Origin of the sequence: Rhodococcus sp. LB1 (assembly GCF_001583455.1) — a bacterium.
GTDB lineage: Bacteria > Actinomycetota > Actinomycetes > Mycobacteriales > Mycobacteriaceae > Rhodococcus_F > Rhodococcus_F opacus.
Genome location: NZ_LTCZ01000058.1, coordinates 1 through 54634, shown reverse-complemented (window position 1 = coordinate 54634; position 54634 = coordinate 1). Strand labels below are relative to the sequence as shown.

Genomic DNA, 54634 nt, shown 5'->3' with positions numbered 1-54634 from the left:
CACGTCGACGACGTCGTCGAGGGTCAGCTCCGTCACGAAAATCCCGCGATGACGGATGCTGTGCAGTATGCCCTCGGACACGAGCCTCTGCATGGCTTCGCGCAGGGGGCCGCGCGAGACCTGGAAATGCGCGGCCAGTTCCGCCTCGCCCAGCTGTGCACCGGGTTCGAGCGCACCCTTCATGATGGCGACCCGCAGGCGGTCCGCGATGAATTCGGCAGTCGATTGACGACTGACGGGTTCCAGGTCAGTCAGAGCCATGACTGTGGCCTTTCTCGAACAAGGTTCCTAACGACGGGTTCACCGCCGTGTGGCCCGCAAGACGCAGGCCTTCCCAGATGGTCACCTGGTTTGCCGTGAGGACCGGCTTGCCGAGGCGCTGCTCGAGAGTACTCAGCGCACCCAGCGTCCTCATGGCCGTGTCGGGGATGAGCAGGGCTTCGGCGTCCGGGTGGTCGTTCTCCACTGCGAGTTCCACCACGGATTCCGGACTGAGGAGACCGACCTCGGCCGCGGTGTCGATTCCCGCACTCGACATCGACAGCACCTCGATGCCGGCGGCGGCGAGGAACTCGACGAACAGCTTCGCGACGTCCTCCGGGTAGCTGGCGGCCACCGCGACGCGGGTGATCCCCAGCGCGTGCAGGGCGTGGACGAACGCGAAACTGGTGCTGGACGTGGGTACACCGGTGGCCGCGGCGAGCGTCTCTGCCTGCTGCTTCGCCCCGTCGGGGCCGTAGACGAAGCTGCCCGAGGTGCACGCCCACACGACGGCGTCCGGCTTCGTCTCGGCGAGGAGCGCGGCCCCGCCTGCGAGCTTCTCGGGGCTCCCGAGGTCGAGCAGTTCGGGCACGGCGTGCAGGTCGGTGCCGTAGATGTGTACGACCGGCAGATCCACTCCGAGCATGTCCGCGGCGAACGGGTAGTCGTCCTCGGCGGCGTGATCGGGGTAGATGAATCCCACAGTGGGGGTCGGCGTGCTCGTCATGCGTTCTCCTCTTTCCGTGTCGTGAGGGGTGATGTCAGAAGACGTTGCGGAGCCACTTGCCGGGGCCCGTCATGGGGAGTTTCATCCGGCCGAGACAGGCCCAGATCGTGAGCTGGTTGGCGGTGAGCACCGGTTTGCCGAGTTCCTGCTCGAGCGGGGCGATGACGTCGTAGGTCGGCAGATTCGTACAGCTGACGAAGATCGCCTCCGACCTGGGGTCGTCCGCGGCGATGATCCGCTCGGCGATCGTGCGGTAGTTGACCTTCCAGATGCCGCCGCCGAGCCCGAGGTGATCGGAGCGAACCACCTCGGTGCCTGCCTCGTTCAGGAAGGTGTGCAGCCGTTCGGTGAGCGGGGCGTCGTACGGCGTGATCACCGACAGCCTGCTCAGCTCGAGGTGTTCGATCGCCTCGACCAGCGCGCCGGACGTGGTGATCGCGTGCTGGGCGCCTGCCTCGCAGATCGCGTCGCACAGGGTTCGCTCGTATTCGAGACCCTTGATGAAGCTTCCCGACGTGCACAGATAGGCCACGACCTCGGGCTCGACGTGCAGGACGTCGCGCGTCGCCGCCATGAGGTGTCTTCGCTCGGACACGAGTTCGGCCATCTCCAGACTGACGGGCACGGGTTCGTACGGCGTGCGCGCCAGATGGAGGCTCACCTCGAGGGGAGCCCATCGCCACAGTTCTCGTTCGAGCGCCAGGTCGAACGGGGCGATGATGCCGATTCCCCGTTGCGCGATAGGCCCCTCGAATTCGGGAATGTTCAGTTCCAACACCAGGCCTCACCTTCGTTTCGGCCGCGCCCGAGCATTATCAGATTGTTGACAATCATACGAGTTACTCATACGGTGTCAACGTGAGTCGGAACCCGATCGTCGCGGTGCTACATGCCCACGTCCTGCCGAGCGACGAACTCATGGCACCCGTCGCGTCCCGTGCCGAAGTTCGCTACACCGGCAAGGCGGGGCTGAGTGATGCCCTCGACGGCGCGGACGTGCTGTTCCTCTACGACTTCCTCACCGACGCGGTGCCCGGAGCCTGGCACGCCGCCGGCTCCCTGCAGTGGCTGCACATCGCGGCGGCCGGCGTCGATCCCGTCATGTTCCCCGAGGCCCGCGACAGCGATGTCACGATCACCAACTCACGGGGCGTGTTCGACGGGGCGATCGCCGAGTACGTGCTCGCCCAGGTGCTCTCGTTCGCGAAGGATCTGCCGGGCTCGCTCCGCCTGCAGCAGTCCCACACCTGGCAGCACCGGGAATCCGAGCGGATCGCGGGCCGCACCGCCCTGATCGTCGGCACCGGTCCCATCGGCCGCGCGATCGCCCGGCTTCTCCGCGCGGCGGGGATGGAAGTCAGCGGGTCGGGTCGCACCGCACGCAACGCCGATCCCGACTTCGGGTCGGTCACCGCAACGGAAGATCTCCCGGAGCAGCTCGCCGTCGCCGACTACGTGATCGCGGTGGCACCGCTCACCGAGCAGACCCGCCACATGTTCCGCGACTCGACGTTCGCCGCGATGAAGCCGGGCGCCCGGTTCGTCAACGTCGGACGCGGTGAGCTCGTCCGCACCGACGACCTCGTCACCGCGCTCCGGGCGGGGACGATCGCGGGCGCCGCGCTCGACGTGTTCGACACGGAACCGCTCCCCGCCGGCCATCCACTCTGGGACATGCCGAACGTCTCGATCACACCCCACAATTCGGGCGACTTCGCCGGCTGGCGAGATGACCTCGTTACCGTGTTCACCGACAATTTCGAACGCTGGGTTGCGGGGTACCCGCTCGAGAACGTAGTTGACAAGCACCTCGGGTACGTACCGAGCCGATGAAGACAGGGCCCGAACGTCCAGGCTGAAGGAGTTCTCATGAATCCCACCGACATGACCGCCGTCGAACTGGTCACGGCCTACTCGTCCGGAGAACTTTCGCCGGTGGAAGCGACGCAGGCGATGCTCGACGCCATCACCGAGCGTGACCGCACCATCAATTCCTACTGCCTCGTCGACGAGGAGCGGGCGCTCGAGCAGGCCCGGAAGTCCGAGGAGCGCTGGAACACCGGCTACTCCAAGGGACTACTCGACGGCGTTCCGATCTCGATCAAGGACATCTTCCTCACCGACGGCTGGCCGACGCTCCGGGGATCACAGGCCGTCGACGAGGACCAGCCGTGGAATGTCGACAGTCCCGTGGCCGCCCGGCTCCGCGAAGACGGGATGGTGTTCCTCGGCAAGACCACGACCCCCGAGATCGCGTGGAAGGCCGTAACCGACAGCGCCCTGTGCGGGATCACCCGCAACCCGGCCGACCCGACCAAGACGGCCGGCGGATCTTCGGGCGGCAGTGCCGCGGCGGTCGCGGCGGGGCTCGGTCCCTGCTCCGTCGGCACCGACGGCGGCGGCAGTGTGCGCATCCCCGCCTCATTCTGCGGTGTCGTCGGTTTCAAACCCACCCACGGTCGCATCCCCCTGTTCCCGGCGAGCCCGTTCGGGCCGCTGGCGCATGCCGGCCCCCTCACCCGCACGGTCGAGGATGCGGCACTGCTGATGGACATCCTGTCGCTGCCCGACCCGCGCGACCCGACGTCGCTCGCCCCGTTCCCGACCACCTTCCGCGGCGAGATCGGCCGCGACGTGGTCGGACTCGGCATCGCGTACTCCCCCACACTCGGCTATGTGACCGTCGATCCGGAGGTCCGGGCGATCGTCGACCGCGCCGTGCAGGCCCTCGACGCCGCGGGTCTGCCGGTCACCGCCGCCGACCCCGGCTTCAGCGATCCGATCGAGGCCTTCGAACTGCTGTGGGCGTCCGGGGCCGCGGCCATGTTGAAGAACTTCCCGGAGGGTGCGCGCGACAAGGTCGACCCGGGGCTCGGCAAGATCTGGGAGCGGGGCGAGAAGTTCAGCGCGGTCGACTATCTCGACGCCCGCGCGGTCGCCGCGGACATCGGCATCACGATGGGCAAATTCCACCTGACGCACAACGTCCTGCTCACACCCACCGTCCCGATTCCGGCTTTCGAGGCAGGTTACGACGTCCCGCCGGGCAGCGACTTCACCAGCTGGCCGCAGTGGACCCCGTTCACCTACCCGTTCAACCTGACGCAGCAGCCGGCGATCAGCATCCCGGTAGGCCGCACCGCTGCGGGTCTGCCGGTGGGTCTGCAGGTCATCGGCCCCCGTCACTCGGACGACCTCGTACTCGCGGTCGCGCGATACGCGGAGCACGTCCTCGGCTAGGTCGAACGAAAAGCACACGGTTCGCGCCGCATCCGAGGATGATCAGCACTAGGCCCGGTGCGGCGCGAACGTCTGCGCTGCTGCCCGGGTGAGAGTTGCCTGACAGGGTTTTTCGGGTCGGGGAGAGCCGGGTGAGTAGATGACAGCGACGCCGGTGTCCGGGGTCCCGCCGCATTCGCCGCAGGGCCCGGATCCGCTCGCCCCGGGCATGCTCGTCGCCACCCGATACCGGCTCCTCGGCCGGTTCGCCGGCCCCGACTGGGTGCAGTGGTGGCACGCGCACGACACCGAACTGCGCCGGGACGTCTCGCTCAGCCTCGTCGACTCGGCGCACGTCCGCGCCACCGACCCACTCCCGGATCCGGTGGTGCGGTTCTGCCGGAACACCACCGGAACCAGCTTCAGCCACGAGGGGCGGATCGCGCAGGTCTACGACATCGCGGCGGTCGGTGACCGGATCGCCGTGGTCGCGGAATGGACGCCTGGGTGGCGTGTCGCGGATGTCGCGCGCACTGTTCCGCGGCCGCTGGATGCCGCTCGTACCGTGCGGGACCTCGCCGCCGCGACCGCAGACGCACACCATTACGGTGCCCGCATCTCACTCGATCATCCCAACCGGGTGCGGATCTCCCGGGAAGGACTCGCGGTCCTCGCCTTCCCCGCCACCCTCGCCGACGGCAGCGCGGCCGACGACGTCGCGGGACTCGGGGCGCTGCTGTACGCCCTGTTGCTCGGCACGTGGCCGCTGTCCTCGTCCGGCGCGACCCTGGCAGCCGGACTGCCCCCGGCCGGCAGGCGTGGCGACGGTTCCGTCGTCCCGCCGCATCGTGTGCGGCCGGCGATTCCACGACGTCTGTCCGACGTGGCCATGAACGCCCTCGCTCGACGGCCCGGGATGGCCACCGCGCAGGCGGTCGTCGACGCCCTGGATCGCATCTTGGCGGACGCGCGGGCTCGCTCGGCATCCGCATTCGCTGCCACCACGAAGAGAGCCCGCCCGGCACCCGCCAACCGGGCCCCCCGGCCGAACGCGCCACTTCCCGCGTTGAGCGGCGCACTCGCCCTGGTCGTCGCGCTCGGCGCCGCCGGGTGGGCGGCGGGCGCCACATTCACCTCGTCGGACGCTCCCCCGGCCGCCGTCGCGGACAGCATGCTCAGCCAGATCGCACCGGTTCCGGACCCCCTTCAGACACCGCTCACCCCGTCGTCCGCGGCCGTCTACTCCCCCCTGCGCTTCCCCGACAACGGTGCCACCGCCTCCCTCGCCGTCGACGCGAACCCCGCGACATCCTGGGCGACCGACCGCTACCCGCAGCAACTGTCGGCGACGAAGCGAGGAGTGGGTCTGATCGTGTCGTTTCCCGGGCCCGTCGATCTGCGGACCGTCTTGATCGACTCCCCGACACCGGGCACCACGGTCGAGATCCGGACCGTGCCTGTCGCGTGGCCGACCATCGATCGCACCCAGGTGATCGGCGCCGCCACGCTCGGCGACGGGGTCACCCAGATCGTGGCCCGGACACCCGCACCCACCGACCGCGTCCTGGTCTGGATCTCGGGACTGTCCGGCGGCGAGTCCGGGTACCAGTCGCGCCTGTCGGAGATCGGCTTCCTGGGTAGCGGCGCATGAGCCGCAACATCTTCGGCCCCACGCAGCCGAACGAGGGAAGCACCGCGCGCGACCATCTCGCCAACGAGCGAACCTACCTCGCCTGGCATCGCACCGGTATCAGTGTCGCCGCACTCGGTGTGGCGGTCGCGAAGTTCGCACCGCACCGCGGCGGCCACGCCGTGGCTGCCGGATTGATCCTGATCGGCGCGGGGCTACTGGTGTCCGCCTACGGCACCGTCCGCTACCGGGTCATCAGCCGGCAGATCGAATCCGGGGAATTCGCTCCGGCAACGTTCGCCGCGGTCGTCACGTCCAGCGTCGTCACAGTGCTCGCGCTACTCGCTGTGGTGGTCCTGATCTGATCCGGGTAAGGCCGTGACGCAGCGGAATCCGATGTGGCTCATCCCGGTGTCGACCATCTGCGGCCGCCGTGCGGCGGGCCGGTACCGCCGGCAGTAGCTGTCGGCGCACAGGAACGATCCGCCCTTGATCACCCGCCGGGGCACCCGGAACTGGGGTTGGCGGGGGTCGAAGCTCTCCGACATGCCGGGCCCACGCGGATTGCGTGGCGCGCAGCACGACTCCGCTGTGTCGGCGTGGCGAACCGAGAACCAGTCGGCGGTCCATTCCCACACGTTTCCCGCCATGTCGAACAGACCGTATTCGTTGGGCGGAAAGCTACCGACGGCGGTCGTGGTGCCGTACCCGGGGTCCGCGCGCCACGGGAACTCCCCGTGCCAGTAGTTCGCCAGCGGAGGGGATTCGCTCTCGGGGGCGTCACCCCAGGTGAATTCGGCGTGGTCGAGTCCGCCGCGCGCCGCGGCCTCCCATTGCGCCTCGGTGGGGAGGGAGCGCCCCGCCCACTGGGCGTACGCTGCCGCATCCTCGTGGGCGACGTGGACGACGGGATGCTGTTCGCGGCCGGTGATCGTCGACGCGGGTCCCGTGGGATGTCGCCAGGACGCACCGACAGTCCAGGTCCACCATTGACTGAGGTGACGGAGATCGACCGGGCCCCGAGTGGGCGTGAACACCATCGATCCCGGTTGCAGGTTCTCGGCGGGAGCGCCGGGGAAGTCGGCGGCGTCCAGCGGCCGCTCGGCGACGGTCACATAACCGGTGTCCCGGACGAACGCGGCGTACTGCGCGGTGGTGACCTGGTGGGCCTCGATGGCGAAGGCGTCGATCGCGACTCGATGTGCCGGACCTTCTTCCGGATAGTGCCGATCCGAGCCCATCGTGAAGGTCTGAGCGGGGATGTGCCGGACTTCGGAGACGGTCTGGGTATCCAACACGCCTTCCCTTCTGCCTGATCAGGTGACGGCCGGCGAGAAGACGCTCGTCCAATCGTTCTTCATGCTTACCACGGTCCAGTTCTTTTCTCGTGCGTGTTCGAGGGCCTGCTCCGCACCGGCGACATAGTCGAATTCGCGATCGGCGTCGTCGTGCAGGATCAGCACCCGAAGCGCCGGGCGGTCGGGTAGCCCGGAGAACGCGAGCATCGGCAGGTCACCGTTGGAGTTGCCGACCGACAGGATCGGCCGTCGCCCGATCCGGCTCCAGATTCGGACCGGTTTCTCCGGCCCGTCGTCGAAGAAGTCCATCGCGGCCTTGTAGAGCAGGTCGCTCGTGTCCGCCCCTTCACGGTACGAGAGGCCGAGGGCACTACCGATGACGCGTTCCGGCGGGATCCCGTAGAGCCGTCCGGCGACCGGGCGCATGAAGTCCCGGTCACCACCGGACGCGATGTAGATCGTGAATCCGTTCGCCTCGAGATAGCGCAGCAGTTCGACCATCGGCGCGTATCCGCAGCCCGAATACGGGCGGTCGAGTGTCGGATGGTCCGCGTCGTCGAAGAAGGACCGGACCCGCGCGTCGTAATTCTCGACGGTGATCGAATCGAACGCCTCGGTGACTGCGCCCATCAACAGTTTCAGGTCGCCGTCGTCGCCCCGATAGTGCTTGACCATCGCCGCACCGAGCCACTGAAGGTCGTGTTCGTGGGCCGCCTTCCACGGTTGCGTCTGCTGAAGGTCGGGGTCACCCGCGGCCATCTCGGCGAAGCGCCGGATGGTGAAGTCGAGCTGGATGGGCATCGGCTTCTCGCACCAGAGTGTGCCGTCGTTGTCGAATACTGCCACCCGGTCCGCGGGCTCGACGAAGTCCGGTCCCCGTGTCGTCACCCGCCCGACGAAGTCCTCGATCGCGGACCGCGTCGATCCGTCCGCCCAGGAACCACCCAGCCCGGCCCCCACGGCGGTCAGTCCTTCGCCAGGAAGGCGTGCAGCTTCGCCACCGCGTGGTCGATCGTGAAGCTCGCCGGCTCCTGTCTCGGGGGGAACTCTTTGAACGTCTCGAGGAATTGACTCGTGATGAATGTCCCGTAGATGGCGATGTAGTCGTGGTCGAGGAACCAGTCCCAGTAGGTGTTCGACGTGATATCGGCACGCTCGAACGGGTCGGTGCGCAGGTTGAACAGTTTCGGCAACCGCAGTTGGGTGAACGGCTCCGCCCACAGCCCGAGGGTGCCCTGCGCCCGCTGCTCCATGAACACGATCTTCCAATTGTCGAAACGGATGCCCAGCACGTCGCAGTCGTCGGAGAAGTAGACCATTCCCCGGCGCGGGGACGTCTCGACCTCCCCGGTGAGGTACGGGAGCAGGTTGTAGCCGTCGATATGCACCTTGAACGTCTTCTCGCCGATCGTGTGCCCGGTCTTCAGTTGCTCCACGACCTCGGGTGCCCCCGCGGCGGCGAGGAAGGTGGGAAGCCAATCATGGTGCTGAACGATCTCGTTGGACACGCTGCCCGCGGGGATCTTGCCCGGCCAGCGGATCACCTCGGGGACGCGGAACGCACCCTCCCAGTTGGTGTCCTTCTCACTGCGGAACGGGGTGGTCGCGCCGTCCGGCCAGGTGTTCGCGTGAGGACCGTTGTCGGTGCTGTAGATGACGATCGTGTTCTCGGCGAGACCCAGCTCGTCGACCGCGTCGAGCAGTTGGCCGACGTGCTTGTCGTGATCGATCATGGTGTCGTGGTACGGCGACTGCCAGTGCCCGGCCTGACCGACGCTTTCCGGCTTCGTGTGGGTCCGCAGGTGCATGTGCGTGGTGTTCATCCACACGAAGAACGGGGTGTCCGCTTCCTTCTGCTTCGTGATGAAGTCGATTGCGGCGGAGACCGTCTCGTCGTCGATGGTCTCCATCCGCTTCTTGCTCAGCGGACCGGTGTCCTCGATGCGCTGCTTCCCGAGCGGCCCGTACCGCTCATCGACCTCGCCGGCGTCCTCCTCGGTGGCCCAGCAGTGCAGGACACCGCGCGGCATCATCACCTCGTGCAGTTTGGGATAGTCCTGTGCACTCGGGTAGTCGGGGAGCTCGGGTTCTTCCTCGGCGTTGAGGTGATAGAGGTTGCCGAAGAACTCGTCGAATCCGTGAGCGGTCGGCAGATACTTGTTCAGATCGCCGAGATGGTTCTTCCCGAACTGTCCGGTGGCGTATCCGAGGGGCTTGAGGAGTTCGGCGATGGTGGGGTCCTCGGGCGACAATCCGACGTCGACGCCCGGGATTCCGACCTTGCTCATGCCGGTGCGATACACGCTCTGCCCCGTGATGAACGACGCGCGACCGGCCGTGCAACTCTGCTCACCGTAGGAGTCGGTGAACCTCATGCCCTCGTCGGCGAGACGGTCGATGTTCGGTGTCCGGTACCCCATCAGCCCGTCGCTGTAGCAGCTGAGATTGGTGATACCGATGTCGTCGCCCCAAATGACCAGGATGTTGGGTTTCGCGTCCGTCATCTGTCTCTCCTCGCATCATCGGGGGAATCGCAGTCCTGACGTTGCTCGCGGCGCCCCCGCGCCACATCACCCGTACCGGGTGAGAACCTCGCGCCCGAGAAGAGCGGTCAGTCCGGGGGACTCGACGGCGGTCGATCCACGGTGAGGATGTACGCGCTGATCACCGTCACCCACGCCGGGAAGACCAGCGTCACCCACAGACTGAAACTGACGACCACGAGCAGGGCGAGTGCCAGCAGGTAGGTGGCGACGGCCAGCCATCGCGGCATGAGTCCGGTGCGCAGCCAGATGGTTCCCAGCGAGATCATGAACACCCCGGCCATGCGAACCCCGTAGACGTTGTTCACATGCAACATCACTTCGCGCCCGAAGAAGACGAGGTCGTTCTGCGGAACGTTGGTGAGCCGGGAGACGGCGAGGAGCCCGCCGGCGATTGCCGTCGACACGAACGTCATGGCGAGAAACAGCAGCCCACTGCCGACGAAGACGGTCGAGAAGAATCGGTCTTCGAGGTTCCCGAGCCGGTCGCGGATGACGCCGATGAACCACAGGAACGCGATGCCCGCGAAGGGTGCGAGTATCAGGGCCGCCGTGATCTGCGTCTGGTGGCGTAACCACGGGGTAGCGGCTTCGCCGGGCAGCGCGCTCCGCAGCAGGACGATGCTGGAGGCGAACAGGACACCGAAGACGACACCGGCGACGGCCGCGGCCCGTGGAGTCCGTAGCTGGTGGAACTCGGCGTCGCTCTGTGTGCGGGCCATGAGTTCAGTCTTCGCCGAGGTCGAGCTCCAGGGCAACAAGGAGCCCGAATCGTGCCCGTTCTCAGCCCGCGTCGTCGGTCCTGCCCGCCCTCACGACGACGGGGACACCCTCGTACGGCGCGAGGGAGATCGGGAAGCTGTGGAGTTCGTCGACGGTGCCGATCTGTTCGTCGGTGAACAGGTTGACCGCGGGCGATCCGGCCGGCAGGAACTGGGACTGCACGGTCGCGGCGATCTCCTCGGACGTGAAGTTGAGAACCGTGACTTCGAGACTCGAATCCGCCAGTTCGTGGACCATGACGAGCAGCCCCTTGTGCGACACGGTGGGCACGTCGAGCTGGACCGCGGTGGCGATGCCGAACCGGTTCCGGATGTCGATGATGCGGGCGAGACCGCGAGCGAAGGACGCCGGATCCTGCAGTTGCACCGGCAGACTCCCGTACAGGCTGGTGCCCCGGGGGATGCCGGACTCCGACCGGGCGGCATCGGGATTGACCCCCATCAGGTCGTGCGCGCCGCGGTTGATCCAGCGGGTGTCCCCTTCGGCGAGAAGGTCGGCGACGTCCTCGGACGGCACGGGAAGCAGCCCGCACAGATCCCAGCCAGACAGGGCGAAGACACCGGGCTGGAGCGCGTTGAACATCGCCAGGAGCAGATGCGCCTGCTTGACGGTGTCGATGTCGGCGGCATCCATCCTGTCGAGGTCGCGGATGCCGAGCGCCGCGGTGATGACGCTGGCGGTCGTGCAGGCGATCCCGTTGGTCGTGAACGTGCGGTTGTACGGGGCCCAGCGTCCGGTGAGCCGCTCGCACAGATCCTTACGGATGCGATCGCCGAGATCGGACCCTGTGACCGACTCACCGCCGTACGTGAACTCGTCGTCCTTGTGCAGCGTCGCGAAGTGGACCAGTTCGAACGTCAGCTCGTCGTGGTTCTGCAGGGCATGGACGAGCGACGCGGCGTCGACACCGTGATCGCGGGCGAGGTTCATGGTGAGCCGGAGAAATTCGGTGTTCCCCATGACGAGGGCGTGATGGTAGGCGGGACGATTGATGAAGTCGTAGGACAGGTCGGCTCCGGTGGTGCCCATCGCCTTGATGTCGTCGATGGTGAGGTTCAGTTCCTGGAACGTGAATCCCCCCATCTTCCGCACGATGCTGGCGATGAGGTGATTGGCCGCCTCCGACAGTGGATGCCCTTCCGACCACCCGGGCAGTCCTTCGGTCCGGCGTTCGACCCCGAGAAATCCGTTGGCGTCCAGTCGAAGCGCGCCCGCACCGAGGTCCGCGATGGAGTGGCAGGCATCCCCGATGACGAGCCGCATGCCCGCGAACGACGGATCCAGCCAATTGATGGAGGGCTGCCCGGCCTTGAAATAGTGCAGGTACACCCACCTGCGCTCGATGCCGTCCACCCCCTTCACCACGGGGGTCACACTCCAGTTGGTTTCCTTGACACCGAGTTCGTAGAAGATGACGCGCTGGAGTTGACCGATGATGTACCCGGCCCGGGCGAGCTGAGCCTCGGTGTCGGCGTCGATGTTGACCGAGTCCCGGCCTTCCGGCACGCGGGGAAGCAGGTGCCAATCCTGTTGTTCGATCTCCACCATGTGGTAGATGCCGGGGTAGTCGGCGTACGCCATCTCGGCGAGCCGGAAGTCGGCGCCCTTGCCGGTGTGACCGGGGACGATGTCGTCGATGACGATGCCGTCGTACGCTGCGGCGACGACGCAGAGCTTGCGGAACTCCTCCTCGGTCCCGAAGGCCGAGTCGATCTGCATGCTGATGCGATCGAAATGGCCGTCCACCGACGGCGTGGCCCGCCACCCGTTGATCCCGCCGGCCTGCTTCACCGGCCCCGTGTGCACCGCCGTCACCCCGATCTCGGAGAAGGCCTGCCACAACGACTCGTCGCCGAGCGAACTCAGAAAACTCGCACCCGGTGCCGTGATGATCGAAATCGGGTACGCCGTGAACCACACCGATCCCCGCTCCACCGCTGCGCGCGGATTCGGGTCGGCATACGGGTTCTGCCACATGCTGCCCTTGCCGGACAGCTGCTCCGCGATCAACTTCGCATCGTGCAGGATCGACTGATTGATCAGCCACTCCACATAGTTCGGGTTGTCCGGCACGGGCTCACCCGTCTGTGCATCGACCCTGGTCGCACGGCGGACCGACGGTTTCAACGGCCGAGGGCGCGCCGGGTAGAACTGCTCGTCGTAGCTGATCTCGCTGGGCTCGTGATGGATCTCGGGGTTCATGGTCCTCCGTCGTCATCTCGTCTGCTCCGCCGCACCGGTCGGCTACCCGTCCACCGTCCCACGGAAACGACCGGCCGGCATGCGGAGTTGGACGACTGTCAGCGGACCGCGGAACTGTCGGGTGCGACGAACTCGGCGGAGGCCTCGGACCACAGGCTCACCCGCCTGTCCCGGCTCTCGAAGAACTCGATCTCGCGTGTGATGCCGGAACTCTGGTCCCATCCGGGGAGGTCGAGGATGATCAGCTCCTCCATCGCGTCCATGAACACCCGGTCGACGGGCCCCCACATCGTGCCGATCGCCGTGTTGTCCTTTCCGGTGAAAGTCAGGTTGACGGGATGCGACATCGACACCTGGCTGAACACCGCATGGCCGGATTCGACGATGTATCCCGCGACTTCGTTGCTGGCGAGAAACCGCTCGTGCGTCACCGCCGGATCGGCATGGCTGTAGGGGCAGGCCAGAAAGATCTTTCTCATGGGTTCCTCGTGATTCGTGGGGCGACGGCCCCGGTACAGGGTGTGCTCATCGAGAACCCGCCGGGAGTGGATGCACGGTCCGGCACCATCCCGAGATCGCCTCGATCATCAGCGACGCGACCGCCCGGTGGGCGACGTCGTTCGGAATGTCGTGGTAGCCGCCGGGGATGACGACGCTCTGTCCGTGCTGCAGTTCCCGCGCGAATTCGGCGGCGCGGTCGGGCGTTGCGAAGGCGTCGAATTCGCCGTTGACCAACAGGATCGGCATCGTCACCGCCGGCAGGCACGCCCGCACTTTTCCTCCGGCCACGGTGAGCGCCTGCCAGAGGTTCGGTTCGGCGGGAGCCGTGTCGAAGCCGAGCGGATCGTTCTCGAGTGCGTCGAGGTACGACCGGTCCTTCGCCATGACGAGGTCCGTCCGGCCCTGCGCCTCACGCGGAAGACCCCACAGGGGCGCTCCCGTCATGATCAATCCGGTGCGCAGGGACGGTGTGCGAACCGAGAGGAGGGCCCCGGTCAGTGCGCCGAGCGAGTGACCCAGGACGACCACCGGCAGGTCGGGCCCGTCGCCGGCCATGACGTCGACGAGAACTCCTGCATTGGAAGCGAGTTCGTCCACCGAAGGGAAGAACCCTGCCGGTCCGCCGGTGTGTCCGTGGCCGAGGTGATCGGGCGCCCACACGTCCAGACCGGCCGAGTTCAGCTGCCCCGCGAGCCGGTGATAGTGACCGGAGTGTTCACCGAATCCGTGCAGGAGCAGGATCCGGGCCCAGGGCTGCGAGGCTTCCCACTGCCGGTAGTAGACCTTGTTCCTGACACCGTCGAAGAAGGGCATGTCAGGCCTCCGGACTTCCCGGATCGGTCGACGACGGTGCGGTCGGCAAGTCCTCGAACCAGGTCGGGGACGTGAGCCAGTTCAGCGGAATCGGCGGGCTCGGGTAGCCCGCGACGAGAACGACGTTGCCGTGCACCGAGTAGTCGCCGGTCTGGACGAAGACCTTCACCCGGTCGCGGAGGTTGTAGAACTCGGGGAGGTACCGCAGCTCGTGGACGTTCTCCTCACCCACCAGTGCCGAAACGAACTTCCGGGCTTCGGGGTTGGCGGTCACCATGTCCTCGGTGACGATGGCTGCTTCGAAATCCCCCACCTCGCACAGCACCGACAGCAGATCCCCGACCGACGGCAATCCCGGTGCGATGCCGAGATCGATCGTCTCGACCTGCGGCGACAGTGGAACAAGGCTCGCGGAAGACGTGCCGCTTCCCGCGTCCGCGACGTAGATCATCTCGCCGTGCCGGAGCTGGCTCACGACGGCGGCCAGGCGTTCGTGCAGCAATCGGGCTTGTGGTGCCATGGGATTCGTCCTTCGATCGATGGCGTGAGGTGTGCGGCGCAGCGCACCGGGCACTGAATGTGCTCTAGTCGACAATCGACTAGAAATCTAGGACGCTCTCGCCTGGAGGTCAAGCGCTGAACGAATCCAGATCCACGCTTGACCGATCGTCCGGGGAGGGCGCACACTTGCCTGGTCGATTGTCGACAAAGAGTCAATCGCTTCCGCGTCTACGCGCTTCCACATCCACATGACCCTCGAGGGAGAACACCATGGGCCAGCTGCTGCAGGGCAAGACAGTCATCGTTACGGGCGCAGGCGGAGGAATCGGCCTCGCCACGGCGTTGCATCTCCACGACGAGGGGGCACAGGTGGTCGCCACCGTGCACTCCGAGTCCAGCCTTCCCCAGCTGAAGGTCGACGACGATCGCCTGATCGGCCGCGTCGTCGATGTCACCGAAGAAGAGCAGGTCAAGAACCTCGTCGACTTCACGGTGGCGACGTTCGGCAAGCTCGACGGCATCGTCAACAACGCCGGCATCCTGAAGCCCGGCACCATTCTGGATGCGTCGGTCGAGGACTTCCAGAAGACGTTCGACGTCAACGTGAAGGGCGTGTTCCTGGGGTCGAAGTACGCGATTCCCGAGCTGCTGAAGGTGGGCGGCGGGTCGATCGTCAACTTCGGTTCCATCAACTCGATCGGCGCGGAGAAACTGCTGACGACGTACACGGCGAGCAAGGGCGCCGTGCTCACGCTGACCAAGGCCATCGCCCTGGACTTCGGCGCGCAGGGCATCCGCGCCAACACCCTCTGCCCGGGCTTCGTCGACACCCCGCTGAACGTCCCGCACTACACGGCACTCGGCGGCCGCGAGGAACTCGAGGCCGGGCTCCCCGACTTCCAGCCGATCGGCCGCGCCATCCTCCCCATCGAGATCGCGCACTCCGTCGCCTTCCTGCTGTCGGACCACTCCACCGCCATCACCGGAACGGCATTCGTCGTCGACGGCGGCGTTCTCGCCGGAGCCTGATCGCCCAGTCTTGCGGTGGGAGCCCTGCCGCCTCGGGCTCCCACCGCAATCCCATTTGACAGCCGACGTGACTCCCATCACCATTGATGTAATGTCGACAATTAGACGAAATGAGGTCGACCCCGATGACTTCCACTGACTCCGATGTCACCCAGCACGACGTTGTCGACGTGTTGGTGATCGGCGCGGGTCCGTCCGGCGCGGTGGTCACGCACACAGCTGCCACGGCGGGACTGAGCACCCTCTGCCTCGAGCAGGGTGACTGGGTCAACCCCAGCGACTTCCCCGCCAACCACCCCGAGTGGGAACTGCTCATCCAGCACGACTGGGCGCACGATCCGAATGTCCGTGCCCTGCCGTCCGACTACCCCGTCGACGTGACGGAATCCGACATGTGGCCCGTGATGTTCAACGCCGTCGGGGGAAGTTCCATCTTCTACGGCGCCGAATGGCCACGGCTGCTGCCCTCGGACTTCCGGGTCAAGACGCTCGACGGCGTCGCGGACGACTGGCCGATCAGTTACGACGACCTCGAGCCGTACCACGACGAGGTCGACGAATTCATCGGCGTCTCCGGAGTCGACGGCGACACCGCCTACCCCGAGGGTCTCGAATACCCGTTGCCGCCACACCCGTTGGGCAAGCCCGGCATGAAAGCGGCCGAAGCCGCGAACAAGCTCGGCTGGCACTGGTGGCCGGGCACCAACGCGATTCCCAGCCAGAAGAACAAGACACTCGAGCAGTGCGGTCGCTGGGGCGTCTGCGAATGGGGTTGTCCGCAGGGCGCGAAGGCCTCGTTCGACTTGATCTACATGCCGCAGGCGCAGCAGGCCGGCGCCCGCGTGGAGACCGGTGCGCGTGTCCGCCGGATCGTCACCGGCGACGACGGCCGCGCCGCAGGGGCCGAATGGGTGGACCGCACCGGCGCCGTCCATTTCCAGCCGGCCCGGGCAGTGATCGTCTGCGCGAACGGCATCGGAACACCGCGACTCCTGCTGCTGTCGGCCGACGAGAAGCATCCGGACGGCCTGGCGAATTCCTCGGGCCAGGTGGGCCGGAACCTCATGCTGCACCCCAACTGCACCGCCATCGGGTACTACGAGGACAACCTGGAGAGCTGGCGCGGGCCGGCCGGGCAGCTCATTCACTCCATGCAGTTCTACGACACGGACACCTCCCGCGGATTCGTCCGCGGCGCCAAGCTGCACGCCCTCCCGACTCCGGGACCGCTGAACACGATCGAGACCCACCGGCAACTCGATTTCGACGACCTGTGGGGACCGGCCATCCACGATGTCGCGCGCGCGGCGTCCAACGGAATCCTGTGGGCGGCCAACGTGGAGGATCTGCCCGAGGAACACAACCGGGTCACCCTCTCCACCGAGGAGTTCGATGCCGACGGCCTGCCGGCGCCGAAGGTCGAGTACCGCGTCAGCGAGAACACCCGCAAGATCCTGAAGTACACCGTCGACCGCATGGTCGAACTCCACGAGGCCGCGGGCGCGAAGCAGATCTTCACGCAGGAATTGTGGGTCGACCAGCCCGGGCACCTCCTCGGGACGGCCCGGATGGGCGACGACCCGGCGACGTCCGTGGTCGATTCGCACGGCCGGGCCCACGATGTCGACAACCTCTACATCGCGGACGGCAGCATCTTCGTCACGTCCGGCTCCGCCAATCCGACCTGCACGATCAGCGCCCTCGCCCTGCGGGTGGGCAAGAAGGTCGTCGAAGACGTCAACGCACGGAAGGCATCGGCATGAGCACCACACCCCTCGACCTGCAGTCGGCACCGAAACGGCGACTGTCGGTACCGGGCAGGCACACGGCACCGCCGCGGCCGCTCACGGACACCGAACTGACGACGCTGCTGCGGATCGCGGACTGTCTGATCCCCGCGTCCGGTGAGAATCCCGCCGCCAGCGAGGCCGACGAGTACCTCCGCTACCTGAATCTGGCGCTGGCTGCCCGGGCCGACGTCTTCGACGCGGTCCTCTCCGCGGTCTCCGAGGCAGCCGATCTGCACGGTGACGACCTGCGCGCGGAGATCAAGCGGATGTGGGCAGAGGACAAGTTCACGTTCGATCCGCTGTCCTCGATTCTCGCCGGCGCCTACTTCATGACCCCCCAGGTCAAAGCGCTGATCGGCTACCCCGGGCAGCACCGGGACGCCGCCGGATTCGAGGACGCGGCCAACGAACTGGAAACCGGGATACTCGATCCGGTGCTCGAACGGGGCCACTTCTACGTGTCCGCGAACGGCGAGTAGCCGGCTCGGACGCTCCCCCGCTCCGCACTGTTGATCTATTGTCGACAAGAGGCTCCCGGCGTGGTCAACGTCGAATCAACCACCATCAGAAAGGACAACCCGATGACACTGTCACCGAATCGTCCACCGGGATCGACTGTGGGTCGGCGCGAGGACGGCGACATCTCCCTCGGGCGGATCCATCAGCGCACCACGCCGGGCACGGTCGCGGGCGTCCTGCGCACGGCGATCCTCGACGGCACCCTGGCCCCCGGCAGTCAGCTCCGCGAGGCACACATCGCCGCCGACCTGGGCGTCAGCCGGGCGCCGCTGCGGGAGGCGCTGAGCATCCTCGCCGACGAAGGCCTCGTAGTGAAGATCGCGTACAAGGGTGCGTTCGTCGCCGAGGTCAGCGCGAAAGGGATGGCCGAGATCGCCAGCCTGCGCAAACGGCTCGAGCCCTACGCGATCGAGCTGGCACTGCCACGCCTGTCGGGAGCCGGCCGGACCAGAATCGTGCGGACCCTCCAGGACATGGCCCGGGGCGCCGACGACGGTGACCTGACCCGGACAATCGACGCGCACATGAGCTTCCATCGGGTGATCTACGAACTGTCCGAGCACGGCCTCCTACTGGACCTGTGGCGCAGCTGGGAATCCCAGCTCCAGTTGTTCCTCTCGGCGGATCATCAGTCGTTCCCCGATCTCCACGACGTCGTCGCCGAACACGAGCGCCTGCTCACCATCATCGACACCGGCGACCTCGAGGCGATCACCCGCGAGATCGACCGGCACGTCCACGGTTCGACCGACGCCGCCCCGGCCGCAACCGCTCCAGTCGACGGTTCTCAACCGTCGAATGCGTGAGTACGTCGACTTCCTCGGCAGTCAGCCGCCCTACGACGCGCTGGACTCCGCCGACCTCGATGCCCTGGCTCGGACGGTGGAGGTCGAGTACTTCGCCGCCGGCGCACGGATCGTCGAGGCGGGCCAGGCCCCACTCGATCATTTCTTCGTAGTCCGCACCGGCGAGGTCGAGGTGATCGACCGTGGCCGGGTCGTCGATCTCCTCGGCCCCGGCGAAACGTTCGGGCAGATCTCGGTGCTGTCCGGTCTGCCTCCGCCTCTCGCGGTCCGCGCCTCCGAAGACACACTCTGCTACCGCTTCCCCGACCCGCGGCCGGTGCTGCGGCACCCGCAGCGACTCCAGTTCGGGCACTACGGCACCCTCGTCACGCGGGAACGATTGGCCCGCTCCGGTTTGGTCGATCAGGTGTTGCGGGCGGCCCGGCATCAGATGCGTCCGGTCGTCTGGTGCCCCGCCGATGCGACCGTGGGCGAGGCCGCGTCCGTGATCACCGAGGCCGGCCAGTCGTACGCGCTGATGGACCGGGGCGGAGCGATCGGCATCGTCACCGACAACGACTTCCGGCGGGCGTTCGCCGACGGGCACGTCGACGCGCACAGCCCGGCCTCGGTCATCGCCTCGTTCCCCGCCCGGTCCGTCCCCGCCGAGACTCTCGTGGGCGATGCGTTCCTGACGATGGTCGAGTCGGGGGTGCACCACCTGGTGGTGACCGGCACCGGTGACAGACCGGTGGGGGTTCTCCGCGTCGTCGACCTCGCGTCGGCCGAAGTGCGCAATCCCCTGGTCGTCCGCCGGGCGATCGACGACGCGACCACAGTGGAGGACCTGGCGGCCGCGGCGGCCCTGCTCCCCGGAACCTGGGTCGAGTTGTACGACACCGGCGCGTCCGTCATGCACGTCGCGGGCCTGATGTCCGCGGTGATCGACGCGATCATCAGGCGGCTCGTCGAGCTGACCGACGTCGGCGACGACCACGTTCCCCACCGGACGTCCTGGCTGCTTCTCGGCTCGGTGGCCCGCCGCGAACCCCTCCCGAAGTCCGACGTCGATACCGGCCTGGTCTGGGAAGACCTGCCCGGGACGGACTCCCCCGCCCGGAAGTTGCAGAACTGGGCCGGGCGCGTCCTGGACAACATGGAACGCTGCGGCCTGCCCCGCTGCGCCGACGGCGCCAACGCGACCAACCCCCTGTTCGCGCGTTCGCGCACCGACGCGGTCGCCGCCGCGACGTCGTGGATCACGAATCCCACCCAGAAGAACGCTCTGCTGCTGTCGTCGATGATCGCCGACAGCAGACCCGTCAGCGGGATGTCGCTCGGACGCTCGGTGTCCGACGCCATGCTCGCGACCACCCGCAGCCGCGAGTATCTGTCGGCTCTGCTGCGTTTCACCACGTCCCGGCGACCTCCGGTCGGGTTCGTGCGCAACTTCGTCGTCGAGCACTCCGGCGCCAACCGCGGCCACCTCGACCTCAAGGCGGGCGGACTCGTGCCGATCGCCTCCCTGGGCCGGTGGATCGCCGTGGTCACCGGAGACGATCGCGGCTCCACTCTCACCCGGTTGCGGCGCGGCGAGGCCGCCGCTCTGCTCACCGCGGACGAAACCGAGACGCTGGTGCGCGCGTTCGAGTACGTGTACGGATTGATTCTGGGCCGCGAGATCGAGGCCATCAAGGGCAGCACAGTGGCGACGACGTGGGTCGCGCCCAACCAACTGGACACGCTCACTCGCCGGTATCTGCGTGAATCGTTCCGGGCGGTGGCCGAGGTCCAGAACCGGCTGGAAAGTGAATGGGTGGCGCGCCTTCCATGAGGGCACACCGGAGGTTCCGCCGCCCGGACACTCTGGTGTGCCCGTGGCGCGACGCCGAGTTCGCGGTCGTCGATCTGGAGACCACCGGACTGGATCTCGTGCGGGACACCATCGTGTCCTACGGGGCCGTCGTGGTCCGGCACGGTCGCATCGTCATGGCGGAGAGTGTCTACGGACTGGTCCACCCCGAGTGCGACATTCGCCCGGAGGCCGTGGCCGTCCACACTCTGCGGGAGGCGGACGTCGCCGATGCCCCACCGTTGAGCGAGGCCGTCGGCGTCCTGCGACATCTCCTCACCGACCGTGTCCTCGTCGCCCACGCGGCGTGGGTCGAGACGGCCTTCCTCTCCCGCGCCTTTCGCGACAGCGGGCTGAAGTTCCGGCCGACGGTCGTGGACACCGCTGCCCTCGCCCGTGCTGTCGGCGTGGCGCCGCGACAGCACCGGTGCGAGCCGAACCTGGAATGGCTGGCTGACACGCTCGGCCTGCCCGTCGTCGATCCCCACCACGCACTGGGCGACGCCGTCACCACGGCACAGGTGTTCCTCGCCCTGGCGACCCGGCTCGAGCACCTCGGGCACGACACCGCGCGCTCCCTCGTGGATCTGAGTGCCGGCGACCGTCGCCTCGGGCGCGGTTGACGCAAAGGTAATCCAGGCCGAAACAACTGGTGATTGAGGTCACACCGATTTGTGGTAGATTGTCGACAGTAGAACAAGCGCGGTGCATCCAGTCGCCTTCTTCCACGACAACCGAACCTCGTCTCGGCACATCCCCCGCCGAGATACCCGCGACAGAGACCAGCGAGGTCACGATGGCCATAACCCCGGAAGAGCCCCCGGTGTCCACTCAACCGCCCACCGAGCCCGACCGCCCGCTCCTCGATTCCGGAGCGGACACCGATTCCGCCTATCTGGAGAAGCTCGGCTACAAGCAGGAACTCAACCGAACGCTGGGGCTGTTCTCCGCCTTCGGAGTCCAGTTCACCTCGATCGCGATCGCCTCCGGAATCTTCACGACCCTGATCGTCGGCTTCGGGTTCTTCGGGCCTGCGTCGTTCTGGTCGTTCCTCGTCGGCGGCGGCCTCCAGGTGTTCACCGTGGGACTCGCGGTCGCGCAGCTCGTCTCGGCGTACCCACTGGCCGGCGGCGTGTACCAGATCACCGGGCGGATCACCGGGAAGCCGTGGCTGGCCTGGCAAACCGGATGGTGGCTGCTGATCGCGCACACCGTCGCGGTCACCACCGTCGCCGTGAGCATCGCCCCCTTCGTCGCCGGCTGGTTCGGCGTCACGTTCGAGGACAACACCGACGCCCTCCCGTGGGCGCTCGGCCTGATCGTGCTCGGCACCGTCATCAACATCGCCGGAGTCAAGGTCGCTGCCGTGCTCAACAACATCGGCGTGGTGGCGGAAGTACTCTGCGTCGTCGCACTGGTAGCCGTGCTGCTGATCGTGAAGCATCCGACCCAGCCGCTGTCGTTCCTGAGCGAGTCCGGCGGAACGACCACCGGCGGCAACTGGTTCGTCCCCTTCCTTCTCGCGATGATCCTTCCCGCATATGCGATCTCGTCGTTCGACGCGACCGGAAACGCCTCCGAGGAGACCAAGGACGCCGCCCGGAAGGCGCCGATGGCATCGGTGATGGCCAACGTCTCCTCCTACGTTGTCGGCATCTTCATGGTCGCGTTGATCATGCTCGCCATCCAGGACCTCCCGGCGGTCATGGAGAGCACCACCCCGGTCAAGCTGATCCTCGACACCGCGGTCGGCACCGCGTTCGCGAACATCTTCGAAGCGGTCGCGATCGTCGCCCTGTTCGCCGCCCTGGTCATGTTGCAGCTCACCGGTATTCGCGTCCTGTGGTCGCAGGCACGCGACGGCCAGATCCCCGCGGCCTCCTGGCTGCGCAAGGTGAGTGCCCAGCGGATCCCGATCAACGCGACCCTCACGATCTTCGCGATCTCCGTGGTGTTCGCACTGTGGTCCTCGCTGCTGTCCGTGCTCGCAGCGATGACGGCACTCGCCTGGGGAATGGCCTACGGTGTCGTGGTCGTCGTCGGCTTCTACGGACTGATCAAGCGCAAGTTGCCGTCCCACCCGTGGCACTACGGCATCGTCAGCCCGGTCATCTTCATCCTGGCGATCGCCTGGTCGGTCGTGCTCTGCGCGCTCCTGATCTACTCCGACCCCACCCATGTCGGCCTCGGCATGCTGCTGGTCATCGCGTCGGGCGCCGTCATCTACATGATGATCCCCAAGAGCAGGCGCGGTAAGTCCATCGACACCCAGGCCGGACACCTCTGACAGCCCACTTGCCTGACAACCGACCCACATTCGAAAGGAACTTCATGTCATCCACGCTTCGTTCCGTCACCAACATCATCGACGGCAAGGCCGTGGCCGGATCCTCCGAGCAGATGCGACAGGTCCGCAACCCGTCCACCGGCGAGGTCGTCGCCGAACTCCAGGAATCGACCGTCGAGGACGGCTATCGCGCCGTCGATGCGGCCCGCGCAGCGTTCCCCGCCTGGGCCGCGAAGACACCCGGCGAGCGCTCGCAGATTCTGCACGACCTCGCCAACCTCCTCGAGGCGAACCTGGACGAACTCGCCGACCTCGAGACCCTCGACGCCGGCAAGCCGACGACGGCGGCGAAGGGTGACGAACTTCCGGGCATCGTCGCGGCGTTCCGGCACTTCGCCGGCGCGGGCCGGGCGTTGTCCACGCAGGCCGCCGGCGAATTCACCGCCGGCAACACCAGCTTCGTCCGGCGCGAACCCCTGGGCGTCGTCCTTGGAATCACGCCGTGGAATTTCCCTCTCTGGCAGGCGGTCTGGAAGCTGGCCCCCGCACTGGTCGCCGGCAACACCGTGGTCGTCAAGCCGGCCGAGTTGACCCCGCTGGCCACCACCCGGTTCGCGGAGCTCGCGCAACAGCTGCTGCCCGCGGGTGTCCTCAATGTCGTGCACGGCAAGGGCAGTGTGGTCGGGGACGCTCTCGTTCGTCACCCCGACGTCAACCTCGTCTCCTTCACCGGTTCGACGTCCGCCGGACAGCGGATCGCCGAGGCTGCGGGTGCCACGCCCAAACGGCTGGTGCTCGAGCTGGGCGGGAACGCTCCCGTCGTCGTCTACGACGACGTCGACCTCGAGGCCGCACTCCCGATCATCACCAACGGCATCCTGTTCAACGCCGGCCAGGAGTGCATGTCGGCAACCCGGCTGCTGGTGAGCGAGACCATCCACGACACGTTCGTCGCGGCGCTCGCCGAAAGCCTGAGCGCGGCCCGGATCGGTGATGCTGCCGACAGTTCGACGGTTCTCGGACCTCTCATCTCGGAGGGCCAGCGCACCCGCGTGGCAGAGCTCGTCGACGGCAGGCCGGACCAGGCACGGGTCGTGACCGGCGGCAGGATCGTCGACGGTCCCGGCTACTTCTACGAGGCCACCCTCATCGACGGTCTGCGACAGGACGATCAGCTGGTGCAGGAAGAGATCTTCGGACCGGTGGCGACGGTCCAGACGTTCACGGACGAGGCGGACGCCCTGGAGAAGGCCAATGCGGTCGAGCAGGGACTCGCCGCGTCGGTCTGGACCCGCGACATCGGCCGAGCGCTGCGGAACGTCAACGCGATCGAGTCCGGGGTCGTGTGGGTCAACAACCACATGGCGGTCGGCCCGGAAGGACCGCTCGGCGGCTTCAAGGGCTCGGGCTACGGCAAAGAGGGCGGCGCGGCCGGACTCGAGGAATTCACCCGGCTCAAGCACGTCATCGTGAGCCTGGCGTGACGGCGCCGAGCCGCCACGACACCGCGTGGGGGACGTGGGAGCCGGCAGAGCCGGAAGACGCGGTCGGACGAGCCATCCGGCGGATCGACCTGCGCAGCGGTACGGCGTCGCCCTGGGCGCACGCCACCATGGTCGTGCCGTCGCGCGGGCGCGAGTGCTGGTTGGTGACGCTGTGGGACGGCAACGTCGACGTGTGGCGGGTCGACGACACGACCGCGAGATACGAGTTCGATTTTCGCACTCGGACCGACTAGATCTGGTCCAACCATCCGATTCGAAAGGAAGCGCGCGTGACAGTCCTTGCCATCGACCAGGGCACGTCCGGCACGAAGGCTGTCGTCGTCTCCGAGGACGGCGACGTCCTCGCGATCGCCGAAACAGCGGTCCGTCCGGCATATCTCGCTGCGGGCGGCGTGGAGCAGGACCCGATGGAACTGCTGGGCTCGGTCCTCGAAGCGGGACGGAGCGCGGTCGCGAAAGCGGGTGTGCCCGTGTCCGCCGTGTCCCTTGCCAACCAGGGTGAGACCGTCCTGGTGTGGGACCCGGACACCGGCCGCCCGCTCAGCCAGGCCGTGGTGTGGCAGGACCGCCGGTCGGATCAGCTGTGCCGCGACAAGTCCGAGTCCAAGTCGTGGGTCGAACAGCGGACGGGCCTCGTGCTCGATCCGTATTTCTCGGCGCCGAAGATGCAGTGGTTACGGCAGAATGCCACAGCATCGGGCGTGGTCACCACGACGGACACGTGGATCGTGCACTACCTGACCGGGGAGTTCGTCACGGATTCCGCCACCGCCAGCCGCTCGCTGCTCACCGACCTCGACACGGTCGCGTGGGATCCGCAGCTTCTCGATCTGTTCGAGCTCTCCGCCGAGCGGATGCCTGCCATCGTCGCCAACGACGTCGTCGTGGGAACCACGGATGTCTTCGGATCCGGCGCTGCCGTGGGCGGTCTCGTCGTCGATCAGCAGGCGGCTCTCCTGGCGGAGCGGTGCTTCGATGCGGGGACCGCCAAGTGCACGTTCGGCACCGGGGCGTTCCTGCTGGCCAACACCGGCACGCTCCCGGTCCGCTCGGCCGCCGGGTTGGCGTCGTGCGTCGCGTGGAACGTGCGCGGGAAGAAGTCGTACTGCGTCGACGGCCAGGCCTACACCGCCGCCTCCGCCATCCGGTGGATCCAGGACCTCGGCTTGATCGAGTCGGCGCGCGACCTCGACAGTGTGGCCGCGCACGATTCCGGTGGAACATATTTCGTGCCCGCGCTGGCCGGTCTCGCCGCGCCCTGGTGGCGGCCGGACGCGACGGCGTCGTTCTCCGGGATGACGTTGTCCACCGACCGGTCCCGGTTGGTGGCCGCCGTCCTCGAGGGGCTGGCGGCGCAGACGGCAGAGCTGGTGTCTGCCGTCGAAGGTGACCTGGGCGCTCCCCTCACCCGGCTGCGGGTGGACGGCGGGCTCACTCGGTCCCGCCGCCTCATGCAGGCCACGGCCGATCTGACCCAGATCCCCCTCGACGTCTATCCGTCGCCCCACGCCACCGCTCTCGGTGCGGCGGCCTGTGCCAGATTGTCACTGAACCCCGACCTGTCCCTGGAGGACGCGGTAGCCGACTGGGAACCGGCGACCACCTACGAGCCGCGGTGGTCGGTCGACCGCGCGGCAGAATTCCGACACCACTGGCGGACGGCCGCACGAGCGGCGCTGCCACAGGAGAAAAGCGATGACTGACACCCCTCCGCCCCCCGACTACGATTTCGTCGTGCTCGGTGCGGGCATCGTCGGCTCGGCGATCGCGCGGGAACTGGCCGGATACCACCACACCGTGGCACTCGTCGAGGCGCGGGACGACGTGGGCGACGGGACGAGCAAGGCGAACACGGCGATCCTGCACACCGGATTCGACGCGAAGCCGGGCACGCTCGAATCCCGCATGGTGAGCCGCGGCTACACGCTGCTCTCCGAATACGCACAGCAGACCGGGATTCCCGTCGAACGGTCGGGCGCCATCCTCGTCGCATGGAACGACGAGGAACTGGCCGCACTGCCGGGCCTGCGTGACAAGGCAGCCGACAACGGCTACACCCACTGCGACATCATCGACGCCGACGAGGTCTACCGACTCGTGCCCGCGCTCGGTGACGGCGCGCTCGGCGGGCTCACCGTCCCCGACGAGTCGATCATCTGCACCTGGACCACCAACCTCGCGCTGGCCACCGACGCCGTCGCCCGCGGGGTGACACTGCGGACGCGGACCCGTGCGGAGTCCGTGACCGTCCAGCCCGAGCGGACGATCCTGCACACGTCGAGCGGCGACATCAGCGCGCGGTGGGTGATCAACGCCGCCGGGTTGGGAGCCGACTACATCGACAAGGAATTCGGCTACGACCGATTCCACGTCACCCCGCGGCGCGGCGAACTGCTCGTCTACGACAAGCTCGCGCGGCCGTTGATCGACAAAATTGTGCTCCCCGTCCCGACATCGCGCGGTAAGGGTGTTCTGGTCAGCCCGACGATCTACGGCAACGTGATGCTCGGGCCCACTGCGGAAGACCTCACCGACCGTTCCGCGACGGCGACGTCGGAGGCCGGCTTCGAGTTCCTGCTGGGCAAGGGCGGCACGCTGATGCCCCGCCTGCTCGAGGAGGAGGTCACCGCCACGTACGCCGGACTCCGTGCCGCCACCGACTACGGTGACTACCTCGTCGAGGTCGACCACGATCAGCGCTACGTCCTGGTCGGCGGAATCCGCTCGACCGGACTGACGTCCGGTATGGCGGTGGCCGAGTACGTCGGCGAACTGCTCACCAAGGCAGGCGTTCTCGACGGCGCACGCACCGAATTGCCACCACCACCCCGGATGCCGAACATCGGCGAAGCATTCACGCGCCCGTATCAGGACGCCGAACTCATCGCGCGTGACAGTGAATACGGCAGGGTCGTCTGCTTCTGCGAGCGCGTCACGGCGGGTGAGATCCGCGACGCGTACCAGTCGCTGATCCCCCCGGCCGGACTCGAAGGGCTCCGTCGCCGCACCCGGGCGATGAACGGCCGGTGCCAGGGCTTCTTCTGCGGCGCCGAGGTCGGCTCGCTCGTCGAGGCACACCGATGCCCCGCCGGTTCGCCCGAAGCGACCGAGACCCGGAAGGAAGCCGTCCGATGAGCGCGCCCGACACCTCACGCACCGTGGTGACCGCCGATGTCGCCATCGTCGGCGCGGGTCCCGCCGGGTTGGCCGCGGCCACGCAACTCGGAAAGGTCCACGGGCGCCAGGCCCTCGTCCTGGACCGCGAAAGCCGTGCCGGTGGGATCCCGCGGCATTGTGATCACCCCGGCTACGGCATCCGCGACATGCACACGTTCATCGGCGGCCCCGCCTACGCCGAACGCCTGGTGCGGGAGGCGACGTCCGCGGGCGCCGACATCATGCCGAATGCGATGGTGACGGCGGTGCATCCCGACGGCGCGCTCGACGTCACCTCACCCGCGGGTCTCCTCCGCATCGAGTCCAGGGCGCTCGTCCTGGCCACCGGTGCCCGCGAGCGTGCCCGTCCGGCCCGCATGATTCCCGGCGACAGACCGTCCGGGGTCTACACCACCGGACAGCTGCAGAACATCGTGCACCTGCACCACGGACGTGTCGGAACACGTGCGGTGGTCGTCGGCGGCGAACTGGTGAGCTGGTCCGCGGTCATGACGCTGAAGCACGCCGGATGCAGGACCGTGCTCATGACGACGCAGTATCCGTCGCCGGAGTCCTACGCCGCCTTCAACATTGCCGGTAAGGCACTGTTCCGGCTCCCGATCGCCGCCCGCACCCGCGTCGTGCGGATCATCGGTCGCGGGAATCTGGAGGCGGTAGAGATCGAGAATCTCGACACCGGCGCACGCGAGATCGTCGAATGCGACACGGTCGTCTTCACCGGCGACTGGATCCCGGACCACGAACTCGCGCGCACGGCGGGTATCGCCATCGACCCCGGAACGAAGGGACCGCTGGTCGACACCGCTCTGCGCACCAGCCGGCCGGGTGTCTTCGCCGCGGGCAACGTCCTGCACCCGGTCGACACCGCCGACATCGCTGCCCTCGACGGCACGTTCGTCGCAGACCGGGTCGCCGCGTTCCTCGACGCCGGCGAAGCGATCGATCCGGGTGCGGTCGCCGTGCGCATCCTCGCGGCCCCACCGTTCCGCTGGGTTTCCCCCGGAGTGCTCCGGGCGGGTGACCCGGCACCACCACGACAGCGCCTGCTGCTGTGGACCGATCAGCTGGTCCGGTTCCCGAAGGTGACTGTCTCGCAGCGGGGTCGCGTCGTCGCGACCACGCTGCTGCCCTGGGCCGCCTCACCGGGACGGGTCTTCCGGGTGCCGTGGTCGATCATGGACGCCGTCGACCCGGCACTGGGGCCCGTGACCGTCGGACTGGCCAACGCACCTCGTCGGGGTACCACGCCCAATGCGGTCGGGGAATTCATTCCCTCCCGCTGCAACTGAGCACACCCCCGACACGCACTCTCGTTCAGCACTACCCCGCACACAGATTGTCGACAGTAAACTTCGATCGATCGGAAGACACATGACGGAAGTACAGGGCGGTTTGCACGGTCCCGAGATGCGGCGGGCCATCACGGCCGCCGCGATCGGAAACTTCATCACCTGGTTCGACTTCGCGGCATACGGATTTCTCGCCGTCCTGCTCGGCCAGATCTTCTTTCCCTCCGAGAACCCGGCAACGAGCCTGCTGGCGACGTTCGCCGCATTCGGGGTCGCGTTCCTGATGAACCCGATCGGCGGCTTCGTCTTCGGACGACTCGGAGACAAGGTCGGGCGCAAGAAGATCCTGGCGACGGTGATCATTCTGATGTCGCTGTCGACGTTCGCGGTCGGCCTGCTGCCGGGATACGCGAGCATCGGCCTCGCAGCCCCGGCCCTGCTCGTGACGCTGCGGATCATCCAGGGCTTCGCCGCCGGCGGCGAACCCGGCGGTGCGGCGACGTTCCTCGTCGAATCCGCGAAACGCGGTCGACGGGCGCGCACCGTCAGCTTCTGGCACTGCTCCAGCTATCTCGCCAACGCGGCGGCCTCGGTCCTCATCCTCGGCCTCAACGCCGCGCTGAGCGAGGCAGCGATGTTCGAGTGGGGCTGGCGCATCCCCTTCCTCATCGCGGGACCGCTCGGACTGGTCGGGCTCTACATTCGCCTGAAGCTGAGCGACACAGCGGAATTCGAACGACTCCAGGCCTCGGGCGAAGTCAGCGAGTCCCCGGTCAAGGACGCCCTCACGACCAGTCGCCGGCAGATCCTGCAGGTGGTCGGGTGTATTGCGCTGCAGGCCGCGGCGTTCTACTTCATCTTCGTCTACATGGAGACGTATCTGCAGTCGGAAGTGGGATTCTCGTTCGGTCTGGCCTCCGCGTCGACGGTCACCTGCCTGTGCTCGGCGGCGGTCGCCATCTTCGTGTTCGCCCGCTTCTCCGACCGCTACGGTCGCAAACCCGTGATCATCCTCGGCGCCGTCTCGAGCACGCTGATCGTCTATCCCGCGTTCATGGTGTTCGCGACGGGGAATGTCCCCGCAATCGTCGTCGCGCACGCCGCGATGGGGATCTGCCTCGCCATGTTCATGTCCGCGTCGGGCGCAGCGATGGTGGAGATCTTCCCGAGTCGTGTTCGGTACGCAGGATTCTCGATCGGATTCAACATCTCGGTCGCAGTCTTCGGCGGCACCGCACCGTATGTGGCGACCTATCTGATCGCCACAACCGGCAGTCCGTTGTCACCGTCGGTCATTCTGATCGTGACGGGCGTGATGGCCATCGTGGCGGCGGCGACGCTGCACGAAACCGCAGGCCGGAAAGTCGATGCGAGGGTGGCGGCGGAGCCCCTCCACCGCGATCCCGTCACCGTGGGTGAATAGCGGCCGAAGAACCCCGGCTGATCCCTTGACACCACCGCGGATCGACCTTAGATTTGAGATCGTTCTCTTGTCGACAATCGCCAATCTAACAATTGTCGAAGGCCAGAGCAGTTCCCGGAAGTTCACCAGTCGAGGACCCCACAACGGGCATCGACCACCACCACCGAACAAGGACACGACATGACCAAGAAGCTGGGTGGCATCCTCGCCGCCGTCTCCACTCCCTTCGCCCAGGACGGCTCCGTCGACGAGGGCGCACTGCGCAACCACGTCGACTTCCTGATCGAGAACGGACTGCACGGCCTGGTCCCCGGCGGCAGCACCGGAGAGTTCGCAGCTCTCACGCTCGACGAGCGCAAGCTCGTCAACACGGTCGTCATCGACCAGGCCGCCGGCCGCGTGCCCGTCGCACCGCAGACCGGCTCCACCCGCACCGCGGAGGCCATCGAACTATCCCGGCACGCAGCCGACTCGGGCGCCGACGCCGTCTTGCTGGTGCAGCCCTTCTACGAGGCCCCCACGCGCCACGAGGTCATCGAGTACTTCGCCACCGTCGGCGAAGCGGCGAACATCCCGGTGATCGCGTACAACCTGCCGGGTGTCACGGGAATGAACCTCGACCGCCCGTTCTACCGTGAACTGCTGGAACGCACGGACGCCGTCAAGTACATCAAGGACACGTCCGGATCGATCGAGCAGGCCTTCGACCTCATCTTCAACCTCGGCGACGCCATCGACACCTTCGTCGGCTGGGACACGATCGTGCTGCCCGCCTTCTCCGCCGGTGCCGCCGGTTCCATCTGGGGTGCGCCCAACTTCGCGCCCAAGGAGTGCGTCGCGATCTACGAACTCGCCAAGGCCGGCAAGTACACCGAGGCCCTCGAAATCTTCAAGCGGCTGTGGAACGTCCTCGACTTCCTCGGCAAGGAGGGTTACGCCGTGGCCACCAAGGCCGCCGCGCAGGCCGTCGGCGTGGACCTCGGAGTGCCCCGCGCACCGTACGGCGAGCTGCCCGCGGACAAGAAGGAAGAGCTCACCAAGCTCATCGCCGAGACCGGACTCACCTACGCCCGCTAGTCACCACCAAGAAGACCGCGCGCGTTCATCACGGAGTGACCCTTCCCCGACACGTGCGCAGAGGCCGGCAGCAGTCACCCCCGCTGCCGGCCTCGCCTCTCGCCGGCAGGCGAAGAGAAGTTCACCCCTGGCAGGGTGGAACCAGGCCACCGCAACGCAGACGAACACACGGAGGAAGATCGTGCGCTGGAGTCGAGTAGTCAACGTAGTGAAGTGTCACGTCGGGGGCGAGATCAACAACGTCGTCACCGGCGGAATCGGCGATGTCCCCGGCGCCACGGTCTTCGACAAGATGAAGCACTTCCGTGAGCACCGCGACGACCTCCGGCAGCTTCTGCTCCACGAGCCGCGGGGCTCGGTGACCCAGTGCGTCAACTTCGTCGTCCCGGCGACGGATCCCGAGGCCCAGATGGGCTACGTCATCGCCGAGTCCACGGAGTACCCGGCCATGTCGGGCAGCAACACCATGTGTGTCGCCACCGCGCTGCTCGAGACCGGCATGATTCCCATGGTCGAACCGATCACCGACATCGTGCTGGAAGCACCCGCCGGACTCATCCGCATTCGCTGCACCTGCGAGAACGGCAAGGTGACGAGCGTCGAGTTCGAGAACCAGCCCGCGTTCGCCTACGAGGTCGGGGTGCCGCTCGAACTCGACGGCTACGGCACCCTCACCGTCGACGTGGCGTGGGGCGGAATGGCCTACGTGCTCGCCGACGCCGACCAGCTGGGATTGAAGTTGCAGCCCGACGAGGCGCGCGAGATCTGCGACCTCGGGCAGAAGCTCAAGACCGCCGCCGCCGAGCAGATCCCTGCCGTGCACCCCACGAATCCCGAGTTCGCCGGCATCACCCAGACCGAGTTCGTCGGCCCGCTCTCCCGCACCGACGGGGTGCTGACCGCCCGGAATGCCGTGGTGGTCTCCCCCGGCCGGCTCGACCGGTCGCCGTGCGGCACCGGCACGTCCGCTCGACTGGCGGTGCTGAAGGCGAAGGGCCTCATCGAGGTCGGGGAGAAGTTCGTGCACGAATCGGTGATCGGCAGTCGCTTCGAGAGCCGGATCGACAGACTGACGAAGGTCGGAACGTACGACGCCGTGGTTCCCCGCGTGAGCGGCCAGGCGTACATCACCGAACTCAGCCAGGTCGGACTCGACCCCGCCGACCCGTTCCCGACCGGCTACACCCTGTCCGACACCTGGCCGACCAGCCACTGACCCGCACGTGAGTGGCAAAGTGTGCCCGGGCACTCTTTGCCACTCACGTGGGGAGCAGGGGCTTGACGGCGCGGCCGAGGAACTCGACGAATCCCAGCAGGTCCGGTTCGTCCTCGGTCGGTGCGAAGGCCACCGACGTCGCGCCCAGGCGCGCGAGCCTTCGCACCTCCTCGGCGATGGTGGTCGCGTCGCCGGCGATCCCGATTCCCGTGTCGGCCGGCTTCTCCCACCGCGCCAGTTCCTCGTCCACCCGTTGTCGCGCTCCCTCGCCGGTGGCGGCGATCTTCGGGACGACCATGCGATGCGACGACGCCCGTTCGTCGCCGATCTCCTCGACGATCAGGTCGCGGGTCCTGCGGATGTCGTCGTCACCGACCGCAGAGGTGACGAGGTTACCGTCACCCAGACGTGCCGCGAGGCGAATCGACTTGGGCCCCTCGCCGCCGAGCATCAACGGGACCCGTTCGGTGGGAGGCCAGTCGAGTTTCACACGATCGAGCCGGACATACCGGCCGTCCGTGCTCACCGATTCACCGTCCAAGAGGGCACGGAGCGCCACCGCATACTCCTCGAGGAGCGTCATCGGTGACGCCACCCGCGCGCCCACCTGCTCCATCCACCTCTGCACCCCGTGTCCGACGCCCGCGATCACTCGACCGGGAAACAACCGGGTGAGCGTGGCGATCTCCATCGCGGTGAGCGCGACGTTGCGCAACGGTACGGGCATCAACCCGACACCGACGTGGATTCGCTCCGTCCATGCCAGTGCGGCGGCGGCCGAAGCCACGCCGCTCTCCTTGAAACAGTCTTCCCACAACCAGATCTCGTCGAGGCCACTGTCCTCGGCCACCCGCACGAAGTCCTTCAACTGCTCGGGTTCGATCGTCGGGATGAACGTCACGCCCAGTCGCGGCACCGCACTCGTCATCGATCCATCATGCGGGATGGCGCCCGGCCCGCGCGGGCCATCGCCATCATTCGCGCGGCGGCGCGGTACTGGTGCGGACGACCAGTGACGTCTTCATCAACGATCGTGTGCGGGTGCCGCCACCCAGTCGATCGAGCAGGATCGTCGCGGCCGCGCGGCCCTTCTCGACGATCGGTTGATGAATTGTGCTGAGACCGAGTAGTTCTGCAACGGGTGCGTCGTCGAACCCGATGACGGACATGTCGTCGGGCACGGCGAGTCCGCGCTCGCGTAACACCTGCCACGCCGCCACCGCGTGCACGTCGGACGTCGCCACGAGGGCGGTCGGCTGAGCGGCGTCGAGCAGGATCCGGGTGGCCTCGGCACCGGCGGCGCGATCGATGTTGCCCGCCACGACGATCGACAGTTCCTCCACCGGGAGGTGGTGGTCGCGGGCCGCGGCGAAATAACCGGCAAGCCGCTCTCGCGCGTTGCGTTCGGTCGCCGCATCGACGTCGTCCGCCGTGACCATCCGGCATTCGGTGTCCTGGCCGAGCTTGTCGACGATGATCCCGATGCGTCGATGACCCAGGCTCAGGATGTGATCCATCTGCAGGTAGGCGCCGTGCCGGTCGTCGATGGCCACGAACGGTAGTCCCGCGCTTCGCGGCGAATCGACCACGACGGCCGGGATACCGCGCGCGATGATCGCCTCGACCAGAGGATGACCGTCGGGGACGTTGTGGATGACCACGCCGTCCACGAGCCCACGGAGAACCAGCGAGTTCGGTGGTGAATCCGGGGATCCACCGCGCGAGGCCGGAAACAGAGTGAGGGCGATGTCGGCCGAGTTCCCGACTTCCGCGATGCCCTTCATCAGCAGGGTCACGGACGGATCCTCGAGCGCCTGCACCGGGGAGTCGGGCACGATCACGCCGACCGCGCCGATCCGCCCCGACCGCAGACTGCTCCCGGCGATGTTCGGGCCGGCGTAGCCGAGTTCCGCGGCGACGGAATAGATGCGTTCCCGTTGTGTCGCAGAGACCTTCGACGATTTGCTGAAGGCGTAGGAGACGGTGGCGACCGATACCCCGGCCGCTCGGGCGACGTCCTTCATCGTGACCAAGTGGTACTCCCTCGTCGGCGATCATCGGCCACACCCGGCCGTTGCGCACCGGAGCGCACAATGGGCAAAGACCGATCCTAGTCCGCGTCTGGACGCTCTCCGCGTTCCCCTCGACATCACCCATTGACAGCGCTCCAGCCGGTGATACGATTCACCACCATAAGTTAATCGTTTCACCATTTCCGGTTTCACCATCCATGGGAGCACTCATGACCAAGGTCCTCTACCTCTACGGCGGCTGGCCCGGCCACCATCCGTACGACATCGCCGCATGGGCACGCGAACTGTTTTCCGAGCTGAACTACCAGGTCGAGGAGTCGCAGGACATTTTCACCCTCGATCGCGACCTGACCGGATACGACCTGATCGTGCTCGGCTGGAACAACGCGCTCACCACCGAAGACCTGAGCGATTCGCAGGAGAAGAACCTGCTCGACGCCGTCGCGGCAGGAACCGGGGTCGCGGCGTGGCACGGCGCCGCCGCCGCGTTCCGGGCGAGTCTGAAGTACCACTTCCTCCTCGGCGGCGACTTCGTCGAACATCCTGCGGGAGAGGCTTTCCCACAGCCGTACAAGGTGAGCATCACCGACCGCGAGCACGAGGTGACCGCCGGTGTCGAGGACTTCGCCGTGGCGTCCGAGCAGTACTACATGCACGTCGACCCGAACAACCGGGTACTCGCGGAGACCGAGTTCAGCGGCGAGCACCTGCCCTGGCTGGAGGGACTGCGCAGCCCGGTGGCGTGGGTGCGCCAGTGGGGCGCCGGCCGGGTCTTCTACCACTCGATCGGCCACACACCGGCCGACCTGTCGGAGCCGAACGTGCGCCGACTGACCAAGCAGGGACTGCGCTACGCCGCCCGCGTAGCGAACTGACACAGCAAGGAGAAACGATCATGGCGAAATTGACCGGCGGGCAGGTGGTCGCCCAGGTCCTGAAGCAGTACGGCGTCGAGTACGTCACCGGCATTCCGGGCCACGGCATCTGGTCGCTCACCGATGCATTCCTGGAGAAGGGGTCCGAGATCCCGTTCATCCAGGTCTACCACGAGCAGAGCGCCACGCACCTCGCGGACGGGTACTACCGGGTGTCCGGTAAGCCGATGGCCGCGGTGGCGTCGATCGGGGCGGGCGCGGCGAACACCGTGCTCGGCCTCGCGACCGCGTACAGCGACTCGACGAGCCTGCTGTGCATCACCGGCGGGCCGCCCACCCACATGCGCGGGCGCGGCCTGCTCCAGGAACTCGAGCGGCACACCGACAACGGCTTTCCGCAGGTCACCGACGCAGTGTCGAAGCGCAGCTGGGTCGCCACCCGCGTGGAGGAACTGCCGTTCATCATGCACCGCGCGTTCAGCACCATGCTGACCGGTCGGCCGGGGCCCGCACACATCGAGGTGCCGATGGACGTGCAGGCCGAGGCCGCCGACGTCTCCCTCCACGACCTCGCACGACGGCTGCCGGTCGGCCTCCAGCAGCCCGACCCGCTGGCGATCGACAAGGCCGTCGACGTGCTCCGTGACTCACGCCGGCCGGTGATCGTCGTCGGCGGCGGCGCCATCACCTCCGACTCGGCCGGCGAAGTGCTCGCCCTCGCCGAGGCGTGGCAGATCCCCGTGGTCACCACGTGGAACGGCAAGGGCGCGTTCCCCGAGGACCACGCGCTGTTCGCCGGCAGCGTCGGCCAGACCGGAACGATCGTGGGCAACGCCGTCGCCTCTCGCGCCGACGTGGTGATCTCCATCGGATGCCGGTTCACCGACTGGTCCTCCTCCAGCTACGCGCAGGGAGTCACGTTCTCGATTCCGCCCGCCAAGCTCATCCACATCGACATCGATCCGCACGAGATAGGCAAGAACTACCCGGCCGAGGTCGGCATCGTCGCCGACGCCAAGCCGACCGTCGCCGCGATCGTCGCCTCCCTCCCCCGCAGCAGCGCCGACCGGTCCGAATACCTCGCCGAACTCGAACAGTTGAAGGCGGAGTGGGAGGCCAAGCTCGCCGGCCGTCGCGATTCCGACCGCTTCCCGTTCACCTCCCAACGCCCCCTCGGCGGCCTGCGGTCGGTGATGGAACGGGACGGCATCATCGTGGCCGGCTCCGGCAACACCCAGGGCGCCGTGAAGCAGACGTTCCCGGTGTATCACCCGCGCACCCACCTGACCTCCGGCGGATTCTCGTCCATGGGCTGGGCCGTGCCCGCCGCGATCGGCGCCAAGCTCGCCGCCCCCGACCGGCAGGTCGCGTGTGTGCTCGGTGACGGCGACTTCCTCATGACGTCGCAGGAGATCGGTGTCTGCGTGCAGCACGACATTCCGGTGGTCTTCGTGGTCCAGGACAACGCGGGCTTCATGTCCATCCGCGGTGGGCAGCGCAAGCAGACCAGCCGGCACATCGGCACCGAGTTCAATCGCCCCGACGGCACTCCGTACAGCCCCGACTTCAAGGCGCTCGGCCAGTCGTTCGGCCTCGAATCGTTCCGGGTGGACGACCCGGCCGACCTCGAGAGCACCTACCGGAAGGCCTTCGCCTCGAAAGCGCCTGCGCTGATCGAGATCCCGACCGATCGCGATGCAGCGGGACCGTGGGTCCCCGGTTGGTGGGACTTCCCCGTTCCCGCGTACATCGAGGATGAGCGTCAGGACGAGTACTGGGCGACCCGAGCCAAGGAACAGCACCTGTGAGAACGTCGGGACACGATCAGATCGACGCGTATTCACCGCTGCGCGAGGGCGCGGTGGTCGATGTGGGCGACTCCGACACGGTCACCGCCGATGTCGTGGTCGTCGGATCCGGGATGGGCGGCTCGACGCTGGCGTGGGCGCTTCGCGATCGGGACGTCGACGTCCTGGTCGTCGAGCGCGGGCGATTCCTCCCCCGCGAGGTGGAGAACTCGCAGGCCGCGGAAATGTTCCTCGAGGGCCGGTACAAGACCGCGGAACCGTGGTTCGACGGCAGCAATGGTGAGCCGTTCCAGCCCGGCGTGTACTACTGGGTGGGAGGCAACACCAAGTTCTACGGCGGCAGCCTCCCCCGCTTCCGCGTCACGGATTTCGAGGAGACGCAGCACTACGACGGTATCTCACCGAAGTGGCCGTTCAGCTACGCCGATCTCGAACCGTTCTATGCCGAGGCGGAGCGCCTCTACCAGGTGCACGGCATCGACGGCGAGGATCCGACGGAACCACCACGGTCGTCTCCGTACCCGTTGCCACCGCTGCCGCACGAGCCGACGATCGAGCGATTCGCGTCCTCCCTCCGCCAGCAGGGACTGCATCCGTTCCACACACCGAACGGCATGAACCTGACCACGCAGGAGCATCGCCGGCAGTCGACGGCATCGGACGGCACCCCGTCGCAGACCGATCACAAGAGTGAAGCGGAGAACCGCGCGCTGCGCCCGGCTCTCGAGTCGGATCGGGTGCGCCTGCTCACCGAGGCGAAGGTGACGCGTCTGCTCACCGATGCGAAGGGCACGCGAATCGTCGCCGCGGAGGCCGAGTTCCGTGGTCGCACGATCCGGATCACGGCCAACCAGTTCGTGGTCTCGGCAGGGGCGGTCAACACCGCGGCACTGCTGCTCCGCTCGGCCGACGAGCGGAATCCGGACGGTCTCGGCAACTCGTCGGGGCTGCTGGGCCGGAACTACATGGTGCACAACAGCACGTTCTTCATGGGCGTCAACCCGTTCCAGAAGAACACGACTGCGTGGCAGAAGACGCTGGGAATCAACGACTGGTACGTCGCGGGCCCGAACAACGAGTACCCGCTCGGCAATCTGCAGATGCTCGGCAAACTGCAGGCCGCGCACGTGAAGGGGGCACGGCCCTGGGCTCCGCTGTGGGCGCTGAAGGCGGTGGTGGATCGCAGCCTCGACATCTACCTCACCACCGAGGATCTGCCGGCGCGGAACAACCGGGTCCGGATCGACGGCGACAGGATCATCGTCGACTGGACACCCAATAACACTGCGCCGCACAGTGAACTGGTTCGCCGCGTCTCCACGGCAGTCCGCAAGGCGGGGTATCCGATCATTCTCACCGAGCGGATGGGGATCGCGACGAACTCGCACATGTGCGGAACCGCGGTCGCGGGTACCGATCCGGCGGCGAGTGTCCTCGACCCCCACTGCCGCAGTCACGACGTCGACAACCTGTGGGTCGTGGACGGATCGTTCTTCTCGTCGTCGGCGGCGCTCAACCCCGCGCTGACCATCGCGGCCAACGCGCTGCGCGTGGCACCCCACATCGCTTCTGCCGCAGTGTGATGTGATCCGATCACGGTTCGCCCGGCCTCGTTCTCAGAGGCCGGGCGAACGCGTGATCACTTCGAGCCGATCCACTCCTCGGCGAGCGGAAAATCCTCCGTCTCGCGGGTTTCCCCGGCCGCACTCGCCACCAACCCGGCGAGGACGGCGCCGGCGAGGACGACGTAGAAGGCCTGCAGGAGCCCGAACTGCTCACCGAGCAGCCCGAGGAGCGGCGGCCCGACCAGAAACGCCATGTACCCGAGCGTCGACACCGCGCTGACGCGTCGCGCGGCGTCGGCACCCGAGTCGGCTGCCGCGGACAGTGCGAGCGGAAATCCAAGAGCGACACCGACACCCCACAACGCACAGCCGAGCGCGGCGAGAACCAGGTTCCCCGCCAGGATCACGATCAGGACCCCCGCCACCGCGAGCGCCGCGGACCAGCGGACGGTCGCAGAGCGGCCGTACCGGTCGACGACGCGCCCGCCGAGTAGGCGGCCCGACGTCATCGCGGCCACGAACACGACGTAGAACGCGGCGCCGGTGGCCGACCCGACGCCGTACCCGTCGACGATTCCCAGTGGAAGCCAATCGTTGGCGCTGCCTTCCGCGAACGCCATGCCCAGCGCGATCAGGCCGAGGAGAACGATCCGGGTGTCCCGCCAGATGGTCGGACCGCCGGACGTGCCGGATCGACGGCGGGTGCGCCCGGCCTCTCGTCCGGTAGCCGGAGGGAGCAGCGCCACGACGCTCACGCTCGACACGAGGACCACGACGGCCAGCACCCCGAGATGCACCGGCACCGGAACATCGAGCAGTTCGGCGACCGCCCCGAGGCCCGCGCCGGCGAGCGTTCCGAGACTGAACGCACCGTGCAGCGACGGAAGGAAGCTGCGTCCCATGCGCTTCTCGATCGCTGCACCCTCGACGTTGAGGGCCACCTCGCACATGCCGAATCCCGCACCGGTGAACGCGAGTCCCAGACCGACCAGGGCCGCGATCGCGACACCCGAACCGAGTCCCACCGTGAACAGGCCGAGGCTCGCGACCGTGGCCGCGGCCGCGATGACGTGACGGGCACCGATCCGGGCGACGACGGGACCGGCGAGCAGCAGCCCCGCCATCGATCCGATCGACAGACCGAGAATGATCAGACCCATGTCGCCCGTGCCGACTCCCAGGGACGAGCGAATGGCCGGGGTGCGGGTCACCCAGGAAGCATAGGTGATCCCCGTTCCGACGAAGATGACGAAAGTTGCTGCTTTCCAGCCGCGCTCACCGCGCTTCAACGGCGGACTCCGGGTAGGCACACCTGTCTCCTGTTCGTCTCGGGGGATGGTTAATCGTATCACCGGGTAACGACACGAAAGGCGGTCCGGCACCTCGGAAGAGGTACCGGACCGCAGGAACCGGAAGTGCCGGACGACCTACCCGGTCGCGACCTCGTGCCTGCTCGTCTCCGATGCCGGCTTGTGGTAGCGCGGCACCAGGCGCATCAGCGCGGGACCGCCGATCGCGATCAGTGCGAGAAGGATGGCCGGCAGAAGCGGCATCCATTCGATACCGAGGTTGTCGACGACGACGGTGATCGCGGCCGGCCCGACGAGCATGCCGACATATCCGATGGCGTTGACCAGACCGATGTTCCGCCCCGCATTCTCGGGATCGCGCCGCCCCGCCGCCGACAGCATGAGTGGCGCCATGCACGCCAGGCCGAGTCCCAGCAGCACGAAGCCGGTGAGGGCGAGCGGCGCCGAGCCACCCAGCATCGCGAGAAGCGCACCGGCGGCACCGATGACACCGCTCGCACCGACGATGAGTCGAGCGCCGAAATACTCGGCCAGCTTGTCGCCGAACAACCGGCCGACGAACTGCGCTCCCGAGTAGAGCGTGACAGCCGTCGCTGCCAGGCCCGCCGTGGTGCCGACCGCGCGGCGAACGAATTCCTGACCCCAGTCCAGAACCGCGCCCTCGCTCAACATCGATCCGAGCAGGAGCACACCGAATCCGATCATCACCAGGAGCGTCGCCGTGGTGGCCGAACGCTTCCCCGGATGCGCGGGGTCGGCGGCGCCCGGAATCTCGTCCTGGTCCGGAGGCAGCAACTCGTCGAGCGAGAGAAGCCATTTGCCGAAGACGACACCGAGTACCGACAGGACCACGCCGATCGAGATGTAGGCGACGGCCGGGCTGTCGGTGAAGTGCCGCGCCAGGGCGCTGCCGACGAGTCCGAGAACGAAACCACCCGCCGGGTAGGCGGCGTGGAACGCGGACATGATGGGTCGCCCGTAGTACCGCTCGACCTGCACACCGTGAGTGTTGAACGCCGTGTCGAAGGCACCGCGGAGCAGTCCGATGAGTACGCCGATCACCATCGCCCCGACCAGTCCGTCGAGGAACGCGAGGGGGATGTAACAGAGGGGGTAGACGACCATCGTGGGCATGGCCGTGTTTCTCGGGCCGTACCGGTCGATGAAGGGGCCGATGGCGAAGCAGCCGACAGCGGCACCGATGCCGATCGACAGCGCGAGGAGGCCGAACTGGGAGTCGCCGCCGTCGCCTTCCCATCCGAGGTGACTACGCAACGAGGTGGTGCTCGTCGACCACATCAACATCACGGCGCCCAGCTGGAAGAAGCCGAAAAATGTCGCGATTCGCGCCTTACGCACGCGTGTATGGTCGAGCACGGGAGCGGTGCCTGCTCCATGTGTTGCCATGATTTCGTCCTTGCGGTAGGTCTCGGATCGCCGCGGGCGCCTACGGGGGTAGGCATCCGTTCAGCGAGTAGCGAGTGCGTGAACTTTCGATCAACGCCGACTGGATGGCCGGAATCTCGAAGAAAACACTACGAAGGTGACGCGCCGCACAACAGGTACAGACCGTGTACCTACTGCGCGCAGACTGCACAGAATGAGAAGCCGGCGCCGACCGTGTCATGGCCGCCCGCTCCGTAATCATGGTCGCCCACTCCGCCGAGCCACGATGGACGACCCCTCGAGCAGATCCAGCCCCTTCACCGCGAGCAGCAGGCTCTGGCGAGTGGCGGCGTCGTCCAGGGATTTGCCCAGGATCGCGGCGATGCGGTCGAGCCGGTTGTACAACGTCCGGCGCTGGATGAAGAGTTTCTCGGCCGCTTCGGTCTTGCGGCCGTCGACGGCGAGGAAGGCGCGCAGTGTCGGCAACAGCGGGGTGGTGGACTGCGCATCCTTCGTGAGCAGTGGGCCGAGTTCGTCCTCGACGAAGCTGGCGAGCTCGGGACCCTGCGCCAACGTCACGAGCAGACGTTCGACGCCGAGGTCGTCGAAATGCAGCATCGGTGAGGCAGGCAGGGAGCGCGACACCGCGGCGGCACTCTTCGCCTGCGTGACCGCGACCTGCAGCATCGATGCGGGCACCGCGCGGCTCATGCCGCCGCCGTGCTCCATCTTCCCGAGCAGGCCCGCGAGTTCGGCGCGGGTTCGGCCGGACTCCGCCGCCACGGCCACGACGTAGTCGCCCATGTCGGCGCTGATCGCACCCGTGTCGATCTGACGGCCGGCCCGCGGCCCGGACGACTCGTCGCGGGCATCCTTGTTCGCGATGACGACGACGATCTGTCCCGACCCCAGCTGATATCCGAGTCTTCCTGCCTGGTCGACGAATTCGGCCCCGGAGAGATCCCCGATCAGCAGTCGCGTGATCAATGCCGTGCTCCGCTGATCGTCCCTCGCTTCCCGGCTGCGGTCGGTCAGCAACGAGATCGCGACGGCCGCGGCGGCACGCTCGGTCGCGAAGGCCGCGGTGGCCCGTTCGGTCGCGGGCCGGTCGGTGAAGACGTGAATCCAGCCCCACGGCTGACCGCGCATCAGGACCGGCCTGCGGACGCATCCGCTGTCGTCGCTGTGGAGGCCCCGCGCGTGCCGGTCCCAGCCCTCGATGCCGGCTTCCTCGTCGAATTCGCCGACGTACGCCATCACGCGATGCGCGATGTTCTCGAGCACCACCGTGCCGTCGGTGAGTTCGGCCAGCGTCTGCACGATCGAGAGGTAGTCGGCGCCGTCCAGGAGGAGGTTCGAGAACGTGGACTCGACTTCCCGTTCGTGGGTGAGCGCCTGCAGGCGCTTGTCGGTCAGGATCTCGTGGACCTGCGACGAGACACCGGCGAACGACACCTCGCGGGCAAGGGCGATGATCGGCAGGCCGCAGGCCTGCCCTTCGGCGACTACTGCATCCGGTACGCGGTCGAACATCCGTCCCGACTCCTCGATGACGAGAGCGGCGGCCCCGGCATGAGCGGCTGCGCGGACGAACACCTGTTGAAGGGCGCCCGTGCTGCCCATTCCGAGCCCGGCGGTCAGGAGTAATTCTCCACCCCGGAGGAAGCGGGCGATATCCGAGATCTCCGAGGAATGCACCCAGCGGACCTCACGGTCGAGGCTGCCCGATCCGGTCAGGACACGGGCTCCCGCGTCTTTCAGGAGATCGATGTCGAGAGCGTCGGCGACGGTGAAAACCATGCTCAATGGTACACAGAACGTGCATGAACCGACGCAAATAGTTCCCACAATGCAACTGTCGGAAACACGTGTGGCACCGCGATGCTGAGTGGCAACAGATCCAGTCCCTCGCTCATCCGAAGGAAGCATCCCATGTCATTCGTTCTCAAGGCCGCCGTCGGTGAACCAGCGCAGCGGGCGAGCAACCCCGCCGTGGTCGACACCGTCGCCGCCGTCATCGCCGATGTCCGCGCGAACGGCGACGACGCCGTCCGGAAGTACTCCGAGAAGTTCGACGGCTGGTCCCCCGAGTCGTTCCGGCTGAGCGAGGACCGGGTGGCGGAGATCGTGAAGTCCGTTCCCGAGACCGTCCTCGACGATCTGCGATTCGCGCAGCGCCAGATTCGCGACTTCGCCCAGGCGCAGCGGGACTCCATCCAGGATCTCGAGGTCGAGACCCTCCCGGGTGTGTTCCTCGGGCACCGCAACGTCCCGATCGACGCGGCTGCCGCCTACGTCCCCGGCGGGCGCTACCCGCTGACCGCTTCCGCGCACATGACGGTTCTCACCGCGAAGGTCGCGGGTGTGGAACGTGTCGCCGCGACGACGCCTCCGAATGCCGGGGAGCCGCCGCAGATCAGTGTCGCGGCGATGCACCTCGCCGGCGCCGACGAGATCTTCGTCCTCGGCGGAGTGCAGGCCGTCGCCGCACTCGCGCTGGGCACCGAGACCATCGACCCGGTGTCCATCCTCACCGGCCCCGGCAACGCCTACGTGGCCGAGGCGAAGCGCCAGCTGTTCGGGGAGGTCGGGATCGACCTCTTCGCCGGTCCGACCGAAACGCTCATCGTCGCCGACGACCTGGCCGACCCGTTCACCATCGCCGTCGATCTGCTGAGCCAGGCCGAGCACGGCCCGGATTCGCCGTGCGTGCTGATCACCACGTCGGAGTCCGTGGGACGAGCGGTGATCGATCACATCGACGCCCTGCTCCCCGGCTTGGTCACCAATGCCATCGCCGGCCCCGCGTGGCGTGATCACGGCCAGATCCACGTGGTGGACACCCTCGACGAGGCGTACCGGCTCGCCGACGTCTTCGCGTCGGAGCACGTCCAGATCCTCACCGAGGACCCCCGTCAGGCCCTGACCTCCATGCGGAACTACGGCGCCCTGTTCCTCGGCGAAGGCACGTGTGTTCCCTACGGCGACAAGCTGATCGGCACCAACCACGTCCTCCCGACGCTCGGTGCGGCCCGCTACACGGGCGGTCTGTGGGTGGGCAAGTTCCTCAAGACGCTCACCTATCAGGAGGTGCGCGACCTCGGCAGCAGCGCGAAGCTCGGCGAGGTGTGCGGCCGCCTGTCGCGTCTGGAGAAGTTCGAGGGACACGCCCGCTCCGGCGACCTTCGCGCCGCCAAGTTCGGCAACGCCCCGCTCCCGTGGGGCGACATCCCGACCCGGGTGACGTCCGAACGATGACCCGCATCGAACACGACCTCCTCGGCGACCGCGAGGTCCCCGACGACGCCTACTACGGCATCCACACGCTGCGGGCGACGGAGAACTTCCCGATCACCGGCATTCCGCTGGCCAGCCATCCCGACCTCGTGTCGGCGCTGGCGTCCGTCAAGCAGGCGGCAGCGCAGTCCAATGCCGGCCTCGGCCTGCTGCCGCGGCGCGAAGCGGACGCCATCGTGGCGGCCTGCGAGGAGATCCGGGCCGGCGCGCTGCGCGACCAGTTCGTCGTGGATGTCATCCAGGGCGGCGCCGGCACGTCGACGAACATGAACGCGAACGAGGTGGTGGCCAACCGGGCTCTGGAATTGCTCGGTCACCGGCGCGGCCGCTACGAGTATCTCCATCCACTCGAGCACGTGAACATGAGCCAGAGCACGAACGACGTCTACCCCACCGCGATCAAGGCCGGCCTGCAAACCGCCCTGACCAGGCTGCGGGCGGCCATGCAGGACTTGGCTGCGGCATTCGCGGTGAAGTCGACGGAGTTCTCCGACGTCCTCAAGGTCGGCCGTACCCAATTGCAGGATGCGGTTCCGATGACCCTCGGCCAGGAGATCGCGACGTTCGCTCTCATGATCGACGAGGATTCTCAGCGGCTGGGGGAGGCGGCGACGCTCATCTCCGAGATCAATCTGGGCGGAACAGCGATCGGGACCGGTCTCAACGCGCACCACGAGTACGCGTGGCGCGTGCGCGAGCACCTTGCTGCGATCACCGGGATCGAAGTGACGACGGCGTCCGACCTGATCGAAGCCACGCAGGACGTCGGGGCGTTCGTCCAGCTGTCCGGGGTCCTCAAGCGGACCGCGGTGAAGCTGTCCAAGATCTGCAACGACCTCCGGCTCCTGTCGTCGGGGCCGCGCGCCGGCTTCGGGGAGATCACGTTGCCGCCCGTGCAGGCGGGGTCGTCGATCATGCCGGGCAAGGTGAACCCGGTGATCCCGGAGGTGGTGAACCAGATCGCCTTCCGGGTCGTCGGCAACGACCTGACCGTGACGATGGCGGCCGAGGGTGGGCAGCTTCAGCTCAATGCCTTCGAGCCGGTCATCGCGCACAGCCTGTTCGAGACGATCGAACTGCTCACTCGCGGATGCACCGTCCTGCGGGAGCGCTGCGTGGTCGGCATCGGCGCGAACATCGACCATCTGAAGAACATGGTGGACGCGTCCATCGGCGTCGTCACCGCCCTCAACCCGCACATCGGGTACACCGCGGCCACCGCGATCGCCGCCGACGCCCTCGCGACCGGGCGCACCGTCGCCGCGCTCGTGCTCGAACGGGGTCTGCTCAGCCGGGAGCAACTCGACGACGTGCTGCGGCCGGAGAACCTCACTCGACCGCTCGTGCCCTGACGGCGGCGAGCAGCTCATCCCCCGTCGGGATGAGTTGCTCGCGTGGGGTTGACATCCACCACACTGCCGCTAACCTTTAGTTATACGTATAACCACTTCACCGACTGCCGGTTCGCGTCGACCCGCCCGGCAGAACGTCGACACCACTCTCTACGACCGAGGAGCAGTACCCATGAGCGACGCATACGTGGGGGAGCCCACAGGCCCGAGCAAACACAGCTACGACGTCGTCATCGTCGGCAGCGGAATGGGCGGCGGAACGCTCGCCTACGCGCTCGCGGACTCGGGAGTCGATGTGCTTCTGATCGAGCGCGGCGACTTCCTGCCGCAGGAAAAGCAGAACTGGGACCCCCGGGAAGTCTTCGAGGGACACCGGTACGCGAACGCCGAGCAGTGGTACGACCCCGAGGGGAGGCCGTTCAGCCCCGGCACGTACTACTACGTCGGCGGGAACACCAAGCTGTACGGTTCGTCGCTCGTCCGGTTCCGTCGGGAAGACTTCCAGTCGACGCAACACGAGGACGGCGAATCTCCCGAGTGGCCCTTCACGTACGACGACTTCGCGCCGTATTACGCACGGGCAGAACAGGTGTACCGGGTCCACGGCGATCACACCGACGACCCCACGCTCCCCCGTGACGAGCCCTTCCCCTACCCGGCGATCGGACACGAGCCACCGGTGCAGGAGGCGGCCGACGCACTGCGGCGTCTCGGATACACGCCGTCGAACATCCCACTGGGCATCGATCTGCGGGACGGCGGCGGATGTATCCGCTGTCAGACCTGCGACGGGTTCCCCTGCCGGGTACTGGCGAAGTCGGACGCGGATGTGCGCTGCGTCCGGCCGGCCGTCGCGTCCGGCTCGGTGGAACTGCTGACCAACGCGTACGCCGAGCGCGTCCTCACCGACGAGACCGGCAAACAGGCCACCGGCGTACGACTCCGGCACCGCGGCACCGAAGTCGTCGTCGACGCACGCACCGTGGTGGTGTCCTGTGGCGCCGTCAACTCCGCGGCGCTGCTGCTACGGTCGGCGAACGCCGCACACCCGGACGGTCTCGCCAACTCCTCCGGCATGGTCGGACGAAACTACATGGTGCACAACAACTCCATCATGGTCGGCATCAACCCGCTGAAGAAGAACACATCCGAGTTCCAGAAGACGTTGTACATCAACGATTTCTACACCCACGGCACCGCGGACCACCCCTATCCGCTGGGACACGTGCAACTCATCGGCAAGTTGCAGGGCGAGATGATCAAGGGCCAGCGGCCGCTGATCCCCAAGTGGGCGCTGAGCCAGGCCACCGCGCGCAGCATGGATTGGTGGCTGTTCACCGAGGATCTGCCGGATCCGGACAACCGCGTCACCCTCACCGACGACGGCAACATCCAGATCGCGTGGACCCCCAACAACACTCGCGCCCACGAGGTACTCGTCCGCGAGGTGCGGAAGATCCTCCGGAAGATCGGCTATCCGTTCGTCTTCAGCCAGGGCACCGGCATCGAGGTCAACTCCCACCAGGCCGGCACCGTGCGGGCCGGAACCGACCCCGCGACCTCCGTGCTCGACGCCGACTGCCGCGCCCACGACGTCGACAACCTGTACGTCGTCGACTCGTCCTTCTTCCCGTCCCTGCCCGTGATGAACCCTGCCCTGTCCATCGCGGCCAACGCCTTCCGCGTCGCCGAGAGCATCGCCGACCGAATCGGCAAGACCCGTTCCCACGACACCCCGGCCCAGTCCGCGTCCCTGTGACGCTTCGCCCCCACCACACCCAGAAAGCCTCTTCGATGACAACACAGAAACTCACCGGCGGACAGATGGTCGTCGACTTCCTCATCCGCGAGGGAGTCGAGAAGGTCTTCGCGATCCCCGGACACGGCAACACCGCCCTCCTCGACGCGTTCGTCGACCGAGCCGACGAGATCGAACTGGTGCCGGCCATGCACGAACAGGGCGCCGCTCACATGGCCGACGGCTACTACCGGGCATCCGGCAAGATCGCCGCGATCTGTACCTCCATCGGACCGGGCGCGACCAACACCCTCACCGGACTCGCGACGGCCTTCGCCGACTCGATGCCGATGCTCCTGATCACCGGTGCCGTGCACACCTACATGGAGAACCGCGGGGTGCTCCAGGAGATCGACCGCCCGCACGGCAACAACTTTCCCCGCATGGTGGAACCGGTGGTCAAGCGCTGGTGGCAGCCCAGCCGCCTCGAACAGCTTCCGGTGGCGCTCGCTCAGGCGTTCAACACCATGCACGAGGGCAGGCGCGGACCCGTGCTCGTCGACATCCCGCAGGACCTGCAGGCCGAGTACGGCGACCACACCCCCGACACCGGTGCCCGCCGTCCCGCCACCCGCGCAACCGGTGACCCGGCCGTGATCGCCGAGGCCGCACGCCTGCTGGCCGGTGCGAAACGTCCCGTCATCGTGGCCGGCGGCGGCGTCATCCACGCCGAGGCCGCCGCCGAGTTGATGGCCGTCGCCGAGCACCTCGGCGCACCGGTGACGCACTCGTTCCAGGGCAAGGGCGCGTTCCCCGCCGACCACGACCTCTACGCGTGGCCGTGCGGCGACATGGGTTCGATTCCCGGCAACGGCGTGACCCGCACAGCCGACGTGATCCTCGCCGTCGGCTGCCGGTTCAGCGACCGCATCACGTCGTCGTACCGTCCCGGCGTCACGTTCGACATCCCGAACACCAAGCTCGTGCAGATCGACATCGACGGCTTCGAGATCGGCCGCAACTACCCGGTCGAGGTCGGCGTCGTCGGCGACGCGAAAACGTCCCTCGCCGCGCTGCGCGACGTGCTCGCCGACCTCGGGCCTGCCCTCGACTACCGCAACACCGACTACTTCTCCGAACTGCAGGACCTCAAGGCGCAGTGGGAAGAGCACCTGCGGCCGATGCGGACCACCGACTACCTGCCGATGACCAACTCACGGGCGATGGTCGAGATCCGCAAGGCCCTTCCGCGCGAGGGCATTCTGGTCACCGACTCGTCCAACCCCGCGAACCAGGCGTTCAACGAGTTCCCGATCTACGGGCCGAAGACCAACATCGTGGCCGGCGGCTTCTCCGGCATCGGATTCGGTGTGCCCGCCGCGATCGGTGCGCAGATCGGCGCCCCGGACACCCCGGTCCTGGCGATGGTCGGCGACGGCAGCTTCCTCCAGACCGGCACCGAGATCGCGACCGCCGCGATGCTCGGGGTGCCGCTGGTGATCGTCGTACTCAACAACGGCGGCTGGGAGGCGATCAAGGACCTCCAGATCAGCCTGTTCGGTGAAGAACGCGAAATCATCTCCGGGTGGAAGAACCTCGACGGGACACCGTATTTCGCCGACATCACCCGATTCGCTCAGTCACTCGGCTGCAGCGCCGAGCGCGTCGAGGACCCGGAGAAGCTGGCCGACGCGATCGAGCGCGCGTTCGCGACGCCGGGCCCGGTGATCATCGAGGCGATGAGCGCCCACGAGCTGCCGTGGACGGAAATGCACCCGACCGGCTGGTGGGACATCACCGTTCCCGCATACCACGGCGAGGTTCGTGACGACTACGTCGCGCAACGCGGATTCTGATCGGAGACCGGCATGGGACAGATCAAACTCGGTCTGAATCTGGAGTTCGCCCGCTTCGAGAACGGGTCGTTCGACTGGGCCATGGACCAGGCCGCGGCGATCGGCTACAAGTACGTCGAGCCGATGGTCTACTGGGGCCGCGAGTTGCTGAGCACGGCCGGGTACTTCCACACCCGGTCGATGCTCGACGACCCGCTGATCATGCGGGACGCCGCCGAATCACGCGGGCTGAGCATCTCCTCGCTGTCCAGTCATGCACCGCTGGCCAAGCCGGACGTGAGCGTCGACTATCTGAAGCAGTCGATCCGCTACGCGGCCGAGGTCGGGTCCCCGATGATCATGGTCGACGACGGACCGCTGCCGACGTGGACCACCGAGGCGGAGAACTACACGCTGATGCGGTACACGCTGCAGGAGGCGGCGAAGGTCGCCGAACCGCGCGGCATCAAGATCGCGATCGAGACGCACGGCGAGTACACCGCGACCCCGGAGCGGCTCGAGAAGATCATGACGCTGATCGACAGCCCGGCGCTGACGATCAACCTCGACACCGGCAACAGCTACCTCAGTGAGAACGACCCGCACGAGTGGCTGGAGCAGATCGTCGGTGGCGTCACGCACCTGCACGCCAAGGACATCGGTATCGAGGACGCGAAACGGCTGCGCGGCAAGGTCCGCGGCATGCTCGGCTGCGCCTGCGGCGACGGCGTCATCGACTGGGAACGCATCGTGAAGACCCTGCACGACGCCGACCACGACGTCGTCCTGTCGGTCGAATGCGGCGGCCTCGACGCCGCGAAGAAGAGCTACACCTACCTCACAGATCTGATCACCCGCATCCAGGGCAGCTGACAACGGCGTCGCCGGTCCTGCAGGTGATCTCGCGACACGCTGGGTCCTGAACCGACATTCGAGTCTCCGGTGCGTCGCGTCCACCGTGCCGCCCGACACCCCGTGTGTCGGGCGGCACGCTTCACCCCTACCAGTACTGCGGATGGCGATAGGCGCGATCCAGGAAGAGCGTGTCATGAATACTCCTGCCCGAACCGAGGCACGTCATCGCGTGGTGATCATCGGTTCCGGATTCGGCGGCCTGTTCGCCGCGAAGGCGTTACGCCGCGCCGACGTCGACGTGCTCGTCGTCGACCGCACCAGCCACCACCTGTTCCAGCCGCTGCTGTACCAGGTGGCGACCGGAATCCTGTCCGAGGGCGAGATCGCACCGTCGACCCGGATGGTGCTGAAGAAGCAGTCGAACGCCTCGGTGATGCTGGGGGACGTCACCGACATCGACCTGGCCGCGCGCACGATCAACTCGACCCACCAGGGCAGAACGACCACCACCGAGTACGACAGTCTGATCGTCTCGGCCGGAGCCCGGCAGTCGTATTTCGGTAACGACCACTTCGCCGAACACGCCCCCGGCATGAAGTCCATCGATGACGCACTCGAACTCCGCGGCCGGATACTGGGCGCATTCGAACGAGCCGAACTGTCGACCGACCCGGAGGAGCGCGCCCGCCTCCTGACGTTCGTGGTGGTCGGTGCAGGACCGACCGGGGTGGAAACGGCAGGTCAGATAGCGGAACTGGCCCACCGAACCCTCGTCGGGGCGTACCGGAACATCGATACCCGCGACGCCCGGATCGTCCTGCTCGACGCCGCGTCCGCGGTGTTGCCGCCGTTCGGCGACCGGCTCGGGTCCGCCGCGGCCGAGCGCCTCGAGAAGATCGGTGTCGAGGTGCGGCTCGGGGCGGCCGTCACCGACGTCGACGCGGACGGCGTGACGATCAAGGACGGACGAGGCGAGACCGTCCGCATCGAATCCGCGTGCAAGGTGTGGTCGGCGGGCGTGGAAGCCAGCCCGCTGGCCAGGCAGCTGGCCGAGCAGTCGGGGGCCGAACTCGACCGCGCCGGGCGGATCGCCGTCCGCGAGGACCTGACGGTGCCGGGACACCGCGAGGTGTTCGTGATCGGCGACATGATGGCGCGCGACCGCCTCCCCGGGGTGGCGCAGGTCGCGATCCAGGGTGGCCGCTACGCGGCGCGGCAGATCTCGGCCGATGCCGGCGGGCGCGCGACGTCACCCGACCGTGTTCCGTTCCGATACCGGGACAAGGGGTCGATGGCGACGATCTCGAGGTTCAACGCGGTCGTGAAGGTCGGGTGCATCGAACTCGCAGGATTTCTGGCGTGGATCCTGTGGCTGGCCGTCCACGTCGTCTACGTCGTCGGGTTCCGGAGCCGGCTGTCCACGCTCATGTCGTGGACGTGGACCTTCCTCGGGTCGTGGCGGGGACAGATGACGGTCACCGACCAACAGGTGGTGGCACGCAACGTCATGGGCAAACTCGTTCTCCTCGACCGGGGTGAGGACGACGATGACGCTGTTGTCGCCAGAGCGAGCTGACACCCGGATGACGCGCGCGGTCCGGCCGATAAGCTGGGCTCGGTAACCGTGCGACGGAGAGGATCGGCATTCGTGACCACGATGCACGACGTCGCCCGAGCGGCAGGCGTGTCGCAGGCCGCGGTCTCGTACGCGTACAACCAGCCCCACAAGCTGTCGGCGGCCCGGCGCGCCCACATATTCCAGGTGGCCGCGGAGCTCGGGTACGCCGGCCCCAACCCCGCGGGCCGCAATCTCCGCACCGGGCAGGTCGGTGCGCTGGGGCTGATGATCACCGACTCGTTGCGCTACGCGTTCGACGATCCGGCCACCTCGCAGTTGCTGAAGGGCATATCGGAGGTCGGTGAACTCGCCGAGGTCGCGCTGACCCTGCTGCCCTGCCCACTCGAGTCGACCCGGGTGGCCGAGGGATCCGGCGTGCTCGTGCGGGGCGCGGTGGACGGCTTCCTCGCGTACGCGATGCCGGACGGCCACCCCGGAATGCAGACGGCGATGAGCCGCCGGCTGCCGATAGTCGTGATCGACGGCCCCAACCCTGGCGGACTGCCGCGCGTCGGAATCCGGGATCGGCAGGCCGCCAAGGAAATCGCGGAGCATGTTCTGTCGCTCGGGCACCGGCGTGTCGGGTTTCTCGTCGACCGGCTCGTCCCCGACGGCAAGGGCGGGCCCGTCGACGCCGCCCGCATCAGGGCCGCACGAGACCACGTGATGAAGGAACGCCTCGCCGGATACGCGTCCGCCTGCCGCACATTCACGGTGCCGTGGTCGTCCGCCGTGGTCGTCGAAGCCGGCGGGTTCGACTACGAACTGTCCCGCACCGCCGTCGAGACGCTGCTCGATGCCGGTCCCGTGACCGCCGTGATCGCAGCCTCCGACCTGCTGGCCCTCGCGGCCATCGACGTCGCACAGGAACGTGGACTCCGGGTGCCGCAGGATCTGTCGGTGGTCGGTTTCGACGACATCCCCGCGGCCCGAGCCGCCGGACTCACGACGGTCCGGCAACCGCTCGTCGACAAGGGCCGCGAGGCCGCGCAACTGCTCCTCGACATCATCGGCGGCGGGGCGGGACGGGAAATCACACTCGCCACCGAGCTCGTCGTCCGGGAGAGCTCCGGGCCCGTTCCCGCGGATCGGTGAGTTACCCTACTGCGCCTCGCAGTTCGGGATTGCCGTCGACGATGGAGTAGAGCGCCTCGGTGATCGCCTTCACCCGCGCGAGTCGCGTCAATTCCCGCGGTACCACCAACCAGTAGGTGCGGTGCGCGATGAAGTCGTCGCGGAGAACCGGCACGAGATCCTCGTCCAGCGCCCCGATGTAGCTCGGCAGCGGCGCGATCCCGACTCCGTGCTTCACGGCCTGGTAGTGGCCCGCGATGTTGTTGGTCTGGATCTGGGCCTGGAAATCCGGAATCAGCGCGTCGAGGATACGCAGCGGTTCGACATCGAGGAACGCATCCACGTACCAGATGAGCGTGTGATGCCGGAGATCCTCGAGTGACGTGATGGGGTCGTGTTGGTCCAGGTAGCGCCGTGACGCGTACAGACGGAGGTCGTACTCGGCCAGTTTGCGGACCACGACGGACCGCGGCGACGGCCGCTCGAGGGTGACCGCGATGTCGAAGTCGCGCCCGGTCAGCAGGTCGTGGGTGGTCGACGTGACGAGTTCGGTGAACAGATCGGGGTGTTCGGACCGCAGAGCGGCCAACCCCGGCACCAGCACGAACGACCCGAAACCGTCGGGAGTGATGATGCGGACGGTGCCCGTCAGCCCGCCCAGGGACGACGTTTCGTCGAGAGCGGCGAGCACCGCGGATTCCACCGCCTCTGCGTGGGGAACCAGTCGCCGACCCGCTTCGGTGAGCTGCCACCCCGACACGCCACGATCGAAAAGTCTGGTGCCCGTGTCTTTCTCGAGTCGAGTGATTCTCCGCGAGACGGTCGTGTGATCGACACCGAGCCGCTTCGCCGCGTCGGCGAGGCGGCCGGTTCTCGACAACTCCAGGAGGTAACGCATGTTGTCTGCGGTGAACATCGCCCTCATCCCTCGTGCAAAAGTGCAGTCCGAAGTGCCATTTTACTCGTTGACGCAGGTATTGTTGCCCAGCAGACTCGTGGGCACCCCACCTTTCCAGGAGTGAACCCCATGGCCGTTATCTCGCATTGGCTCAACAACAAGTCCTACCCCGGAACGCGTGTCGATACCGCTCCGGTGACGAACCCGGCGACCGGTGCCGTCACCGGTCAGGTGGCCCTGGCCGGCGTCGAAGACGCCCGCGCCGTCATCGACGCCGCCGCGGCCGCGTTCCCCGCCTGGCGCGACACCTCCCTCGCCAAGCGCACCCAGGTAATCTTCACATTCCGGGAACTGCTCAACGCCCGCAAGGGCGAGTTGGCGGAGATCATCACCGCCGAACACGGCAAGGTCGTCTCCGACGCCCTGGGTGAGGTCTCCCGCGGCCAGGAAGTCGTCGAATTCGCCTGCGGCATCGCGCACCTACTCAAGGGCGGCATGACCGAAAACGCCTCCACCAACATCGACGTCTCCTCCCTCCGCCAACCCGTCGGCCCGGTCGGGAT

46 protein-coding genes and 1 pseudogene are annotated in these 54634 nt (G+C 67.3%); 30 read left to right on the top strand and 17 right to left on the bottom strand.

Annotated elements, in window-relative coordinates; all coding sequences use genetic code 11:
• The 3 genes from AZG88_RS11425 to AZG88_RS11415 all read right to left on the bottom strand — a co-directional run.
• On the bottom strand, positions 1–261 hold a 261-nt coding region (locus AZG88_RS11425; RefSeq protein ID WP_156517465.1), incomplete at its 3' end, for a GntR family transcriptional regulator.
• Positions 248–988, bottom strand: a complete 741-nt coding sequence (locus AZG88_RS11420) for a maleate cis-trans isomerase family protein (protein WP_061697751.1) — start codon at positions 986–988, stop codon at positions 248–250. The genes AZG88_RS11420 and AZG88_RS11425, both read right to left, overlap by 14 nt.
• A gap of 34 nt (positions 989–1022) precedes the next feature.
• A complete protein-coding gene (locus AZG88_RS11415) occupies positions 1023–1766 on the bottom strand; it encodes a maleate cis-trans isomerase family protein (protein ID WP_025431791.1) in 744 nt (247 codons plus the stop codon).
• An 80-nt stretch (positions 1767–1846) separates the two neighbouring features.
• On the opposite strand from AZG88_RS11415, the gene AZG88_RS11410 reads away from it, so the two are divergent.
• From AZG88_RS11410 to AZG88_RS11395, 4 genes are all read left to right on the top strand, one after another.
• A complete protein-coding gene (locus AZG88_RS11410; RefSeq protein WP_025431790.1) occupies positions 1847–2821 on the top strand; it encodes a D-2-hydroxyacid dehydrogenase in 975 nt (324 codons plus the stop codon).
• 36 nt (positions 2822–2857) lie between these two features.
• Positions 2858–4228 (top strand): amidase, encoded by a 1371-nt coding sequence (locus AZG88_RS11405; protein WP_005244713.1) that lies wholly within the window; start codon positions 2858–2860, stop codon positions 4226–4228.
• A 139-nt stretch (positions 4229–4367) separates the two neighbouring features.
• Positions 4368–5858: a protein kinase family protein gene (locus tag AZG88_RS11400; RefSeq protein ID WP_025431789.1), complete on the top strand. Its 1491-nt coding sequence runs from the start codon at positions 4368–4370 to the stop codon at positions 5856–5858.
• The gene (locus AZG88_RS11395) at positions 5855–6202 is read left to right on the top strand and encodes a YidH family protein (RefSeq protein ID WP_005244716.1); all 348 of its coding nucleotides are present in this window, start codon (positions 5855–5857) and stop codon (positions 6200–6202) included. The genes AZG88_RS11400 and AZG88_RS11395 overlap by 4 nt, the downstream gene beginning before the upstream one ends.
• Here the strand turns inward: AZG88_RS11395 and AZG88_RS11390 are convergent.
• The 8 genes from AZG88_RS11390 to AZG88_RS11355 form a co-directional block, all read right to left on the bottom strand.
• Positions 6176–7078, bottom strand: a complete 903-nt coding sequence (locus AZG88_RS11390) for a formylglycine-generating enzyme family protein (RefSeq protein ID WP_231913935.1) — start codon at positions 7076–7078, stop codon at positions 6176–6178. The two genes, AZG88_RS11395 and AZG88_RS11390, sit on opposite strands and share 27 nt — an antisense overlap.
• Positions 7079–7153: 75 nt before the next feature.
• Positions 7154–8095 (bottom strand): HAD family hydrolase, encoded by a 942-nt coding sequence (locus tag AZG88_RS11385; protein ID WP_061042338.1) that lies wholly within the window; start codon positions 8093–8095, stop codon positions 7154–7156.
• A gap of 5 nt (positions 8096–8100) precedes the next feature.
• The gene (locus tag AZG88_RS11380; RefSeq protein ID WP_061042339.1) at positions 8101–9639 is read right to left on the bottom strand and encodes an arylsulfatase; all 1539 of its coding nucleotides are present in this window, start codon (positions 9637–9639) and stop codon (positions 8101–8103) included.
• Positions 9640–9746: 107 nt separating this feature from the next.
• Entirely contained in the window at positions 9747–10400 is a 654-nt protein-coding gene (locus AZG88_RS11375) for a hypothetical protein (protein WP_025431786.1), read from the bottom strand.
• A gap of 61 nt (positions 10401–10461) precedes the next feature.
• Positions 10462–12663, bottom strand: coding sequence for a maltose alpha-D-glucosyltransferase (gene treS / locus AZG88_RS11370; protein ID WP_061697745.1), 2202 nt, complete (start codon positions 12661–12663; stop codon positions 10462–10464).
• 98 nt (positions 12664–12761) lie between these two features.
• Positions 12762–13142, bottom strand: coding sequence for a DUF1937 family protein (locus AZG88_RS11365; protein ID WP_061042341.1), 381 nt, complete (start codon positions 13140–13142; stop codon positions 12762–12764).
• A gap of 46 nt (positions 13143–13188) precedes the next feature.
• The gene (locus tag AZG88_RS11360; protein ID WP_061042342.1) at positions 13189–13977 is read right to left on the bottom strand and encodes an alpha/beta fold hydrolase; all 789 of its coding nucleotides are present in this window, start codon (positions 13975–13977) and stop codon (positions 13189–13191) included.
• Between the two features lies 1 nt (position 13978).
• On the bottom strand, positions 13979–14497 hold the full coding sequence (locus AZG88_RS11355) for an RbsD/FucU domain-containing protein (protein WP_025431785.1): 519 nt from the start codon (positions 14495–14497) through the stop codon (positions 13979–13981).
• Between the two features lie 251 nt (positions 14498–14748).
• On the opposite strand from AZG88_RS11355, the gene AZG88_RS11350 reads away from it, so the two are divergent.
• The 15 genes from AZG88_RS11350 to AZG88_RS11280 all read left to right on the top strand — a co-directional run bounded on the left by AZG88_RS11350 (position 14749) and on the right by AZG88_RS11280 (position 32427).
• A complete protein-coding gene (locus AZG88_RS11350; RefSeq protein ID WP_061042343.1) occupies positions 14749–15507 on the top strand; it encodes an SDR family NAD(P)-dependent oxidoreductase in 759 nt (252 codons plus the stop codon).
• Between the two features lie 125 nt (positions 15508–15632).
• Positions 15633–17270, top strand: a complete 1638-nt coding sequence (locus AZG88_RS11345; protein WP_061042344.1) for a GMC family oxidoreductase — start codon at positions 15633–15635, stop codon at positions 17268–17270.
• The gene (locus AZG88_RS11340; RefSeq protein ID WP_005244727.1) at positions 17267–17776 is read left to right on the top strand and encodes a hypothetical protein; all 510 of its coding nucleotides are present in this window, start codon (positions 17267–17269) and stop codon (positions 17774–17776) included. The genes AZG88_RS11345 and AZG88_RS11340 overlap by 4 nt, the downstream gene beginning before the upstream one ends.
• Positions 17777–17836: 60 nt before the next feature.
• The gene (locus AZG88_RS11335) at positions 17837–18622 is read left to right on the top strand and encodes a GntR family transcriptional regulator (RefSeq protein WP_025431783.1); all 786 of its coding nucleotides are present in this window, start codon (positions 17837–17839) and stop codon (positions 18620–18622) included.
• On the top strand, positions 18615–20435 hold the full coding sequence (locus AZG88_RS11330) for a putative nucleotidyltransferase substrate binding domain-containing protein (protein WP_061697742.1): 1821 nt from the start codon (positions 18615–18617) through the stop codon (positions 20433–20435). Before AZG88_RS11335 ends, AZG88_RS11330 begins: the two co-directional genes overlap by 8 nt.
• Positions 20414–21076, top strand: a complete 663-nt coding sequence (locus tag AZG88_RS11325; protein WP_061042346.1) for a 3'-5' exonuclease — start codon at positions 20414–20416, stop codon at positions 21074–21076. The genes AZG88_RS11330 and AZG88_RS11325 overlap by 22 nt, the downstream gene beginning before the upstream one ends.
• 200 nt (positions 21077–21276) lie before the next feature.
• On the top strand, positions 21277–22740 hold the full coding sequence (locus tag AZG88_RS11320; protein WP_005254436.1) for an APC family permease: 1464 nt from the start codon (positions 21277–21279) through the stop codon (positions 22738–22740).
• A gap of 44 nt (positions 22741–22784) precedes the next feature.
• Positions 22785–24224: an aldehyde dehydrogenase family protein gene (locus AZG88_RS11315; protein ID WP_061697740.1), complete on the top strand. Its 1440-nt coding sequence runs from the start codon at positions 22785–22787 to the stop codon at positions 24222–24224.
• Positions 24221–24478 (top strand): hypothetical protein, encoded by a 258-nt coding sequence (locus tag AZG88_RS11310; protein WP_005244733.1) that lies wholly within the window; start codon positions 24221–24223, stop codon positions 24476–24478. The genes AZG88_RS11315 and AZG88_RS11310 overlap by 4 nt, the downstream gene beginning before the upstream one ends.
• A gap of 36 nt (positions 24479–24514) precedes the next feature.
• Positions 24515–25948, top strand: coding sequence for an FGGY family carbohydrate kinase (locus tag AZG88_RS11305; RefSeq protein ID WP_061697738.1), 1434 nt, complete (start codon positions 24515–24517; stop codon positions 25946–25948).
• Positions 25941–27380, top strand: coding sequence for an NAD(P)/FAD-dependent oxidoreductase (locus tag AZG88_RS11300; RefSeq protein ID WP_061042350.1), 1440 nt, complete (start codon positions 25941–25943; stop codon positions 27378–27380). Before AZG88_RS11305 ends, AZG88_RS11300 begins: the two co-directional genes overlap by 8 nt.
• Positions 27377–28711: an NAD(P)/FAD-dependent oxidoreductase gene (locus tag AZG88_RS11295; RefSeq protein ID WP_061042351.1), complete on the top strand. Its 1335-nt coding sequence runs from the start codon at positions 27377–27379 to the stop codon at positions 28709–28711. The genes AZG88_RS11300 and AZG88_RS11295 overlap by 4 nt, the downstream gene beginning before the upstream one ends.
• Positions 28712–28793: 82 nt before the next feature.
• The gene (locus AZG88_RS11290) at positions 28794–30134 is read left to right on the top strand and encodes an MFS transporter (RefSeq protein ID WP_061697735.1); all 1341 of its coding nucleotides are present in this window, start codon (positions 28794–28796) and stop codon (positions 30132–30134) included.
• Positions 30135–30314: 180 nt separating this feature from the next.
• Positions 30315–31211: a dihydrodipicolinate synthase family protein gene (locus AZG88_RS11285; protein WP_061697733.1), complete on the top strand. Its 897-nt coding sequence runs from the start codon at positions 30315–30317 to the stop codon at positions 31209–31211.
• 181 nt (positions 31212–31392) lie between these two features.
• On the top strand, positions 31393–32427 hold the full coding sequence (locus tag AZG88_RS11280; protein WP_005244742.1) for a proline racemase family protein: 1035 nt from the start codon (positions 31393–31395) through the stop codon (positions 32425–32427).
• A 43-nt stretch (positions 32428–32470) separates the two neighbouring features.
• On the opposite strand, the gene AZG88_RS11275 is transcribed toward AZG88_RS11280, so the two are convergent.
• Together AZG88_RS11275 and AZG88_RS11270 are read right to left on the bottom strand one after the other, a co-directional pair.
• Positions 32471–33355, bottom strand: a complete 885-nt coding sequence (locus AZG88_RS11275) for an LLM class flavin-dependent oxidoreductase (protein ID WP_061697730.1) — start codon at positions 33353–33355, stop codon at positions 32471–32473.
• Positions 33356–33401: 46 nt separating this feature from the next.
• Positions 33402–34460 carry a LacI family DNA-binding transcriptional regulator gene (locus AZG88_RS11270; RefSeq protein WP_061697728.1) on the bottom strand — a complete coding sequence of 353 codons (1059 nt, stop codon included), beginning with the start codon at positions 34458–34460 and terminating at the stop codon, positions 33402–33404.
• 209 nt (positions 34461–34669) lie between these two features.
• Between AZG88_RS11270 and AZG88_RS11265 the strand changes: the two genes are divergently transcribed.
• From AZG88_RS11265 to AZG88_RS11255, 3 genes are read left to right on the top strand one after another with little or no spacing between them, the layout of a single operon-like run.
• Positions 34670–35335: a ThuA domain-containing protein gene (locus AZG88_RS11265; protein ID WP_005244749.1), complete on the top strand. Its 666-nt coding sequence runs from the start codon at positions 34670–34672 to the stop codon at positions 35333–35335.
• Positions 35336–35355: 20 nt separating this feature from the next.
• Positions 35356–37143, top strand: a complete 1788-nt coding sequence (locus tag AZG88_RS11260; protein ID WP_061697726.1) for a thiamine pyrophosphate-binding protein — start codon at positions 35356–35358, stop codon at positions 37141–37143.
• On the top strand, positions 37140–38726 hold the full coding sequence (locus tag AZG88_RS11255) for a GMC oxidoreductase (RefSeq protein ID WP_061697723.1): 1587 nt from the start codon (positions 37140–37142) through the stop codon (positions 38724–38726). Before AZG88_RS11260 ends, AZG88_RS11255 begins: the two co-directional genes overlap by 4 nt.
• Before the next feature lie 56 nt (positions 38727–38782).
• On the opposite strand, the gene AZG88_RS11250 is transcribed toward AZG88_RS11255, so the two are convergent.
• The 3 genes and pseudogenes from AZG88_RS11250 to AZG88_RS11240 form a co-directional block, all read right to left on the bottom strand.
• Complete coding sequence (locus AZG88_RS11250; protein ID WP_061697722.1) at positions 38783–40018, bottom strand: MFS transporter; 1236 nt, start codon at positions 40016–40018, stop codon at positions 38783–38785.
• A 117-nt stretch (positions 40019–40135) separates the two neighbouring features.
• Positions 40136–41452: pseudogene (locus tag AZG88_RS55275) on the bottom strand (MFS transporter); the annotation flags it as partial.
• Between the two features lie 210 nt (positions 41453–41662).
• Positions 41663–43204, bottom strand: a complete 1542-nt coding sequence (locus AZG88_RS11240; protein ID WP_061697721.1) for a PucR family transcriptional regulator — start codon at positions 43202–43204, stop codon at positions 41663–41665.
• Between the two features lie 132 nt (positions 43205–43336).
• Between AZG88_RS11240 and hisD the strand changes: the two genes are divergently transcribed.
• The 7 genes from hisD (at position 43337) to AZG88_RS11205 (ending at position 53194) form a co-directional block, all read left to right on the top strand.
• A complete protein-coding gene (gene hisD / locus AZG88_RS11235; protein ID WP_005244770.1) occupies positions 43337–44662 on the top strand; it encodes a histidinol dehydrogenase in 1326 nt (441 codons plus the stop codon).
• Entirely contained in the window at positions 44659–46053 is a 1395-nt protein-coding gene (locus AZG88_RS11230; RefSeq protein ID WP_061697720.1) for an aspartate ammonia-lyase, read from the top strand. Before hisD ends, AZG88_RS11230 begins: the two co-directional genes overlap by 4 nt.
• A 172-nt stretch (positions 46054–46225) precedes the next feature.
• On the top strand, positions 46226–47812 hold the full coding sequence (locus AZG88_RS11225; protein ID WP_061697719.1) for a GMC oxidoreductase: 1587 nt from the start codon (positions 46226–46228) through the stop codon (positions 47810–47812).
• A 35-nt stretch (positions 47813–47847) separates the two neighbouring features.
• Positions 47848–49647 carry a thiamine pyrophosphate-binding protein gene (locus AZG88_RS11220; protein WP_061697718.1) on the top strand — a complete coding sequence of 600 codons (1800 nt, stop codon included), beginning with the start codon at positions 47848–47850 and terminating at the stop codon, positions 49645–49647.
• Between the two features lie 12 nt (positions 49648–49659).
• Entirely contained in the window at positions 49660–50499 is an 840-nt protein-coding gene (locus AZG88_RS11215) for a sugar phosphate isomerase/epimerase family protein (protein WP_061697717.1), read from the top strand.
• 175 nt (positions 50500–50674) lie between these two features.
• The gene (locus AZG88_RS11210; protein ID WP_061697716.1) at positions 50675–52057 is read left to right on the top strand and encodes an NAD(P)/FAD-dependent oxidoreductase; all 1383 of its coding nucleotides are present in this window, start codon (positions 50675–50677) and stop codon (positions 52055–52057) included.
• 72 nt (positions 52058–52129) lie between these two features.
• Positions 52130–53194: a LacI family DNA-binding transcriptional regulator gene (locus AZG88_RS11205; protein ID WP_025431776.1), complete on the top strand. Its 1065-nt coding sequence runs from the start codon at positions 52130–52132 to the stop codon at positions 53192–53194.
• A gap of 1 nt (position 53195) precedes the next feature.
• On the opposite strand, the gene AZG88_RS11200 is transcribed toward AZG88_RS11205, so the two are convergent.
• The gene (locus tag AZG88_RS11200; RefSeq protein WP_005566524.1) at positions 53196–54089 is read right to left on the bottom strand and encodes a LysR family transcriptional regulator; all 894 of its coding nucleotides are present in this window, start codon (positions 54087–54089) and stop codon (positions 53196–53198) included.
• Positions 54090–54200: 111 nt separating this feature from the next.
• On the opposite strand from AZG88_RS11200, the gene AZG88_RS11195 reads away from it, so the two are divergent.
• Positions 54201–54634 (top strand): aldehyde dehydrogenase family protein (locus tag AZG88_RS11195; RefSeq protein ID WP_156517464.1); only part of this gene is annotated, 434 nt, incomplete at its 3' end.

Coding starts and splice junctions, on each gene's coding strand:
- AZG88_RS11420 (WP_061697751.1), bottom strand. CDS start 988: ATGACGAGCACGCCGACCCCCACTGTGGGATTCATCTACCCCGATCAC.
- AZG88_RS11405 (WP_005244713.1), top strand. CDS start 2,858: ATGAATCCCACCGACATGACCGCCGTCGAACTGGTCACGGCCTACTCG.
- AZG88_RS11400 (WP_025431789.1), top strand. CDS start 4,368: ATGACAGCGACGCCGGTGTCCGGGGTCCCGCCGCATTCGCCGCAGGGC.
- AZG88_RS11395 (WP_005244716.1), top strand. CDS start 5,855: ATGAGCCGCAACATCTTCGGCCCCACGCAGCCGAACGAGGGAAGCACC.
- AZG88_RS11390 (WP_231913935.1), bottom strand. CDS start 7,078: ATGGGCTCGGATCGGCACTATCCGGAAGAAGGTCCGGCACATCGAGTC.
- AZG88_RS11380 (WP_061042339.1), bottom strand. CDS start 9,639: ATGACGGACGCGAAACCCAACATCCTGGTCATTTGGGGCGACGACATC.
- AZG88_RS11375 (WP_025431786.1), bottom strand. CDS start 10,400: ATGGCCCGCACACAGAGCGACGCCGAGTTCCACCAGCTACGGACTCCA.
- treS (WP_061697745.1), bottom strand. CDS start 12,663: ATGAACCCCGAGATCCATCACGAGCCCAGCGAGATCAGCTACGACGAG.
- AZG88_RS11365 (WP_061042341.1), bottom strand. CDS start 13,142: ATGAGAAAGATCTTTCTGGCCTGCCCCTACAGCCATGCCGATCCGGCG.
- AZG88_RS11360 (WP_061042342.1), bottom strand. CDS start 13,977: ATGCCCTTCTTCGACGGTGTCAGGAACAAGGTCTACTACCGGCAGTGG.
- AZG88_RS11355 (WP_025431785.1), bottom strand. CDS start 14,497: ATGGCACCACAAGCCCGATTGCTGCACGAACGCCTGGCCGCCGTCGTG.
- AZG88_RS11350 (WP_061042343.1), top strand. CDS start 14,749: ATGGGCCAGCTGCTGCAGGGCAAGACAGTCATCGTTACGGGCGCAGGC.
- AZG88_RS11345 (WP_061042344.1), top strand. CDS start 15,633: ATGACTTCCACTGACTCCGATGTCACCCAGCACGACGTTGTCGACGTG.
- AZG88_RS11340 (WP_005244727.1), top strand. CDS start 17,267: ATGAGCACCACACCCCTCGACCTGCAGTCGGCACCGAAACGGCGACTG.
- AZG88_RS11330 (WP_061697742.1), top strand. CDS start 18,615: ATGCGTGAGTACGTCGACTTCCTCGGCAGTCAGCCGCCCTACGACGCG.
- AZG88_RS11325 (WP_061042346.1), top strand. CDS start 20,414: ATGGGTGGCGCGCCTTCCATGAGGGCACACCGGAGGTTCCGCCGCCCG.
- AZG88_RS11315 (WP_061697740.1), top strand. CDS start 22,785: ATGTCATCCACGCTTCGTTCCGTCACCAACATCATCGACGGCAAGGCC.
- AZG88_RS11300 (WP_061042350.1), top strand. CDS start 25,941: ATGACTGACACCCCTCCGCCCCCCGACTACGATTTCGTCGTGCTCGGT.
- AZG88_RS11295 (WP_061042351.1), top strand. CDS start 27,377: ATGAGCGCGCCCGACACCTCACGCACCGTGGTGACCGCCGATGTCGCC.
- AZG88_RS11290 (WP_061697735.1), top strand. CDS start 28,794: ATGACGGAAGTACAGGGCGGTTTGCACGGTCCCGAGATGCGGCGGGCC.
- AZG88_RS11285 (WP_061697733.1), top strand. CDS start 30,315: ATGACCAAGAAGCTGGGTGGCATCCTCGCCGCCGTCTCCACTCCCTTC.
- AZG88_RS11275 (WP_061697730.1), bottom strand. CDS start 33,355: ATGACGAGTGCGGTGCCGCGACTGGGCGTGACGTTCATCCCGACGATC.
- AZG88_RS11265 (WP_005244749.1), top strand. CDS start 34,670: ATGACCAAGGTCCTCTACCTCTACGGCGGCTGGCCCGGCCACCATCCG.
- AZG88_RS11260 (WP_061697726.1), top strand. CDS start 35,356: ATGGCGAAATTGACCGGCGGGCAGGTGGTCGCCCAGGTCCTGAAGCAG.
- AZG88_RS11240 (WP_061697721.1), bottom strand. CDS start 43,204: ATGGTTTTCACCGTCGCCGACGCTCTCGACATCGATCTCCTGAAAGAC.
- hisD (WP_005244770.1), top strand. CDS start 43,337: ATGTCATTCGTTCTCAAGGCCGCCGTCGGTGAACCAGCGCAGCGGGCG.
- AZG88_RS11230 (WP_061697720.1), top strand. CDS start 44,659: ATGACCCGCATCGAACACGACCTCCTCGGCGACCGCGAGGTCCCCGAC.
- AZG88_RS11225 (WP_061697719.1), top strand. CDS start 46,226: ATGAGCGACGCATACGTGGGGGAGCCCACAGGCCCGAGCAAACACAGC.
- AZG88_RS11220 (WP_061697718.1), top strand. CDS start 47,848: ATGACAACACAGAAACTCACCGGCGGACAGATGGTCGTCGACTTCCTC.
- AZG88_RS11215 (WP_061697717.1), top strand. CDS start 49,660: ATGGGACAGATCAAACTCGGTCTGAATCTGGAGTTCGCCCGCTTCGAG.
- AZG88_RS11210 (WP_061697716.1), top strand. CDS start 50,675: ATGAATACTCCTGCCCGAACCGAGGCACGTCATCGCGTGGTGATCATC.
- AZG88_RS11200 (WP_005566524.1), bottom strand. CDS start 54,089: ATGTTCACCGCAGACAACATGCGTTACCTCCTGGAGTTGTCGAGAACC.